The organism is Actinomyces sp. S4-C9 (assembly GCF_000758775.1).
Classification (GTDB): domain Bacteria; phylum Actinomycetota; class Actinomycetes; order Actinomycetales; family Actinomycetaceae; genus Gleimia; species Gleimia europaea.
The window spans coordinates 57,672-112,289 of the sequence record NZ_JRMU01000016.1 but is presented as its reverse complement, the minus strand read 5'-3'; the positions used below and the strand labels follow the sequence as shown (position 1 = coordinate 112,289).

The 54,618-nt window shown below is 54.9% G+C and carries 48 protein-coding genes and 1 tRNA gene (1 of these 49 cut by a window edge); 25 read left to right on the top strand and 24 right to left on the bottom strand.

What is annotated here, in order from left to right; translation table 11 throughout:
- Positions 1-72 precede the first annotated feature (72 nt).
- The 9 genes from HMPREF1628_RS09030 to dnaA form a co-directional block, all read right to left on the bottom strand.
- Positions 73-219, bottom strand: coding sequence for a hypothetical protein (locus HMPREF1628_RS09030; protein WP_156956937.1), 147 nt, complete (start codon positions 217-219; stop codon positions 73-75).
- A gap of 32 nt (positions 220-251) precedes the next feature.
- A tRNA-Ile gene (locus tag HMPREF1628_RS07100) sits at positions 252-325 on the bottom strand.
- Between the two features lie 119 nt (positions 326-444).
- On the bottom strand, positions 445-852 hold the full coding sequence (locus HMPREF1628_RS07095) for a DUF3566 domain-containing protein (protein ID WP_034500681.1): 408 nt from the start codon (positions 850-852) through the stop codon (positions 445-447).
- Positions 849-3,485 (bottom strand): DNA gyrase subunit A, encoded by a 2,637-nt coding sequence (gene gyrA, locus HMPREF1628_RS07090; protein ID WP_034509934.1) that lies wholly within the window; start codon positions 3,483-3,485, stop codon positions 849-851. Before gyrA ends, HMPREF1628_RS07095 begins: the two co-directional genes overlap by 4 nt.
- A 48-nt stretch (positions 3,486-3,533) precedes the next feature.
- Entirely contained in the window at positions 3,534-5,564 is a 2,031-nt protein-coding gene (gene gyrB / locus HMPREF1628_RS07085; RefSeq protein WP_034509931.1) for a DNA topoisomerase (ATP-hydrolyzing) subunit B, read from the bottom strand.
- A 306-nt stretch (positions 5,565-5,870) separates the two neighbouring features.
- Entirely contained in the window at positions 5,871-6,488 is a 618-nt protein-coding gene (locus tag HMPREF1628_RS08720) for a DUF721 domain-containing protein (protein ID WP_052038972.1), read from the bottom strand.
- Entirely contained in the window at positions 6,485-7,768 is a 1,284-nt protein-coding gene (recF, locus tag HMPREF1628_RS07075; RefSeq protein ID WP_084703310.1) for a DNA replication/repair protein RecF, read from the bottom strand. The genes HMPREF1628_RS08720 and recF overlap by 4 nt, the downstream gene beginning before the upstream one ends.
- A gap of 90 nt (positions 7,769-7,858) precedes the next feature.
- Positions 7,859-8,995 carry a DNA polymerase III subunit beta gene (gene dnaN / locus HMPREF1628_RS07070; protein WP_034509928.1) on the bottom strand — a complete coding sequence of 379 codons (1,137 nt, stop codon included), beginning with the start codon at positions 8,993-8,995 and terminating at the stop codon, positions 7,859-7,861.
- A gap of 389 nt (positions 8,996-9,384) precedes the next feature.
- Complete coding sequence (dnaA, locus tag HMPREF1628_RS07065; protein WP_034509925.1) at positions 9,385-10,860, bottom strand: chromosomal replication initiator protein DnaA; 1,476 nt, start codon at positions 10,858-10,860, stop codon at positions 9,385-9,387.
- A gap of 423 nt (positions 10,861-11,283) precedes the next feature.
- On the opposite strand from dnaA, the gene rpmH reads away from it, so the two are divergent.
- From rpmH to HMPREF1628_RS08890, 8 genes are all read left to right on the top strand, one after another.
- Positions 11,284-11,421, top strand: a complete 138-nt coding sequence (rpmH, locus tag HMPREF1628_RS07060) for a 50S ribosomal protein L34 (RefSeq protein WP_034509921.1) — start codon at positions 11,284-11,286, stop codon at positions 11,419-11,421.
- Entirely contained in the window at positions 11,422-11,775 is a 354-nt protein-coding gene (rnpA, locus tag HMPREF1628_RS08900) for a ribonuclease P protein component (protein ID WP_084703308.1), read from the top strand.
- A complete protein-coding gene (yidD, locus tag HMPREF1628_RS08895; RefSeq protein WP_083309351.1) occupies positions 11,772-12,053 on the top strand; it encodes a membrane protein insertion efficiency factor YidD in 282 nt (93 codons plus the stop codon). Before rnpA ends, yidD begins: the two co-directional genes overlap by 4 nt.
- Positions 12,054-12,073: 20 nt before the next feature.
- Entirely contained in the window at positions 12,074-13,417 is a 1,344-nt protein-coding gene (gene yidC / locus HMPREF1628_RS07050) for a membrane protein insertase YidC (RefSeq protein WP_034509912.1), read from the top strand.
- Positions 13,418-13,458: 41 nt separating this feature from the next.
- Positions 13,459-14,013, top strand: a complete 555-nt coding sequence (locus HMPREF1628_RS07045; RefSeq protein WP_034509909.1) for a Jag family protein — start codon at positions 13,459-13,461, stop codon at positions 14,011-14,013.
- A gap of 30 nt (positions 14,014-14,043) precedes the next feature.
- On the top strand, positions 14,044-14,694 hold the full coding sequence (rsmG, locus tag HMPREF1628_RS07040; protein ID WP_034509906.1) for a 16S rRNA (guanine(527)-N(7))-methyltransferase RsmG: 651 nt from the start codon (positions 14,044-14,046) through the stop codon (positions 14,692-14,694).
- A gap of 107 nt (positions 14,695-14,801) precedes the next feature.
- Positions 14,802-15,698, top strand: coding sequence for a ParA family protein (locus HMPREF1628_RS07035; protein WP_034509902.1), 897 nt, complete (start codon positions 14,802-14,804; stop codon positions 15,696-15,698).
- Positions 15,685-17,130, top strand: a complete 1,446-nt coding sequence (locus HMPREF1628_RS08890) for a ParB/RepB/Spo0J family partition protein (protein WP_034509898.1) — start codon at positions 15,685-15,687, stop codon at positions 17,128-17,130. Before HMPREF1628_RS07035 ends, HMPREF1628_RS08890 begins: the two co-directional genes overlap by 14 nt.
- On the opposite strand, the gene HMPREF1628_RS09200 is transcribed toward HMPREF1628_RS08890, so the two are convergent.
- From HMPREF1628_RS09200 to HMPREF1628_RS06990, 9 genes are all read right to left on the bottom strand, one after another.
- Positions 17,099-17,302, bottom strand: a complete 204-nt coding sequence (locus HMPREF1628_RS09200; RefSeq protein WP_158705799.1) for a hypothetical protein — start codon at positions 17,300-17,302, stop codon at positions 17,099-17,101. The genes HMPREF1628_RS08890 and HMPREF1628_RS09200 overlap by 32 nt on opposite strands.
- Positions 17,303-18,603: 1,301 nt before the next feature.
- Positions 18,604-19,560: a D-alanine--D-alanine ligase family protein gene (locus tag HMPREF1628_RS07025; protein WP_034509895.1), complete on the bottom strand. Its 957-nt coding sequence runs from the start codon at positions 19,558-19,560 to the stop codon at positions 18,604-18,606.
- Positions 19,561-19,574: 14 nt separating this feature from the next.
- Positions 19,575-20,903: an aminotransferase-like domain-containing protein gene (locus HMPREF1628_RS07020; protein ID WP_052038971.1), complete on the bottom strand. Its 1,329-nt coding sequence runs from the start codon at positions 20,901-20,903 to the stop codon at positions 19,575-19,577.
- A 103-nt stretch (positions 20,904-21,006) separates the two neighbouring features.
- The gene (gene trxA, locus HMPREF1628_RS07015) at positions 21,007-21,330 is read right to left on the bottom strand and encodes a thioredoxin (RefSeq protein ID WP_034509891.1); all 324 of its coding nucleotides are present in this window, start codon (positions 21,328-21,330) and stop codon (positions 21,007-21,009) included.
- A gap of 30 nt (positions 21,331-21,360) precedes the next feature.
- Positions 21,361-22,275: a thioredoxin-disulfide reductase gene (gene trxB, locus HMPREF1628_RS07010; RefSeq protein ID WP_034509887.1), complete on the bottom strand. Its 915-nt coding sequence runs from the start codon at positions 22,273-22,275 to the stop codon at positions 21,361-21,363.
- Positions 22,276-22,408: 133 nt separating this feature from the next.
- Complete coding sequence (locus HMPREF1628_RS07005; protein ID WP_034509883.1) at positions 22,409-24,268, bottom strand: hypothetical protein; 1,860 nt, start codon at positions 24,266-24,268, stop codon at positions 22,409-22,411.
- 138 nt (positions 24,269-24,406) lie between these two features.
- The gene (gene murJ / locus HMPREF1628_RS07000; RefSeq protein WP_052038970.1) at positions 24,407-26,152 is read right to left on the bottom strand and encodes a murein biosynthesis integral membrane protein MurJ; all 1,746 of its coding nucleotides are present in this window, start codon (positions 26,150-26,152) and stop codon (positions 24,407-24,409) included.
- A complete protein-coding gene (locus HMPREF1628_RS06995; protein WP_034509880.1) occupies positions 26,145-28,187 on the bottom strand; it encodes a DUF6049 family protein in 2,043 nt (680 codons plus the stop codon). The genes murJ and HMPREF1628_RS06995 overlap by 8 nt, the downstream gene beginning before the upstream one ends.
- Positions 28,184-28,726, bottom strand: coding sequence for an NUDIX hydrolase (locus HMPREF1628_RS06990; RefSeq protein ID WP_034509878.1), 543 nt, complete (start codon positions 28,724-28,726; stop codon positions 28,184-28,186). The genes HMPREF1628_RS06995 and HMPREF1628_RS06990 overlap by 4 nt, the downstream gene beginning before the upstream one ends.
- Positions 28,727-28,793: 67 nt before the next feature.
- Between HMPREF1628_RS06990 and HMPREF1628_RS06985 the strand changes: the two genes are divergently transcribed.
- A complete protein-coding gene (locus HMPREF1628_RS06985) occupies positions 28,794-30,302 on the top strand; it encodes a CCA tRNA nucleotidyltransferase (protein WP_442853081.1) in 1,509 nt (502 codons plus the stop codon).
- A gap of 157 nt (positions 30,303-30,459) precedes the next feature.
- Here the strand turns inward: HMPREF1628_RS06985 and HMPREF1628_RS09195 are convergent, their stop codons facing one another.
- Positions 30,460-30,702 carry a hypothetical protein gene (locus tag HMPREF1628_RS09195; RefSeq protein WP_232219410.1) on the bottom strand — a complete coding sequence of 81 codons (243 nt, stop codon included), beginning with the start codon at positions 30,700-30,702 and terminating at the stop codon, positions 30,460-30,462.
- Positions 30,703-30,790: 88 nt separating this feature from the next.
- On the opposite strand from HMPREF1628_RS09195, the gene HMPREF1628_RS06980 reads away from it, so the two are divergent.
- Complete coding sequence (locus HMPREF1628_RS06980; protein ID WP_232219409.1) at positions 30,791-32,695, top strand: transglycosylase domain-containing protein; 1,905 nt, start codon at positions 30,791-30,793, stop codon at positions 32,693-32,695.
- A gap of 102 nt (positions 32,696-32,797) precedes the next feature.
- On the opposite strand, the gene rplI is transcribed toward HMPREF1628_RS06980, so the two are convergent.
- From rplI to HMPREF1628_RS06955, 5 genes are all read right to left on the bottom strand, one after another.
- On the bottom strand, positions 32,798-33,250 hold the full coding sequence (gene rplI, locus HMPREF1628_RS06975; RefSeq protein ID WP_034509869.1) for a 50S ribosomal protein L9: 453 nt from the start codon (positions 33,248-33,250) through the stop codon (positions 32,798-32,800).
- A gap of 19 nt (positions 33,251-33,269) precedes the next feature.
- A complete protein-coding gene (gene rpsR, locus HMPREF1628_RS06970) occupies positions 33,270-33,512 on the bottom strand; it encodes a 30S ribosomal protein S18 (RefSeq protein ID WP_016444433.1) in 243 nt (80 codons plus the stop codon).
- Positions 33,513-33,579: 67 nt separating this feature from the next.
- Positions 33,580-34,116 (bottom strand): single-stranded DNA-binding protein, encoded by a 537-nt coding sequence (locus tag HMPREF1628_RS06965; RefSeq protein WP_034509866.1) that lies wholly within the window; start codon positions 34,114-34,116, stop codon positions 33,580-33,582.
- A gap of 28 nt (positions 34,117-34,144) precedes the next feature.
- Positions 34,145-34,432: a 30S ribosomal protein S6 gene (gene rpsF / locus HMPREF1628_RS06960; RefSeq protein WP_016444431.1), complete on the bottom strand. Its 288-nt coding sequence runs from the start codon at positions 34,430-34,432 to the stop codon at positions 34,145-34,147.
- 161 nt (positions 34,433-34,593) lie between these two features.
- The gene (locus tag HMPREF1628_RS06955) at positions 34,594-35,979 is read right to left on the bottom strand and encodes an MATE family efflux transporter (protein WP_034509995.1); all 1,386 of its coding nucleotides are present in this window, start codon (positions 35,977-35,979) and stop codon (positions 34,594-34,596) included.
- A gap of 351 nt (positions 35,980-36,330) precedes the next feature.
- On the opposite strand from HMPREF1628_RS06955, the gene dnaB reads away from it, so the two are divergent.
- The 15 genes from dnaB to HMPREF1628_RS06880 all read left to right on the top strand — a co-directional run.
- Complete coding sequence (dnaB, locus tag HMPREF1628_RS06950) at positions 36,331-37,665, top strand: replicative DNA helicase (protein ID WP_052038969.1); 1,335 nt, start codon at positions 36,331-36,333, stop codon at positions 37,663-37,665.
- Between the two features lie 80 nt (positions 37,666-37,745).
- Positions 37,746-38,546 (top strand): bifunctional hydroxymethylpyrimidine kinase/phosphomethylpyrimidine kinase, encoded by an 801-nt coding sequence (gene thiD, locus HMPREF1628_RS06945; protein ID WP_034509988.1) that lies wholly within the window; start codon positions 37,746-37,748, stop codon positions 38,544-38,546.
- Between the two features lie 222 nt (positions 38,547-38,768).
- Entirely contained in the window at positions 38,769-39,926 is a 1,158-nt protein-coding gene (locus tag HMPREF1628_RS06940) for an LLM class flavin-dependent oxidoreductase (RefSeq protein ID WP_034509862.1), read from the top strand.
- A gap of 16 nt (positions 39,927-39,942) precedes the next feature.
- On the top strand, positions 39,943-40,635 hold the full coding sequence (locus HMPREF1628_RS06935; protein WP_034509858.1) for a CE1759 family FMN reductase: 693 nt from the start codon (positions 39,943-39,945) through the stop codon (positions 40,633-40,635).
- A 1-nt stretch (position 40,636) separates the two neighbouring features.
- Positions 40,637-41,149 (top strand): MarR family winged helix-turn-helix transcriptional regulator, encoded by a 513-nt coding sequence (locus HMPREF1628_RS06930; protein WP_198030420.1) that lies wholly within the window; start codon positions 40,637-40,639, stop codon positions 41,147-41,149.
- 138 nt (positions 41,150-41,287) lie between these two features.
- Positions 41,288-41,863 (top strand): 2-oxoacid:acceptor oxidoreductase family protein, encoded by a 576-nt coding sequence (locus HMPREF1628_RS06925; protein WP_034509855.1) that lies wholly within the window; start codon positions 41,288-41,290, stop codon positions 41,861-41,863.
- Positions 41,856-43,139 carry a transketolase C-terminal domain-containing protein gene (locus tag HMPREF1628_RS06920; RefSeq protein ID WP_034509852.1) on the top strand — a complete coding sequence of 428 codons (1,284 nt, stop codon included), beginning with the start codon at positions 41,856-41,858 and terminating at the stop codon, positions 43,137-43,139. The genes HMPREF1628_RS06925 and HMPREF1628_RS06920 overlap by 8 nt, the downstream gene beginning before the upstream one ends.
- Positions 43,139-44,404 carry a thiamine pyrophosphate-dependent enzyme gene (locus HMPREF1628_RS06915; RefSeq protein ID WP_034509848.1) on the top strand — a complete coding sequence of 422 codons (1,266 nt, stop codon included), beginning with the start codon at positions 43,139-43,141 and terminating at the stop codon, positions 44,402-44,404. The genes HMPREF1628_RS06920 and HMPREF1628_RS06915 overlap by 1 nt, the downstream gene beginning before the upstream one ends.
- A 2-nt stretch (positions 44,405-44,406) precedes the next feature.
- Positions 44,407-46,104: an NAD(P)-binding protein gene (locus HMPREF1628_RS06910; RefSeq protein WP_232219408.1), complete on the top strand. Its 1,698-nt coding sequence runs from the start codon at positions 44,407-44,409 to the stop codon at positions 46,102-46,104.
- Positions 46,105-46,226: 122 nt separating this feature from the next.
- Complete coding sequence (locus HMPREF1628_RS06905) at positions 46,227-47,162, top strand: glycosyltransferase family 2 protein (protein ID WP_034509846.1); 936 nt, start codon at positions 46,227-46,229, stop codon at positions 47,160-47,162.
- A 30-nt stretch (positions 47,163-47,192) separates the two neighbouring features.
- The gene (locus HMPREF1628_RS06900; protein WP_034509844.1) at positions 47,193-47,948 is read left to right on the top strand and encodes an alpha/beta hydrolase family protein; all 756 of its coding nucleotides are present in this window, start codon (positions 47,193-47,195) and stop codon (positions 47,946-47,948) included.
- A gap of 118 nt (positions 47,949-48,066) precedes the next feature.
- Positions 48,067-49,743: a hypothetical protein gene (locus HMPREF1628_RS06895; RefSeq protein WP_034509841.1), complete on the top strand. Its 1,677-nt coding sequence runs from the start codon at positions 48,067-48,069 to the stop codon at positions 49,741-49,743.
- 128 nt (positions 49,744-49,871) lie between these two features.
- Positions 49,872-51,494 (top strand): hypothetical protein, encoded by a 1,623-nt coding sequence (locus HMPREF1628_RS08710; RefSeq protein ID WP_052038968.1) that lies wholly within the window; start codon positions 49,872-49,874, stop codon positions 51,492-51,494.
- 317 nt (positions 51,495-51,811) lie between these two features.
- Positions 51,812-53,194: an SLC13 family permease gene (locus HMPREF1628_RS06885; protein WP_034509838.1), complete on the top strand. Its 1,383-nt coding sequence runs from the start codon at positions 51,812-51,814 to the stop codon at positions 53,192-53,194.
- 30 nt (positions 53,195-53,224) lie between these two features.
- Positions 53,225-54,618, top strand: partial view of a sensor histidine kinase gene (locus HMPREF1628_RS06880; RefSeq protein WP_156956933.1) — the 5' portion only. Its footprint extends 496 nt past the window's final position; only the first 1,394 of its 1,890 coding nucleotides appear in the window; its start codon is at positions 53,225-53,227; the stop codon falls past the right edge of the window.

Genomic DNA, 54,618 nt, shown 5'->3' with positions numbered 1-54,618 from the left:
CTCGAACCCCTAACCCCCTGCTTGCAAAGCAGGTGCGCTACCAATTGCGCCATAGCCCCTATTGGGAATCTGTTAGTCCATCGCGTTAGATGGTTCAGCCTGGACGGGCTGCCACAGATTCTTATCGTCTGAAAGATCGCGGGTGATCTGGTAAGTCACAAGACCTACTGTACCAACGATCCCACCAATAACTAGATTTCGTAGTCCTTCGCGAATCACACGAGCCTCCGTTACTGTGCTTCAAACGCCTGTGGGCCTAGCTGGACTCGAACCAGCGACCTCTTCCTTATCAGGGAAGCGCTCTAACCGACTGAGCTATAGGCCCTTGCGCTCTCGCACCAAATAAGATTACCCAACGCAGTTGGACAATTCCAAACTGCCATCAGTGACAATCCTTACATTAGACGGATTTAGAGCGACCAGCACTTTCGTTTCGCAGGTTGGTTATTCGTCCATGAGGGTGACTCGCACGCCGCCCACAAGCGCAGCGACGAGATTATAAATGAGCGCACCTAGCGTGGATAGCGCCGTGAGGATCACGATGTTTACCACACCCACAAGAGTTGCCATGGACATCACCTGCGGCAGGCGAGCGTAGTCAAGTAGCTTGACGAACGATTCGGCACCAATACTGACCAGGAAGTGTTCGATGTCGGCAAATACGTGCATGCCATCGAGCATCAGCCAAATCACAAAAGACGCAATAACCGTTGCAATTGCAAATGCCACAGAAAGCATGAAGCTGACCTTCATGACGGTCCATGGATCAACTCGGGCAACTGCCAGCATTACCTGATGCGGGGTGTCCTGCTCCCAATCTTGCTGAACGTCAGATCGCGAGGCGTCGCTCATTCGTCACCTTCCTCATTTCGCGCCGCGGAATCGGGTTCGACTCCTTCGGCAACCTCAGTTGCGTTTTGCGCTTCCGCGGTTGCTGTGGCCTCATCACCTGAGTCTACTGCCTCGGAATCGTCATCCAACTGTGATTCCAAGTTTTTAGTGATTGCGATAATGCGGTCATCCTTGGAGGGGCGCGCGAAGGTCACGCCCTGCGTGTTACGACCGGTGCGCGGAACTTCGCTTACCGCGCTACGAACGATGTTGCCGCTCTCCATGATGACAAGCACTTCGTCCTCTTCGGTGACTTCAAGGCCAGCTACGAGGTCGCCGCGCTCATCCACGAGGTTCGCTACCTTGACGCCAAGGCCGCCGCGGCCGCGCGTCGGGTAAGTGTCGATAGCGGATCGCTTGGCGAATCCGCCTTCTGTGATGACAAGGAGGTCACGCCCCTCATGTACAACGTCGAGGGAGAGCAAGTAGTCCCCGTCGCGGAACTTCATGCCGCGCACACCTGACGTTGCGCGGCCCATCGGACGCACAGATTCGTCACTTGCTTCGAAGCGCAAAGCCTGCCCCATCTTGGAAATGAGAATGAGGTGCTGGTCGGCATTCACAAGCTTTGCCGATACCACCGCGTCTGGCTCGCCATTGACGTCCCGAAGGTTGATTGCGATCAGGCCACCGCTTCGCGGCGAGTTGTAATCCTGAAGGGCGGTCTTCTTGACCAGGCCCGACTTGGTTGCAAGAACCAGGTAATCGGCTTGGTCGTAGTCCTTGATAGCGAGGACGTCGCTGATCTCCTCATCCGGTTGGAATGCCAAGAGGTTCGCAACGTGCTGTCCGCGCGAATCGCGGCCACCCTCAGGGATCTCGTACGCCTTGACGCGGTAAACGCGGCCAAGGTTTGTAAAGAACAGCAACCAGTGGTGGGTCGTAGTGACAAAGAAGTGCTGCACAACGTCATCTTGACGTAGCTTCGCACCCCGAATTCCCTTACCTCCACGGTGTTGACTCTTGTAGGAATCCACGCGGGTGCGCTTTGTGAAACCGTCACGGGTGATTGTGACAACCACGTCTTCCTCGGGGATGAGGTCTTCCGTGGACATTTCGCCCGAGAACGGAACGATACGCGTGCGCCTATCATCACCGTACTTCTCGACGATTTCCGCAAGCTCCTCTGAAACGATCTGACGCTGACGCTCCGGCTTTACGAGAACGTCTTCAAGATCCGCTACGCGAGCAGAAAGCTCTGCGTGCTCGTCCAGGATCTTCTGGCGCTCGAGTGCCGCTAGGCGACGAAGCTGCATAGCTAGAATTGCGTCTGCTTGAATCTCGTCGATCTCGAGGAATTCCATAAGGCCTGTGCGCGCATCGTTCACGGTTGGTGAGCGCCGGATCAATGCGATCACTTCGTCAAGTGCGTCAAGTGCCTTCAGGTAGCCGTTCAGAATATGTAGGCGCTCGCGTGCCTTCTCTAGGCGGAACTTGGTGCGCCGAACAATAACGTCAATCTGGTGCTTGGTCCAGTAGTAGATGAAGCCATCAATGGAAAGCGTACGGGGAACACCGTCGACGAGGGCAAGCATGTTCGCAGGGAACGAATCTTGCAACTGCGTGCGCTTGTAAAGGTTGTTCAGCACAATCTTGGCAACCGCGTCACGCTTCAGGACGAGCACAAGACGCATGCCGGATCGACCCGAAGTCTCATCGCGGATATCCGCAATGCCCTGAATTACCCCATCCTTTGCGAGCTGCGCAATCTTGGATGCGAGGTTGTCTGGGTTGACCTGATACGGCAATGAGGTGACCACCAGGCAGGTGCGGCCCTTGATTTCTTCAACTGTAACGTCTGCGCGCTGCACAATCGGCCCGCGCCCGGTGCGGTAGACCTGCTCAATGCCGGATTTACCGAGGATCGTTGCGCCCGTCGGAAAATCAGGGCCCTTAATGATGCCGAGGAGTGCTTCTAGAAGCTCTTCGCGGCTTGCTTCCGGATGATCGAGGTGCCACTGCACGCCCTGAGCAACCTCACGCAGGTTGTGCGGCGGGATACGAGTGGCCATACCAACTGCAATACCCTCAGACCCGTTCACCAGGAGATTTGGGAACCGTGCCGGCAATACCGTTGGCTCCTGGTTACGACCGTCATAGTTGTCAATAAAGTCAACTGTCTTTTCGTCAATATCGCGAACCATCTCCATAGCCATGGGATGCATGCGACACTCCGTATAACGCGGAGCAGCGGGGCCTAGGTTTCCTGGCGAACCAAAGTTACCCTGGCCGGCCACCAGGGGGTAACGCATGGACCAGGGCTGTACGAGGCGAGCGAGCGCATCGTACACCGAGGCATCACCGTGCGGGTGGTAGTGAGATAGCACGTCTCCAACTACGCGCATCGACTTGTAAAAACCCGCGTCTGGCCTGTAGCCGCCGTCATACATTGCGTAGAGAATCCGTCGGTGTACCGGCTTCAGACCGTCACGAACCTCAGGCAGTGCGCGTCCCACAATTACCGACATTGCATAGTCGAGATAGGAGCGTTGCATCTCAACTTCAATGTCAACGTGGCTAATCTTCTGAGCCACCACGGCACCGGTCTGTTCGGTTGCGGCTACCTCATCAGGAGTCTGATTTTCGTCACTCACGTTATTTCCGTCCCTTATAAGCTTTCGATCCGAATTTGACCAGGTTGACTAGAAGTCTAGGAAGCGCACGTCCTGTGCGTTGCGCTGAATAAACGAACGCCTAGATTCCACGTCGTCCCCCATCAGAACGGAGAACACTTCGTCAGCTGATGCCGCCTCGGCAACATCTATCTTCTTTAGTAGTCGCCTTGAAGGATCCATCGTGGTGTCCCAAAGCTCGTCGTGGTTCATCTCGCCAAGACCCTTGTAGCGTTGCACGCCACCGGTCTTAGGAAGTCTGTATCCCGCATTCTTACCCGCTGCGAGTTGTTCGTCACGCTCCCTATCGGAGTAAACGTACTCGTGTGGCGCATTGGTCCACTTGAGCCGGTAGAGAGGCGGCTGCGCCAGATACACGTGGCCCTCTTCCACCAACGGACGCATGTAGCGGAACAGCAAAGTCAGTAACAAAGTGGTGATGTGCTGGCCATCAACGTCAGCATCCGCCATCAGCACGATCTTGCCGTAGCGAATCTTGGAGATATCAAATTCCTCTCCAATACCCGTGCCGAGTGCGGAAATGAGGTCGCGGATTTCGTTGCTGTCCAGCGCGCGATCAACGCGTGCCTTTTCAACGTTCAAGATCTTGCCGCGCAAAGGCAGGATGGCCTGGTGCTCAGGATCCCTGCCCATAACGGCGGAACCACCCGCCGAGTCGCCCTCCACAATGAAGATTTCACAGTCTTCCGGGTTACGCGACGAGCAGTCGCGGAGCTTACCCGGCATCGATGCGGATTCCAGAACGCTCTTTCGCCGGGTCGCTTCCCTTGCCTTGCGCGCAGCTAGGCGCGCCTCCTGAGCAGCCAGAGCCTTGAGGATGATTGCTTTCGCATCGGTCGGATGCGCATCAAACCAGTCACCGAGCTGAGTGTACACCTGCTGCTGCGTGAAAGTTCGAGCCTCGGCGTTACCGAGCTTGGTCTTGGTCTGACCTTCGAACTGCGGCTCTGTGAGCTTTACCGACACAACAGCGGTTAGGCCCTCGCGAATATCATCGCCCGTCAGGTTGTCCTGCTTATCCTTAAGGATCCCCTTCTCACGCCCGTACTTGTTGACGATGGAAGTTAGCGCGGAACGGAAGCCTTCCTCGTGCATACCACCCTCAGTGGTATTGATTGTGTTCGCGTATGTGTGGATCGTTTCGGAGTAGGAGCGGGTCCACTGCATCGCGATTTCAATAGACATGGAGCCTTCAGCGTTCTCATTTTCAAAGTCAATTATTTCGCTGTTGATGACTTCAGCCTTCTTCGTCTTGTTAATGAAGTTGACGTAGTCACGCAACCCGCCCTCGTACATGTAAGTAACCTGGCGGAAACCGGAAATTGGATCGTCATTTGATCCGAGGTCGTCCCCGGTGATCTCGTCACCCTCGTCAATAACACCTGGACGTTCATCCGTGAGGGTGATCCGCAGGCCCTTGTTCAAGAAGGCCATCTGCTGGAAGCGGCTGCGCAAAGTCTCGAACGAAAACTCAACGGAATCAAAAATTGAAGGATCCGGATAGAAAGTTTGAGACGTGCCGGTCTCGTCGGTCTCTTCTCCGCGAACAAGATCAGTGAGGGGGTGCCCGCCGTTACCGAACGTCTGCCTCCACACGTAACCCTGACGGCGCACCTCTGTTTCCACGCGAGACGAAAGCGCGTTGACCACGGAAATACCCACGCCGTGCAAACCACCGGACACAGCGTATCCACCGCCTCCGAACTTTCCGCCCGCGTGCAAGATGGTCATTACCACCTCGACGGTTGGGCGACCTTCCGTGGGATGCATGTCCACAGGAATACCGCGGCCATTATCTTGAACCGTGACTCCGCCGTCCTCGCGGATCGTAACTTCAATATGGTCACAGTATCCGGCCAGCGCCTCATCAACTGCGTTATCAACGACTTCGTACACCAGGTGGTGAAGACCGCGCTCGCCGGTTGAACCGATGTACATACCCGGTCGTTTGCGAACAGCTTCTAGGCCTTCCAAAACGGTAATGTTCGATGCGTCGTAACCACCATTTTGCTGTGCCTGGCGGGCTTCTAGGTCAGCCAAACTAGCCCCTTTCTAGCGGGAAGCAAACTGCGCCCGGGCTAAACCCGAAAGATCAATCAGATGCGGGATTTCAAGCCACGGGAAGATGACTGTCAAAAACCGCATAAACACGCAGATTTACACTTAAAAACCTTTATAATCTTACCACTTTTTGTCATATCCACAGATTCGAGCAACGCACTCTAGGTCAGTCAACCTTGTAATTCAAAAACCCCAAAAATGTCGGTTAAAAGTCATTCACAACGGTGGGAAAACCTGTGCATAACTTTTACAGGCGTGTTTAATGTGCCTTCCTTAGTGAATCTCTCAGCCGTATGTATCACGCGGACCGCGACCAGGAACGTGTAAGCGGCCCTTTCTCCACGACGGTGCCTGAGGTCCTCTTATAATGACCTGCTTTACCGCATTCTCTCCAAAAGTCTGTGCGATCTGCTTCTCTAGCGTAGGGAGCAAAAGCTTCATTTGATTCGCCCAGGCGGTTGATGAGGTCTTAACCACAAGGACGTTGTTTTCAAACGTCTCCACCTTGCAGTGCTGCGCAACTGAAGGACCGACAATACTCGGCCACCTAGCTGCGATCGTGGCAATGCTTAGCACTGAAGACCATCCGAGCCTGTTGACCAAATTGCCAATTACGTTGTCCACCGGTTGCGGATCATACTTTGATGGACCGGTACCCAGTTTGGAGGTGGCAAGCCCTTCCTTAGAACCCTCGTGATCGTAGCTGTAACCCCTGCGACCAGATCTGCCGCTATTGCCACGAAATGAGCTAGCGCGTGATTTACCACTGCACTCACTGAGCAGCCTAGCCTTGGCAGCCGTCTCCGGATAGTAACCAGATTCTTGTGCAAGTTGCTTTTGCCGGCGCACAGCCTCCTGGGCATAACTAGCCGCCCTGACTTCAAACTCATTATTTGATGTCATGGAGCACTCGCCTCATCAGAACCTGTGGAATGTACATCATCAATTGACGTAGTTGACTTCTCGTAAATATCTGCTGTTAGAGACTCTCTGACAATCGAGCCCTCCCGCCGGTCAAGGTGAACCGTCATTACCGTCGCGTCGAGTTCTGCAGGCAAATCCGTTCCAACCGCTGCGGTTATGAATACCTGCTGCGCCCGATCTATGGCTCCCAATACGGCGTCTCGTCGTTTACCGTCGAGCTCGGAAAACACATCATCCAAAATCAAGATAGGAGGATCCAGTTCCTCACCAGTTCCTGCTTCGCCAGCAAGAGCCTCAAATGCGCCTAGTCTCAGAGCTAGTGCAACCGACCAGGATTCGCCGTGGGAGGCAAAACCTTTGACCGGCATCTCATCGAGAGTCATCCCAAGATCATCCCGATGAGGTCCGATTAAATTCACGCCCCGTGCAATCTCTTGGTCAACCGCCTGACTCAGCGCGAGTCGAAGTCGTTCCTCGTATGCCCCGGGCTCTTCGAGAACTTGCGAAAATAGATCTCCAGTATCAACGTGGTCAACCTCATTTAACGAGTGCTCATACCTTAGAGCGAGCTTGCGAGCTTCCTCAGAAACGATGTCATGAGCAAGAGTAACGGGTTGATTTAAAGCTTGAACAGTCTTCAAACGGTATGCAAGTACCTGCCGGGCCAGCGGAATGTACTGCTCATTCCAGATCTCTATACCCGAATAGTCTACGTGCCTACCCGCTCTACGATCTTTTCCCAACTGTTTTAACAGAGCCGCACGCTGTTTTGCCACCCGATCAAAATCGTTTTTTACAGCTCTGGCAGCGGGCCACATTTGTGTTGCTATTTCATCAAGAAACTTGCGTCGGCCACTTGGATCACCCTTGACTAGGTCGAGGTCTTCGGGAGCAAATACGACAACTTTGACAACTCCCATTAACTCAGTTGGACGTACTGGCGCACGATTAAGCTTGGCTCGGTTTGCGCGTCCGCGAATAATTTCCAGCTCGACTACGCGGTCTCTGCCTCCGGTTCTTACCTTCGCGCGTACTACTGCGCCGGCTGGGGATTGCTCATCTGATTTAGCAAATCGCACGAGAGCAGTGTCCGCTGCCACGCGGTGTGAAGAAAGATTTGCAAGGTATGCAATAGCTTCTACGAGATTAGTTTTGCCCTGTCCATTGCGGCCTAGTAGAACTGTGGTGCCCGGTGCAAACTCAACAACTGCGTGTTTGTAGGACCGAAAGTCATCAAGAGCTAGATGCGAGATATACATGTCTTCTCCTCACTAGCTAATCGTTGACTTTTTCCTTAGCAATCAGTGCATTCATCCACGTGCGAATATACCGCGGTGCCGCTAGTGAAATCAGATTCCAAAACGGATAGGCATAATGAGGTACTTGAAGGAATCGTCTTGATTACCAGACTCATCTTTTTGTCCGGTAATTACTGCAGGTTTAGCGGCATCGATGAAAGAGAAACGGACGTGGCTTGTGTCAATTACGCCAAGTCCACCTTCAAGGAATCTCGGGTTAAACGCAGTAGTCAAGCTACCGCCTTCGACGGTCGCGGCTACTACTTCAGAGGCCTGTGCGTTGTCGTCGGTACCCGCTTCTAGATTCACTTGGCCGTCTTCAAAACCGAGACGAACAGAAGTACGTTGCTCTGCTACCAAAGATACGCGCTTGACTGCCTCTACAAGCTCGTGGCGATCGACCACTGCCTGAATCTGCGCATCATCGGGGAATAGACGACGTACCGGCGGGTAGTCTCCATCCATGAGTGTTGACGTGGTGCGCTTGGAGCCAGATACAAAACCGATTAGAGAGTTCGCTGCGCCCGCTGCTTCAGTGTCGAAGGCTAGTTCAACACTTCCCCCTGAAGTCATCGACTTTGCGACATCACCAAGCACCCGCGCCTTCACCAAGAGAGCTGTGGAAATACCGGGCTGAGCCGGCTCCCACTTAAACTCACGCATGGCTAGACGGTAGCGGTCTGTGCCCAAAAGCGTAATCGTGTCATCCTCAATTTCCATCCGCACGCCAGTTAAAAGTGGAATGGTGTCATCAGAGGATGCTGCAACTGAAACTTGAGCGATGGCTTGCGCAAAAACCTGGGCATCAATAGTTCCGCGTACCTCGGGCATCACTGGCAACGGAGGATATTCATCAACCGACATCGTGGCCAGGGTGAAATGAGAGGTGCCGCAATCCAGGCTCATTTTCGGGCCTTCAAGCGTGAACTGAACCGGTTGATTGGGCAAAGACTTAGCGATCGATGCAAGCAGGCGACCAGAAACTAGGGCTTCTCCTACAACATCAACGGTTGCTGGAATTTCTGAACGCATTGAAATTTCATAGTCAAATGATGAAAGCGTAAGAACTCCATCGGCTGCTTCCATGCGAACACCGGCGAGAATAGGCACGGAAGGACGCGTGGGAACTGTACGTGCAGTCCAATTAACGGCTTCAGATAGCACGTCGCGCTCAACGGTGAACTTCACAGTCCGCCTCACTTTCAATCATTAGTACTAGCTGTTTCACTTTACGTTATTTTATCCAATTAGGCACGTTGCTGGATCACACTCCAGCGCTGATGCAAGGTGCCACGCCGCGAACCTGCAATCCACAGATTTTTCTTTTCTGTGCGGACATAGAAATAATAATTTGTAATTCCAGTAGTAGTCATAGGCGTTGTGCAAACTGTGGATAAGTCGATTGTTCGCTGATCTGGTGCACTTTTATATTGTTAATGAAATCTGGATAACCCTGGTGATTGAGAATATTAGTTGTGAATTAGGGAATTACCTATAGAAATATATCCACAGAATTTCGTGGTACTAGGTAAAGAATCAGCCCGTTATCCACATGAATTCACAAAACCATGTGGATACTACTGGCTTTGCCGCGCCTGAGCGCGGATTCGACTGATGAGTTCGGTGACGTGATTGTAGATCTCACGTTTCATTGTCATTTGATGCGAGATTTTTTTATTGGCGTGCATAACAGTCGTGTGATCACGGCCCCCAAATGCCTGGCCAATCTTGGGTAGAGAGAGTTCGGTCAGTTCGCGGCACAGATACATGGCAATTTGCCGCGCCTCGACAATTTGGCGGGATCGGTCAGCTGAGTTCATTTGTTCAATGCTGACCTGGAAGTAGTCAGAAACCTGCCCCATGATCATTGCGATCGTGATCTCGGTGTCATCCGGGTCTGAAAGAACGTCTTTCAGAACCACTTCTGCAAGCGACCTGTTGATCTCTTGATTAGTGATCTGCGCGTACGCCGTGACGCGAAGTAATGAGCCTTCAAGTTCGCGAATATTTGAGGAAATTCGCGAGGCGATGAACTCTAGTACCTCATCATTGACATCGAGGTTCTCCGCGATAGCTTTCTTACGCAAAATAGCGATACGGGTTTCTAGATCCGGTGGCTGAATATCAGTGAGCAGCCCCATTTCGAAGCGCGACCGCATGCGGTCACCTAGGCCCTCGAGCTTCTTCGGCGGCACATCCGAGGTGATAACAACCTGCTTGTTCGCGTTGTGCAACGTGTTGAAAGTGTGGAAAAACTCTTCGACTGTCTGTTCTTTGCCCTGGATGAATTGGATGTCGTCAATGAGCAGGATGTCTACCTCACGGTAGCGACGTTGAAACTGCTCGGCGCGGTCGTCTCGAATTGAGTTAATGAAGTCATTTGTGAACTCTTCTGAACTCACGTACTTGACCTTCAAATTCGGGTAGAGCGAAAGCGCGTAGTTACCAATCGCGTGCAGCAGGTGGGTTTTACCCAGTCCCGAACCGCCGTAGATAAAAAGAGGATTGTAGGCTTTGGCTGGCATTTCACCCACGGCCGTAGCTGCGGCGTTAGCAAAACGGTTGGAAGAGCCGGTAACGAAAGTATCGAAGGTGAACTTGGGATTGAGTCTTGAGCCAGAAAGATCAATCGGCGAGGACGTAGCTTGGTTGCCCGCTTGGATTGGGCGCACCTCAGTTTCGACCTTCCCTGCAGTGGAGGGACGCGACTGTGACAGGCCAGCAATATCCACGGCAGGAGCTAACTCTTCAGCCTGCTCAGCTTTATCAATCTCGGCTTCGACTTCCTCGTTGAGAGATGGATCAACCGTGATCGCGATCCGAACGGATGATCCAACATAGTTTGAAAGAGCGCTACAAATAGCGTCATTGGCGTTCTTTTCAATAAAAGTCTTAGTGAACTCGTTTGGGACTGCCACTAAGATGGTGCCTTCCAAGTCGCCGAGTGGACGCGTTGTAGACAAGAACGCTTTAACGGATGGACCAATTTCGTCGTCTTTTAAAAGGTCCGCTATAACGGTGTTCCAAGCGGCGCCTAACTTTTTGCCGTCCACCTCAGCTCCTTCTCCAAACGTGACGTAACACACGGCTGATCATTCAACTTCCCTTAGTTTGTCATTTTTGCACCTAATTAGTGAAGTTATCCCCACAATGGGGAAAACTTTGTGGATAACACGAAAAGAACTACACGAATGTGGTTCCCACTGTTTACACGCAATTAAGTTTCGTATACAACGATTTCGTATTGAACTTATGCACAGCCACAACTGTGTAGTTATGCCCAGAGTTATTCACAGTTGGTGATCGTAAATGTGGTGAATCTCGTTTCCTACCACGTTGACTAGACGAAAAGCAATCAATAAGCTGGATCGTTGTATGTGCAGACACTGCACCATTTAGTGCGCGCTTTTTGCGTTAGCAGTAAATGCGGAGATAGGGAGGGCCCTTCAGGCGCCCTCAAGCCTGAGGAGATCAAAGTGACGAAGCGTACTTATCAGCCGAATAACCGCCGCCGCTCCAGGAAGCACGGCTTCCGCCTGCGTATGCGCACGCGTGCAGGACGCGCAATCTTGGCAAACCGCCGCCGCAAGGGCCGCAAGCAGCTATCTGCCTGAGTGCTATCAGCTCAAAGCCGCTTACGAGACCCGGAGCTATTTCGCAAAGTATTCCGCTTTGGTGAACGCGCGGGCAACCGGAAGTTAGTAGTTCACGTACTGACCGGCGAGGTTTCTCAAAATGAGCGCCTCGTCGGTTTCGTCGTACCTAAGAAGGTATTTGCCCGGGCAGTTGCTCGCAATAAAGTGAAGAGGCAGTTGCGGCATATTTGCCGTGACAAAGTGAAAACACTTCCACCTCGCACCGTCCTCGTGATTCGAGTTCTCGAAGGAGCTCGCGGTAGCGACTACCATGAACTTGAAGAGGCAGTAGATGATGCGCTTTCACGTGCACTAGCGCGGAGCGCGAAATGAACCCTATTTCGCGTATCCTGGTAGCGCCTGTACGCTTCTATCAGAAGTTCATATCGCCGGGAATGCCGCCAACCTGTAGGTACTATCCGAGTTGCTCCAGCTACGCTGTCAAGGCGTTGGAAGTGCACGGACCTGCTAAAGGGCTAATACTTGCGACGTGGCGGCTGCTCAGATGCAATCCGTGGTCATTGGGCGGTGTGGATCACGTGCCCGATAAGGGTAAGTGGAAACCAGAGCCCTACGTGAGGCCAAAAGACGACGAATGGGAAGAACCCTAAAATAAGTAAGGAGTCTAACCGTGTGGTTTGACAAGCTTCTGTACCCCTTCAAGGTTGCAGTTGCCTGGGTGATGGTGCGTCTGCACGACGTCTTCGTTTTCCTTGGCATGGATGACGGTTCCGGACCGGCATGGGTGCTGTCCATCATTGGCCTCACCATCATCGTTCGTATCCTCCTTATTCCGCTATTCTTCAAGCAAATCAAGGCTTCCCGAGGCATGCAGGCACTGCAACCGGAGTTGAAGAAACTTCAGGACAAGTACAAGAACAAGAAGGACCAAGCTTCTCGCCAGCGCATGAGCGAGGAAATGATGGCCCTGTACAAGGAACACGGAACCTCCCCGTACTCCTCTTGTATGCCAGTCCTACTTCAAATGCCGGTGTTCTTCGCCCTTTTCCGTGTGCTTGCATCCACCGGACCGATTGCAGAAGGCACCTACCAGTATTCCTCGCTGGGCCCGCTAACTGCGTCGAAGGCGGCAGAGATTGAAGGCTCTACCCTGTTTGGCGCGCCGCTATCTGCAACGTTCCCAACAGCTGTTGGTCTTACCCCGAAGATCGTCATCGTCGTCATGATCGTTCTCATGGTCATCACGCAGTTCATCACGATGCGTCAGCTGACCATGAAGAACATGCCGGAATCGGCTAAGGACCCCTCGAACCCGATGATGCGTAGCCAGCAGATGATGATGTACACGATGCCTCTCATCATGGGTGTTTCTGGCTTCTTCTTCCAAACGGGTGTGCTGGTTTACTGGTTCACCACCAACCTGTGGACTATGGGCCAGCAGTTCTGGACCATTGCGCAGATGCCGACTCCTGGCTCCGACGCGTACATCAAACTCATGGGCAAGCGCCGCAAAGGCTACGTTGAGTGGGCTCGCCCCGTTTTCGAAGAGTATGACAACGAAGTTCGCAAGCTTGATGCTGACGATGAGCAGGGCCGCGCCGACCTCGTTGAACGTACTTTGAAGAAGGTAAAGAAGTCTGCGCCGAAGCAGAAGATTCCCACGAAGTTTGGTGCAGATGTAACTGCTGAACAGCAGCTTGGCGCCTACCGCGAGCTGGCGTATTCCGAGTGGGATGCGATGCCGGATGAGCGTTGGACCCGTAAGTTTGAAATCGCGAAGCGTAACGCGAAAACTGCGAAGGAGCGTAACCAGCCGCAACGCCTCACCAAGCGTGAGAGGCAGCTACGAGACCAGGTGGAGCGTCGCAGACTTGAACGCGAACGCCAGATCAAGGAACGCCAGCAGGGAATGTCCCCTGAAGAACTTGAGCGCAAGCGGGAGGAGCGGCGCCAGCAGCGTCGCAACGCCGCGCGTAAGAAGAAGCAAGGTAAGGATCAAAACGACAAGGCATAGTAATACCCCGCGTACTGCTAGAAAGATCCAGAAGGTACAAAATGACTGACGAAACCCCCAAGAAGGACCGTATTGCTCACCTCGTTGAAGAGGGTGACATTGCGGCGGACTACCTCGAAGAACTCCTCGACATTGCTGACCTTGACGGCGACATTGAACTCGACGTTGAGAACGATCGTGCCCTCGTGGAAATTGTCTCTGAAGACCCGTCCTCGCGCCTGGAGCGTCTGGTGGGCGAGGATGGCCGAGTACTTGACGCTCTGCAGGAGCTCACGCGCCTAGCGGTACAGAACGAGACGGGTGAGCGCTCGCGCCTCATGCTGGACATTGCGGGATTCCGCGCCGATAGGCGTCGGGAACTTACCGCGATCGCCGAAGAGGCAATCACGCGTGTGCGCACCACCGGCGAGGCCGTGATGCTTGAGCCGATGAACCCGTTTGAGCGCAAAATTTGTCACGATGTGGCCGCGCGCGAGAACCTCATGTCTGAGTCCGAAGGCGTTGAGCCGAACCGCTGCGTAGTGATTCTGCCCGGCAAGCTTGCTGAGGAAGATAGCGAAGAAGAGCCCGGCGAGAGCTCGGATTCGGCGGAGTAGGTAGGGCCTTCGAACAAGGTGGAAACTACTATGCAGGCTGCCTCGGACGGCTCTTTTGTTGAACAGCCGAATGAGGCAGTTCGCGAATTCTTCGGCCCCCAGTTTGGGCCGATGGATCACTTTGCGCGCATGCTCGTTGAAGAAGGCGAGCTTCGTGGCCTCATTGGTCCACGTGAATTGCCGCGGCTGTGGTCCAGACACATCGTGAACTCGGCAGCCGTTATAGGTTTCATTCCCGAGGGCGTGCAGGTTCTGGACGTGGGTTCGGGTGCGGGATTCCCCGGGCTGGTGGTTGCCATCGCGAGGCCGGATCTGGATGTACACCTCGTTGAACCGATGGTGCGCAGGTGTGAGTGGCTTGCTGATGTGGCCGGTGAGATCGGCCTTGAAAACGTTACGATCCACAATGCGCGAGCGGAGGAGCTTCATAATGTTGGCGAAGCCGACATTGTAACTTCTCGCGCTGTTGCCAACCTTAAGCAGTTGACGCGGTGGACAATGCCGCTAGTATTACCCGGCGGGAAGATGCTTGCTTTGAAAGGTCGGCGAGCCGCTGAGGAAGTGAAGGCCGCGCGGTCCCTGTTCAAGAAGTTCAATGTGGGGCGCGTGCATGTTCACGAAGTGCCCTCTCTCATGGAAGAAGAATCAACGCGCGTAGTGGAGATACAGAAGAAGCGTTAGCACAGTTCTCCACAGGCTTCGCTGCGGGGTATTGTTCACACCCGGCAAGCCCACGAGTTCCAGACCGTGCAAAACAACTACACTAGGCGTAGTTGAAAGGAGCATTGGTGACCACTGGTTCTAGTCCCCTTGCAGATGAGATCGCGCGCTCAGCTAGTTTGCGTGCACAACTTGAGGGTGTTGTGTTTCCTCGTCCTCAGCGACCGCTGGTTGTTGCAGTCGCGAACCAGAAGGGCGGAGTAGGCAAGACGACATCGGTTGTGAACCTTTCGGTTGCATTAGCTCAAGCAGGCCTTTCCGTGCTGGTGATTGATTCTGATCCGCAAGGAAACGCTTCTACGGCGCTGAGCGTGGACCACAGGCCGGGTACCCCCTCTACGTATGATGTATTGAGCAGCTCGATGACCCTTGCGGAGTGTCTACACGCGTGCGAGGAGTCGGAGAACCTGCTTGTTTGTCCGGCCACGATTGACTTGTCTGGTGCGGAACTTGAACTCTCAACTGTCGACGGCCGAGAATTCGTGTTGCGCAAGGCCATTAAGGATTTCCTCGCGGTTAATCGAGGTGTGGACGTTGTGCTGATTGACTGTCCGCCAAGTCTGGGACTGCTTACCCTGAACTCTTTTGTGGCTGCGGATCAAGTAATCGTGCCGATCCAGACCGAGTATTACGCGCTGGAAGGCCTATCCATGTTGGTCAATACCGTTGAGCGGATCAAGAACTACTTGAATCCAGGTCTAACCATTGGCGCGATCCTGCTAACGATGTACGACAGGCGTACAAATCTTAGTTCAGAAGTAGCCGCCGAGATCAAACGTTATTTTCCAGGAGTGGTTTTGGAGAACTACATTCCGCGCCTAGTTAAGCTCTCTGAGGCTCCAAGTTTCGGAACCAGTATTTTTGGGCATGATCCACGCGGCCAGGGTGCTGTTGCCTACAAGGCGGCCGCGTACGAGTTGGCTTCGCGTTGGGCGAGTTTAGGAGTAGAAGATGGCGGCGAATGAGAGGCGCGCACTAGGGCGCGGACTGGGTTCCCTAATTCCGGAACGAGATGCAAATGTTTCACGTGAAACAATTGCATACGAGGATAAAGTTGGCCGGCCCTCTGACCTATTTTTTGCGGGTGGTTCGGGTAAGGACTCGGGAGAAAGACGTTCCCAGTCTCTCTCCGCTGATCTCTTGAAGCCAGCACCACGCAAGGGCCGTGGGACACGGGCTAAAAGCACCTTGGCAAAGGGAGCAGCTAAGGGCGGTTCGGAGACCGCTGGCACTTCTAAGCGAAGTCAAGCGCGTTCTTCTTCATCAACGAAATCCTCGAAGAGGGGCGCATCTGCTGATGATGCACGTGCTGTTCGTGGAGATGTAGGTTCTTCTTCGCTAGATGCTGTGGGCGGTGGTTCCGGTGGCACTACGGGCGCCGGAGGTCCCCTGAACACTGGCGCCAACGCTGTTAGTGGCGGCGGTTCTGGCCGTGAAAAGCGTCCTTTATTTGCAGACATTATTCCGGAGGACACTGAAGCTAGGGATGCCGAGGTAACGACCTCTGATGCGCCGGATCTAGTAGAGGTCCCCGGAGTCTACTTCACGTTGATAGACATTGATTTAGTGGTGCCTAACCCTAAGCAACCTCGTGAAATTTTTGACGAGTTCGAACTAGCAGAACTGTCTGAGTCGATTAAGGAAATCGGAGTTCTGCAGCCTATCGTTGTACGCGAAATTGATGGCGGCGCTGCGCGCTATCAGGAACTCGTTGAACAGCGAAAGGCAGAAGGGCTGGACAGGCTCCCGAAGTTCGAGCTGATAATGGGCGAACGCAGACTTCGTGCTTCAAAGCTTGCGGGCGCGCAGACTATCCCTGCGATCGTGCGCAATACCGAAGATGATGAGCTACTGCGTGAAGCCTTGGTGGAGAACCTGCACCGCTCGCAGTTGAATCCGATTGAAGAAGCAAATGCGTACGCGCAACTGATGTCTGACTTTGGGTACACGCAGCAGGAGCTATCAGAACGAATTAAGCGTTCGAGGCCGCAAATAGCGAACTCTTTACGACTGTTGAAGCTGCCCCCTTCGGTTCAACGCAAACTTGCTGCCGGAGTGCTCAGTGCAGGACACGCGCGTGCACTTCTCGGCCTGCCAAGCGTTGCACAGATGGATGCCGTTGCCGATCGCATCATTGCGGAAGGCCTGTCAGTTCGCACAACGGAAGAGATTGTCGCGTTAGGGGAAGTCTCTACCATTGCCGCGAAGAAGAGCGCGAAGCGTATTCCCCGCCCCCTGTCAGAAAACGCCTCGAACGTAGTAGAACGCCTCACTGACTTGCTGGACACACGTGTGACAGTAGTTGAAGGCAAACATAAAGGACGCATCTCGATTGAGTACGCTGGCCCAGAGGACCTGGAGAGAATTACTCAAGTAATCGCCAACCTCCGTAGGTAAAAGAATCGTCGCCTACTGCCTGACGGGCAGCTACGCCGCTGTAGGCGGAAACTAGATCTGTGCGGTAGTGTTCCGTGTGCCCGCTGAACAGGTCTGCTCGGTAAGCACCGTGAAGCTTCTGCCCTGTTTGTGCCCCGCACTGGCCCAAGTAGGTCAGGAACGAAGTGGTCATAGATCAAGACCGTAATGGTTCTGGCAATTGTGGAGATTCCGCTCGCATCTGCGCCGGGTAAAGTACGCCGTGAACATGAGCTGATGCACAGTTGCTAGCTAGTGTTTTGGTGCCAGGGTGTGCTGGAAGTAAGAACGGCGTCCTTTTACAGTGTTCCTTTTGTAGGTTGTTAGGATTCACGTTATCACTACGGAAAGTAAGGTGAACCGTGGCCGCCGACTTTTGCCAACGTTGTGCGCGCTACCAAATGTTTCACGTGAAACAATTGGTTTGATGACAGGTCGCGCATTCAGTACCAGCATTCCAGTCCGATGGCACGCACGCACGTACAACTTCATCAGCCCTTTCTGAATCGTGTGATGGCTGGGGTCTACGCAAGCCGATATATGTCGCTCTGATGCACAGACACTAACGCGTGGTGAAGCCACTGAGTTAGAGACAAGACCGAGTGTTAGTTTTCTAGAACGCGAAGATAGCTGCGGTTACTTCTTGTGCCAATGGATACTTGATGAAACCAATCTTCTCGATAGACGCTATTCCACAAATTGTTTCACGTGAAACAATTTTTCTTACCGCTCTTGGAATGCATGTGAACTCATCTGGTTGAATATAAAGCTATTTACGTGATTCCTCGGAAACGACATGCTTAGCGGATCACTCTATGCTGTCAATGGAACGGGTTTCGCATCAATGGCCTAGCGGATCGAACGGATGAAATGGCCGGTCCAATGTGCCACTCATTGCACGACTTGAGTAGGCACCATGTAGATCAAAGCCAAGAACATTGAAGTTATCTGTGTGGAATTATTTTGTGTGGAACTCTTTCTACCCAATCAATTGTTTCACGTGAAACAATTGATTATCGCAACCTAAGCTCACTGGGTGACAGCAAGTATTCCAAGGCCGTACTTGTTTAATGAGAGAGTGCGTGCGGGCGTTCGGACTTCTTCAGAGATCGTGTTGACCTGGCGCATATGCAGATTCGCGAACCTGATTAAAGTGTCAATGCGGCAAATAGGCGAGTGATCTGATTCGTCGAGTCAGAATACTGGAACTATGCAAGTAGATAACTATGCATGGATTCTGCCAGAACGGTAATTAGACGACTGAACTAAAACGGCAAGCCAAGCGAACCATAAGCTAGAGCAATTCATTTTTGAACAGATTATCTCTTTCAAAAGCATCGCGAACAGACCTTTGCCAGCAGGAACTGAGCATCACTATCCGTAAATTGTTTCACGTGAAACAATTTTGGCCAGCCCTTAAAGAGCTGGCCAAAAAGAGAAGTATTACATCAAGTCCTAGTCCTGATTACCCGCAGCGTACTGGGCTATATCTTCCAATACACCGCTAAGACTTCCGTATTCCTCAGCGGCAAGCGGGAACAGGGAAGTGTCCGTCATACCCGGGCTTACGTTGGCGTCAATGAACCAGACCGTGCCGTCTTCACCAAGGATGAGATCAATACGAGACAAGTGCCTCATTCCCACCGTCTTATGAACCCTCAGCGCTACATCGCTTACAGCTGCCAGCTCTTCCTCGGAAAGGCGCGCGGGTACAAAAAACTTAGATCGACCCGTGTTGTAACGGGCGTCGTAATCGTACCTGCCATCATCAGTTTCGATCTCTACCGGAGGTAGCGCCACCGGCTCGCCAAGATCAAGCACAGAAACCGCGATTTCCTTGCCCGGAACGAACTGTTCAACCATCACGGTGTCTCCGTAGGCGAAAGCGTCAACCATCGCCGAGCGGAGCTCTTCCTCGTTAAATACCTTTGATAGGCCCAGCGCAGAGCCACCATCTGAAGGCTTAACGATCAGAGGGAAAGTAAGCCCGGCCTCATTATTGACAATCGACTGAATTATTGCGGGCGCTCCCACCTGGCGGAACAAAGCCTGCTTTAGTGATAGCCACTTCGGTGTCCTCACCCCGCTCAGCTGCGCCAAAGACTTAGCTGTTGGCTTACTAGACGCCAACGCACACGAGGATGCTGTGGAACCAACGTAGGGGAACGAGATCAGCTCAAGAAGATCCTGAACCGAACCATCCTCGCCCACCGATCCGTGGATCAGTGGCCACACCACATCCGGCTCGAACTCAGCAACCGTAGGTAAAAACTGAGAATTCAGATCGCAAACCTCAACCGTGTGACCAGCATGGCGAAGTACTGTAGCCACCCGACGCCCAGACCGTAACGAAACGTCGCGCTCGTGCGTCAAACCACCAGAAACAACCAAAATCTTCAAAGCTTCAGACACAGCGATCTCCTCACTTAAACCTGATCCGGAGCCGGCGCTGACACCGCGTCATCGGGCAACTCTGCGCGATCATTCGTGCCAAACATTTCAACCAACTCGCGCTCCGCATTAATCACGCGAGACAGGCGGCTAACGCCCTCACGAATCTCCTCGGGCGGCGGATAACAGAACGAGAGCCTCATGTGGTCGCCCCCTCGGCCATCAGCGTAAAACGCCGTGCCGGAAACATACGCGACCAATCCGGTTACCGCACGCGGAAGCATTGCCTTTGCATCCAGGCCCTCCGGCAACGTCACCCACGTGTAAAAACCACCCTTCGGAGTGGTCCACTGCAAATCAGGTAAGAAATCCTGTAGCGCGGTCATCATCGCGTTGCAACGATCCCGGTACATTTGTCTGTAAACCTTAACCTGGCCGTACCAGTCATAATCAGACAAATACTGTTCAATAGCCATCTGCCCAACCATGGACGGCGAAAGAATCGCAGACTCCGAAGCTAAAACCAGCTTGTTGCGAATAGCGTGCGGAGCAAGCGCCCAGCCGATCCGGAACCCAGGAGCGAACATCTTCGAGAACGAGCCCAGATAAACCACGCCCTCGGGATTGTAAGACTGTAGCGCTGGAAGTGGATCCGAGTCGAAGCCAAGCAGCCCGTACGGATTGTCCTCAACAATCAAAATATGCTCGCGGCGACAAATCTCGACGATTACAGGACGGCGCTGCTCCGAAAGAGTTACGCCAGCCGGATTGTGGAAATTCGGGATCGTGTACAAGAACTTAATCCGACGCCCCTGTGCGCGAAGGTGGCGGATCATCTCTTCAAGAGCTTCGGGAATCAGGCCATCCTCGTCCATGTCCACGTGGACAACTTCGCCCTCGTACGCGCGGAACGTGCCGAGCGCGCCCACATACGAGGGAGCCTCCGCCAGCACGACGTCGCCCTTCTCCAAGAAAATCTCAGAAACCAGATCCAAAGCCTGCTGCGAACCGGTGGTGACAACTACATCATCAGGATCTGCATTAATACCGTCATACGTCATCACCTCAGTGATGCGCTGGCGAAGATCCTCCCACCCCTGGCCCGAGCCGTATTGCATAGCCTGCGCGCCGTGACGAGAAATGAGCGTGCGAGCAGACTCAGCCAACGAATCCAGAGGCAAATCCTTAATGTTTGGCATGCCTCCAGCCAAAGACACTACTTCTGGCCTCGAAACCACGGCAAACAGAGCGCGGATTTCTGACGAACGCAACCCATGAGCTCGCGCCGCATACGCTCCGTGCCAAGGATCTAGCCAAGTACCTGAATCGGAATGCGGATCTGGACGTTCAACCAATGTAGTCAATCTTTCAAAGCGAAGGGAAAGTTCTTATCTCTCGATTGTGCCACCCAAATCACAAGGAACCAAAGAAAAACCTCAAAAATAAGACGGCGCTTCAGGTCTGCAACTACAAACCACACTCGATATCGGCCTTCAGCTTGGCCTTCGCGCGACCACCAACGATTGTTTTGACCGCTTCGCCGCCCTTAAACAGGATCATTGTAGGAATCGAAACGATTCCGAACTTCGTGGCGAGCGTGGGATTATCATCGACGTTTACCTTGCCAACAACAATCTTGTCTGAAAGTTCGTTTGCAATCTCATCCAAAATCGGAGACATCTGCTGGCATGGGCCGCACCATGGCGCCCAAAAATCAACCAGCACCGGCAACGCAGAGCTCTTCACCGCGTCTTCGAAATTAGCATCCGAAATCTCGATTGTCTCAGCCATTCTTAACCCCTAACTAAGCGTTACAACTATCTACAGGTTCTCCAGGTAATGCTGTGCATCAAGGGCGGCCTTCGCGCCCGTACCAGCAGCCGTGATGGCCTGCCTATAACGGGGATCTGCAACATCGCCACACGCAAACACGCCCGGAACGGAAGTGTTCGTAGTGGGATCAGCCACCTTGATGTAGGCGCCTTCCAACTCAAGCTGGTCCTTCACCAGTTCCGTACGCGGATCATGACCGATAGCAATAAACAGACCGTCAGCGTCAAGCTCGCGGCGCTCACCCGTAACCGTGTCCTCAAGAATCAGACTCTGCAGGCTCGTCTCACCCTTCATGTCCACAACAACAGAGTTCCACGCGAACGAAATATTAGGATCCGCAAGCGCGCGCTCCTGCAAAATCTTCGAAGCGCGAAGCTCGTCGCGACGATGAATCACCGTAACCTTGCCAAACCGCGACAAGAACAGGGCCTCTTCCATAGCGGAATCACCACCGCCCACAACGGCAATCTGCTTATCGCGGAAGAAGAAACCATCACACGTAGCGCAGTAGGAAACCCCGCGACCAGCGTAAGTTTGCTCGCCTTCCAAACCCAGCGTGCGGTACGCAGCACCCGTTGCCACAATCACCGCGCGAGCCTGGAACTCCTCGCCGTCCGAAACAACAACCTTCACATCTGATGCAAGGTCAAGGCGTTCCACGTCCTCCATCCTCACGTCAGCACCAAACTTCTCCGCCTGTTCCTGCATCTTCACCATGAGCTCCGGACCCATCACTCCCTCAGGAAAACCGGGGAAGTTCTCTACCTCCGTAGTGTTCATGAGGGCTCCGCCAGCCGTAAACGAACCGGCAAAAACAATCGGCTTCAAACCCGCGCGCGACGCATAAATAGCTGCGGTATAACCAGCGGGACCGGAACCAACAATGATCAGATCATGGACCATGAGACAAACAACTTTCTGTGCAAAACAAAAGGCCTACACGCAATAACACTCTAACTAACCGCTTCGCGCGCGTAAATATTTCATGCGCGGCGCAAAAAGCTAAACGAACGTCTATTTGAGATCTGATTCGCGTCTAATTGAGAGTGAGCTCGTCAATCTTTGCGCGGAACTGCCCTTCGTCATCCGTGGGAAGAGCCACGAAATCTAACGTGACCGTGGTTCCCACAGCTGGTTCGGACGGCGTGAGAGTAGTGGTCTTAGCCATCTTCGAGGACGTCAAAACGGGCGTCGCAAACGGATCCGAACCATCATTCACCCGCAAATCTACCTGCCCACCATCAATCGGACCCTGGAAGCTAACGCTCTTAACAGAGCTTTCCTCTGCCAAATGAATTACCAGGCGAATGCGATTATCCTCAGGCAGTTCGGGCTGGGCAAAATAGCGCGTTTGCCACCTGGTGGACTGATCTCCATCAAACAGGTACTGCGCCCATTCTGGGTGGTCACCATCGTCGTTGTTATATGAAATAACGTCAATCGAAGCAATCTTGGGTGCGCCCGCAGGCGGTGGAGTGGGAGCCTCCGACGGTGCTTCCTCCGTAGCCTCAACAACTTCGGTTGGCTTTGGATCAATGTTGAAAATAGATGAAGAGAACGTGTGCGTGCCCGCCATCGTAGTTAGCGACACGATCGTAGCGGCAACCATCAGCGCCGCAAACAGCGCAATCGTAGGCCGAGTTGGATCGATACTCTGGCCCTCGTTCAAAGCATCCACAGTGGAACGAACCGAACGCATCGAGTTTTGAATAACCCGTGTGCCCGAAGGCAGTTTCATAATCGAGGAGCCGCGCCGCGTGAAACTAATCTTCTTCGGCAAATCCGAATCGACGGCCTTCAAGCTGTCCGTGTCCCCAGCCATCCGTACCGGCGCACCTGTGGGCGTTGCTTTCGGAATGCTCGTAGAAGAGCGCTCGCGGACAGATTCTTCCTTCTTCGCGGAAGGTGCTTGGCCCTCATCGTCGGAGGATTCGGACGGGATCGGCGCGCTATCGGCACGGCCTGAGCTGAAATCAGACTCATCGGAGAGGTCGCCCCAGCCGGTCTCTACGGGGGCGGGAAGCTCCCCTTCTTCCGCTTTTGCAAGTTCTTCGAGACGCTTGGCCTCCGTCTTGGCGCGACGGGCGTCTTCGCGGGCCGCAGCTGCCGTTGCAATCTTGGCCGCCTGAGCTTTAATAAAGCTTTTAGAAACATTTGTGATTCGTTTAGTTTCGTCGGCGAGGGAACGCGTAGCCGTGGCCTGCTCGTCTCCGTCTGCCGTAGCGATATCCGAGTTGCCTTCCGTCTGCTGGGAACTGCTCGTAGTCTGAGGCTCATCCACCGCGCGATCACGCTTTTGCTCATCATCGGCATGCGCGACGGTTTGCGTCTCGTTCGCAGGCGACGAGGGGTTGGCAGAAGAATCCGGGTCAGAAGAGACATCCTGGTGTTGTGCTGCGCCCTCATTGTCAACATCGGAAAAACGCTTCTTTTGTTTGCCAAGGTGATTTAGGAAATCGGCGGTCATCTGGCCCTGGCCAGCGGCCACTGCGGCCTCATCTTCAGGCTCGGGAGGAGGAGGCATCTTCGGGGAGCGCACACGGGGGAAACGTTCATCTAATGACGAAATGAACTCCCGCATCTTATCTGACTTATCGTCCGACTTCGCGCGCACTTGCTCATTATCTAAGGCAAGCACGTCAGCCGCGACGTCTTCAGAGGCGGGTTCGCTATCAGCCAGCGCGCCCTCGTCAGGCTGGGAAAACTCCGCGTCAGGCCGACCCGCCCGAGAAAACACGCCGCGCAAACGATTAGCCAGGCGACCGGCAACCATCTTCTCGTTCAAATCCTCAAGCAGGGCATCAAAAGATCCACTGGTCTGCTCCGGCGTGAACTGATCGCCGCGATCCTGCTCAGAATCGAAATCTTCATTCGACCCAAGATCGTCTTTAGACATAGAGCCCCCTCAATAACATCAACTGCAAGACTAATACACGCACGCAAAGCAAACCCGCGCCGACGCCCAGTGTCGCTCAAAACCCGCCATCGGTAGGGCTCTAGCAAGTCAGATCCTCAGTTAGGACGGCACGCGGGGCTACCCGTTGTCGGTGAAGCCTTCACCGTCGCCCGAAGCTGTCTCCTCGGATGCAAATCGGCGGAAATACGGGATTCTCGACCCCAACATTCCTAGAGCCGTCTGGAAATTTTGACGATCAATCGTTGCTATGAGCGCGAAGTATCCGACGCTAACAACCACGGCCACCAGAACTGCACGCCAGAAACCACCCCAAATCGCACCCGTTACCGTGTTTGACGTATCAAACGCGCCCACAAAATGCAGCGCCCCCATACCTAGCAGGCCAGCGCCAACCGCTATCGCGCCATACTTCACCATATCTCCAATAACCACCCACGGATTCGCCTGCGGCAACCTCGCGCGAACAAAATACGTCGACAAAACACCCTGCACAATGCGCGAGACGGTCTCGGCAAATAGCGCCCCAAACAGCCAGTACACCGGAGGAAGGAACATCATCAACGTCCATCCTAAAACCACCTGGCCCAGCGTTGGCCAAAGCACCGTATAGAAGACGGGCCGGCCATCCTCCATCGAATAAAACACGCGCTGACTGAAAATAATCACCACGGCGCCCGCAAGACCCGGCAAAATAATCACCAGAGCGTTCGCGTACGCAACCATCTCTGAAATCGCGTTAGACGGCCCCAAAATCTGGAAAACCGGGATCGCCGCCGCGCCCAAAATCGCTGCCATCCACATCGTCAACAACAGTGAGGAGCGCACGCCAATCTGATAATTACGCACCATGCTGGTCTGGTTACCATCAGCCGCTGCCGATGCGATCTTTGTGAACAGCGCCGTAGCAATAGATACCGAAACGATCGACTGAGGCAGCATGTACACCGTAAACGTAATGCCCAGCGCCGCAGTTGACGCCGCAAAAACACCGGTTTGCGCACTCCACGCGTTGGCCGCTGCCGCGATGTTCGACGTAGACAGGTAGCCCACCTGACCTACAACCAGCGTTGCGAACACCCAGCCCGCAATCTTTGACGCTCTGCGCAAGCCGGTGCCTCGGAAATGAAAATCCAAGCGCAACCGCACACCCGCGCGTCGGAGCGGAATGATCAGCAGCAGGGCTTGCGCAATCACACCCAACGTTGCCGGCCCCGCCAAAAGCGCCGTGCGCTGGAAATCCCAAACCGACGGGTCATTCACATCCGAGGCCGTACCGTACACGGCAATGAACACGATCAAACCGATAATCGCGATCACATTATTAACTGCCGGCGTCCACATGTACGGGCCAAAAATGCCGCGGGCGTTCAAAAATTCACCCAAGAGGGCATATATGCCGTAGAAGAAAATCTGGGGCAAACACCAAATGGCAAACACGATTGCCAGCGACTTCCACGCCGGAGCCATCAAACCGGCCGTCAAATTCACTAAAATGCCCGCGGCAGCAACCATCACTATCGTGATACCGAACATGATCAAGCCAGCCAGCGTCAACAGGCGATTCACGTAATCCGAGCCAGACCTCGTTTTAAATGCCCGCACAATCTGTGGCACCAAAATCGCATCCAGCAAACCCGCTGCCAACAGGTTAAACACCACGTTCGGCAACGTATTTGCTACGTTAAACGCATCATTTGCCCCAGCCGCACCCAACGCGGCGAGAAGCAACGCAGTACGCAAAAAGCCAAGCCCTCGTGAAAACGTGGTGCCCAGCGCCATGATCGCCGAAGACCTAAACAGGGAGGACTCCTTCGGATCACCCACCGGCTGATCGTGATCGCCAGCCAACTCGGCCTCACTCATCATGTCCTCCCAAACTAAAATCAGTAGGCGCACCCTCGTTCACGTGCGGTGTTTCCAAACCGCCGCTCGCGTCTTCCTCGGCGATATCCACGCGGCGGCCTCGCCTAATAGTGCGCCAAATGCCCGCCGCCAGCAAAAGCGCCAAAGCAATCGAGAAAACGAGCGTACCCGTAGACTCCCATTCCGCGCGAACCCGAATCTGTAACCGTGTCGCATCATCGATCACGAGGCCATTTGGGCCCTTTACTTTAACTTGAACGGCGACATTACCCGAACCAATCGCGCGAACCGGAATTTCCGCCAGCGATGAGCCACGCGCCGGCACACTAACATCAACACTCTTCTCGATCTGCAGGCGCGGATCAGGTGAAACCAACTCCACAACCACATTCACCGGCTCATCAAGCACCGAACTAACGCGTACAGGCAAATGCGCCTTGCGATCCAACAGATTGATGGGAGCAGACTGCTCAACCTTTACGGATGTCGCCAACGCCTCGGCTTCCTCATTCACTCCCTTAATCAACCGCGAGCGCAAGTCTGGCTGTTCTCGCAACGCCAAAGACGTCGCCAGCAACACGCGAGAGCGCTGCTCTGCAACCGTGCCCGTCGAATCCTCCAGCGCCGAAGTCATCGCAGCCGTAGACTCAATAGCTTCGTACAGAGAACGAACCTCCGCGTCCGTGATGCTACCCGCCGAAGGAACCAGATCCGGCAGGGTAGTGCGCGGCTCGGGCGCACCCGACATGTCTTTTACGTCCGCCACGGAGATTGGGTTCACCCAACGGTCTCCCAGCGCCGCCTTCACCCGGGCCACGGTGACCTCGCTATCCGGATTACGCTGCGTCAAAGCAAGTACGGTGCGTGACTGGTTGGGTAACTGGCGCGTAATAATCGCGGTGGTAGAACGAATCATCTGCTGAACATCTAGCTCATCGCTCTTAGAAGTAGCGGAAGAAGAAAGAAGATCCGACAATGCATTGTGTGCAAGTAAAACGTCCGTGCCGAGCTCCTCTGCGTTCACCGCACTGCCGGTCTGCGCGTCGTAGCGAGACCACGCAGACGGGTCATAAGTGAGGACATCTAAAGGCGCCAGTCCCTGGCCCGTGCTCACAACCGTCTGATCGGCCCACAAATCCACTAGCTGGCGGTCAAGCTCTTCCACCTCTGGCAAAACAAAATCATCTAAAACCTGCAAACCGGCCCCATGCGCCACCGGCAGATTTGCTGCCGACTTCGAATCTTGCACCAACTGCACAATCTGTGAACGCTGCGAAAGATGAGCAATACCAGCCACATCCGCATCCGCTGCCGGTAGTGAAATCACCGGACCCGCACCCGCCTTAACCAGACTCCGAGCGAAATCATCCTGCTCAAGCAAGCCCGCTCCAACCGCAAGCGTCACGCCCTCAACGCCAGCTAAACTCTGCGCCACACGGACCTGCCCGCCGCGAGCATTCGTCGCCCTAACCCCCTGGTCGGTTTCAGCGGCACCCATAGAAACCGAACTGACCACAGACAGGTTCAAAGGCTGGACCTCGTAACCCGAATCCCACAGCAACAAAGACCTGTCCGAGACCACGCGGCCTTCTACCTCAGCCCGCACCTCGATGCCTCGCGGCCCCCAAAAAAACGGGGAATAAAAAGGTAAATCGTCCGTGGGGATAGAAATCGAGAACGGAGTTGGCGTGCCCGCCTTCACATCCTTCAGCGTCGTTGCAGCAACAAAATCACCCGCATAATTGAAATCTTCCAAATATGCCTTCGCATCCGATACCGTCACCATCGAATCTGCGCGCACAAACACGCTCAAGGTCGCCTCGCTTTGCGCCTTCGCAAAACTAACCGTGCCAGAAACCTTCACACTCGTCTGATTCGTCACAACACGGGGCGCCAGATCATCAATCTCCACGGTGTATCCAGACTCGGGGGCCGCTGGGGTTGCTACCGCCTCGAAACCCCCAAAAGCGCCGCAAACAGCGGAAACCAAAGCTCCCGCCAGCAATATCGCAATGCCTCTAAAACGCCCGCTCACACGTTCGCCTCTGGGTACAGCAAATCCAACGCGATTGCCACCACGCGCCGCTCATTCGGATACGCCAACATTCGCGAAACCTTATCCAATGGGAACCACGCGGCGTCCTCAGCCTCTTGATCCGGATCATTCTCTACGGTTACCTCGCCCGACACGTACTCGAGCAAATAATGGTGCACCACCTTATGCACCCGGCGATCTCCCGTAGAAAACCAGTAATCAATCGACGTCAAAACCGTCACCAATCGGCCCGTGATACCGGTTTCCTCAGCAATCTCGCGAACCGCGGCTTCCTCCGCCGACTCCCCGCGCTCAAGATGGCCCTTCGGTAAACACCACTCGATATTGCCTGCCCGATTGCGGCGCGCAATCACAGCGACCCACGGCACGCCTTCGCGCACCTTAATTACCAGGCCTCCAGCCGACGTCTCATCCACAACCGGCAAATGCCGCGCGCTCACCCTAAAACCGCGCACCGAAAAATGGCGACGCGGGGGACGCGGAACACCCATCCGAGGAGTGCCGTCATGAATATCCATGCCCCTACTCTATGACGTGGCGCGTCCGATATACCGAATTGGGAGGATTCATGGCACGCTAATAGGGATGCTAAAGGAACAAGAAACCAACAAACGAGCAACTAAAGCAAGCCAAAATGCGAACGCACTTGACGCCGTGGGGTGCGGCGACCTCGAACTGCTTCGTAGCAACGCCCAAAAAGCCCTCACCGAACTTCCCTCACAAATCATCGAACTTGGCCACGTTTTTCACGAGGCCGGATTTGAACTCGCCCTCGTAGGCGGACCAGTACGCGACGCCTTCCTTGCCGTAACACCGCACGACTTCGACCTCACCACAAACGCCAGACCTGATGACACCGAACGCCTCCTTGGCATCTGGGGCGACAAAACCTGGGACGTCGGCAAAGCCTTCGGAACCATCGGGGCGCGCAAAGGCGACCTCCAAGTTGAGGTCACCACATACCGCACAGAAGCATACGACCCGAACTCACGCAAACCCCAAGTTGAATACGGCGACACACTAGAAGGTGACCTCACCAGGCGAGACTTCACCGTCAACGCCTGCGCCATCACCCTGCCCGACCTTGAACTCGTAGACCCGCACGGCGGCCTCCAAGACCTCGCAGATGCCGTTCTACGCACGCCCGTGACCGCCACGCAATCCTTTGACGACGACCCCTTACGCATCATGCGCGCCGCACGGTTCAGTGCCCAACTTGGCATCGACGTGTCCGAAGACGTCATGAAAGCCATGGAGCAGCAAGCACCCCGCCTCGAAATCGTCTCCGCAGAACGCATCCGCTCCGAGTTCGAACGGCTACTGACATCCCCTAAGCCACGGCGCGGCCTCGAACTCATGGTCCACACCACGGTTGCCGACATCGTCCTGCCTGAACTATCCAACCTCCAAGACCTCAAAGACGAGCACAACAGACACAAAGACGTCTACGAACACACCCTCACCGTCCTCGAACATGCAATCGCCCTCGAATCCGGTCCCGACGGGCCTGTTCCCGGCCCCGATTTCATCCTCCGGTTCGCAGCCATAATGCACGACATTGGCAAACCTGCCACGCGCAGATTCGAACCCGACGGAACCGTCACATTCCACCACCACGAAATCGTCGGGGCGAAAATGACCAAAAAACGCATGGTCGCCCTCCGCTTTGACAAAGCCACCACTAAAGCCGTTGTCGAACTAGTGCGCCTGCATCAACGATTCCATGGTTACGGTGAACAACAGTGGACCGACTCTGCCGTACGCAGGTACGTTACCGACGCCGGTCCCTACCTCGAATACCTCCACCGTCTCACCCGCGCCGACTGTACTACGCGCAACAAACGCAAATCCGCATACCTCCAAGCCGCCTACGACGACCTCGAAAATCGCATCCACGAACTCCAAAAACAAGAGGAACTAGACGCGGTACGGCCCGACCTGGACGGCGGTGAAATCATGCGACTGCTGAGCCTAAAGCCGGGTCCGCAAGTTGGAAAAGCATACAAATACTTACTCGAACTACGCATGGAGCGAGGCCCCCTTAGCAAGGCGGAAGCCGAACACGAACTACTAAAATGGTGGGAATCGCAATAAATCCGTGCACAATTACTACATAGACGAAACGAGGAACCCGGCATCCGATAGCCGCCGGGCAATGCTCTAGAAAGGTGGTTCACATGGCTGACAGTCGCGAACCTAATAAAAACAGCAACCGGAAACCTTCCGGGCTGCCTTCGCGCCGCTCCATCCACTACAAGGGCTCGACCGCCAATACCGGATCTAAGGCGTCCTCTTCTATTCCTAAGCGCCCCCAAAGTAAAGCCGCCGATACAGCGCCGCCTTCGCCTAGAAAAAATACAAACAGTGTGAGTAAACCGAGCGGCAAAACCGGCAAGAAAACCGCGAACAAACCCGCTAGCAAAAACGTCAAAAATACAAGTGGCGGGAAAAAGAAGAAATCTACCGGCGCGCGTATTGGAATCGGCATTCTCATTACCATCCTCATGATGGTCATTCTTGGCTCCGTCGGGTTTATGCTCGCTTACGCCTCCGTTACTGTGCCAAAACCTGGAGAGTTTGCGATGGCACAAAAAACGACCGTCTTCTACTCCGATGGTGAAACCGAACTGGGCACCTTTGCCGAAATTGACCGCACCATAATCGATACCTCAACCATTCCTGACTACGTTGGGAAAGCAGTCATAGCTTCTGAGGATCGAACTTTCTACACCAACTCTGGTATCGATCTGAAGGGCGTAGCCCGCGCCTTCATCAACAACGTACGCGGTGGTTCTCTGCAGGGTGCCTCCACACTCAGTCAGCAATACGTCGAGCGATACTACCTGGACACCACCACGAGTATCCCGGGCAAGATTAAAGAAGCCCTGCTAGCCCTCAAAATCAACAGGCAGCAATCCAAGGAGGAAATCCTGGAGAACTACCTGAACACCATCTACTTTGGGCGCGGCGCGTACGGAGTAGAAGAAGCTTCGCTCAAATACTTTGGGCATCCCGCAACAGACTTGACATTGAGCGAATCAGCCATGCTTGCCGGCATCATTCCCGCGCCCTCCGCGTGGGATCCTGCAGTAGACCCCGACATGGCACAAGCCCGCTTTGACCGCGTCCTTAAACACATGGTTGAAGATGGTTGGATCACTCAGGAAGAAGCAGATAACACCGCCTTCCCCGAAACTATTGACCCGCAATCTGAAACCAGCATGACTGGCTGGAAGGGTCACCTAATGCAACAGATCCGCAGCGAATTTGAAAGCCGTGCAGGCATCACGCCTGAACAGCTGGATTCGGGCGGTTACGTGATTGTTACAACTTTGGATAAGGACCTGCAGAACTTTGCCGTTGAGGCAGTTAATGAACTTCCGGACAATCACAATGCAGGACTTCAGGTGGCTCTTTCGTCCATTAACCCAGCCAACGGAGAAATACTGGCCGAATTTGCTGGGGCCGACTACCAGGAACGCCAATCCAACTCCGTTACACAGGACAGGGCAATGGCAGGATCAACGATGAAGCCATTTGGCCTCATCGCATACATGCAAGCGGGTGGAACAATCGAGGACATGTACAACGGCAACTCGCCGCTACAAATCACCGACAAGCGCACCGGAGAAGTCACGCCCCCGCTCAGTAACTATGGAGACTACTCATTCGGCTACGTCAATATGATTCGTGCGACCGCGCTATCCATAAACACCCCGTTTGTTGAAATGAATAACGAAATGGGGCCGGGCAAGACGCGCGAGGCTGCAGTTAAGCTTGGCCTTCCAGAAGACACGCTGGGCCTTGACGACACGATCCGTAATATCCTCGGATCAGCATCACCGCACAATCTGGACCTAACCCGCGCATACGCCACAATCGCGTCGGGGGGCCTTCGTAGCACGCCTCACATAATTAAGGAAGTTACCCGCTACGACGGCGAACAAATTTATCAAGGCCCTACAAGCACCGAGCGCGTATTCGACTCCGAAATCATTTCCGCTGCGCTTCCGGGCATGCAGGCCAGTGCCCAGTGGGGATCCGGTGAAAAAGCTGGAATAATCGGTCGACCCGTTTTGGCCAAGACCGGTTCATCTGAAGAAAATCGTTCTGCACAGTTCGCAGGCGCAATCCCGCAACTTGCAACCGTCGTGTCCATGTACCAGATCGGCGAAAACGGCAACGAAGTCTCCATCACCCCATTCGGTGGAGAATACGAAGTTACCGGATCCACATGGCCGGGTACCGTGTGGCAATCGTACATGTTGAAAGCGATCGACAAGTACGAGGTCGCAGACTTTGACTGGTACAAGCCTGACTTCCGTAAGTCCACGTTCAAAACCTACACGCCTCCAACGGAGACTACAGCTACAGAAACTAGGAGTACAGAGAGGAACCAGGAACCAGCGCAGACGCAAGCTCCGAACGAAACAGGCGCAACTAATCCTCCCACCGAGCCAGCAACTGAACCCGGTGAGGATCATTAACCCATAGGTTGGACGGCGCCTCGTCAGGGGCGCCCTTCAATTTCGTAGGACATAAAAGGTGCCGCCCTCAAAATCATGAGGGCGGCACCTTTTATGCGTAAACTACTTGGCGCTTACACGAACCTTGACTCGTGCGGAAACCTCCGGGTGGAGGTTGACGGTCACGTTGTGGTCGCCAACGTACTTGATAGCCTTCTCCACGACGATCTTGCGACGATCGATGTCGATGCCGGAAGCTTCCTTGATAGCGGAAGCAATATCACCGGTCTTGACAGCGCCGTAAAGGGCGTCGGTGGTGGAAGCAAGCTTGAAGATCTCAACAAACTTGATTTCCTGAAGCTGGTCACGAACCTCGCGAGCGTCATCCACGTTTGCGATTTCCTTCGCACGCGCGCGCTCAGCGATCTTGTCCAGTGCCTTCTGTGCGCCCGGCGTCCAGCGCTCGGCTAGACGACACGGAACGAGGTAGTTGCGAGCGTAGCCGTCCTTAACGGTAACGACGTCACCGGCAGCACCGAGGTTAGGGACATCGTGGGTCAAAATTAGCTTTGCCATTATTCAGTCTCCTCCCTCTTTAACGTCCGGAGCTCGAGTACGGCAGAAGAGCCATCTCGCGGGCGTTCTTCACGGCCTTCGCGATCTTGCGCTGCTCCTGAACTGACACGCCAGTTACACGACGGGCGCGGATCTTGCCGCGGTCCGAAATGAACTTGCGCAAAAGCGCGGTGTCCTTGTAGTCAATCTTTTCAATCTTGGCGGACTTTAACGGGTTCGCCTTCTTCTTAATCGGCTTATTGCGAAGTTGAGGCTTCGCCATGGTGTCTCCTAAAAATCTCTCGCACTAGCGTGCGCCCTTGTTGTTGAGCAAAGTTAGATAAGAACCGTTAGAACGGAGGCTCCGAATCGAAGTTCGTGGAACCACCCGTTGCCCACGGGTCATTAGAAGCCCCGCCCTGAGGCGCGTCGTAGCCAGCGTCACCGCCGTAAGACGGTCCGCTTGAACCAGAGGAATCTTGCATTCCGCCCTGGTTGTATCCGCCGCCGCCCCCATAGTTGGACGGGTTGCGGGTAATCTGCGTGCGCGCGTAACGAAGCGACGGGCCGATTTCGTCGACCGCGAGCTCCATGGTAGTGCGCTGCTGGCCATCACGGGTCTCGTAGGAACGCTGCTGGAGACGCCCTTGAACAATCACGCGTGTTCCCTTAGTTAGGGAGTCCGCTACGTTCTCTGCAACATCGCGCCACACAGAGCAGCGCATGAACAGGGTTTCCCCGTCCTTCCACTGCCCAGAGTTGCGGTCAAAACTACGCGGAGTAGACGCAACGGTGAAGTTAGCAACCGGTGCGCCCGACGTGGTGTAACGAAGCTCCGGGTCGGAAGTCAGGTTGCCGATGATCGTGATTACGGTATCTCCAGCCATCTTTGGCTCCTCAGATTCTCATCCAGTGTTACGCTTCCGGGCGCATCAGCTTGGTGCGCATCACGGATTCGTTTAGTGACAGCAGTCGGTTGATTTCCTTGGAAACTTCCGGCGTGGTGGTCATGTCTACAACCACGTAAATGCCTTCAGACTGCTTGTTGATTTCGTAAGCAAGACGACGCTTGCCCCAAATGTCGACGTTCTCAACGGAGCCGCCAGCCTCGGTTACCTTGGTCAGAAGCTTCTCCATCGAGGGGCCGACGGTGCGCTCATCAACGGTGGGATCGAAGATCACCATCAGTTCGTACTTACGCATGTTTCCCCACCTCCTCTGGTCTCAACGGTCACGGTAGTTCCGTGACAGGAGGGATATGCGAATCGGTACACAAATGTGGACCGGACTCTCATGCTACCGTGATGGCCCCTTATGTACCAGACCGCGCGAACAAATGTGAGCAACTCCCACGAAAACGCGTGTTACTGAGTCTCTTCGGCTTGAGCAATCCATTTCGATCCGCGAGCGCGTAGTCCGGTAGTGAGCGCACGCGCTCCCATGAATATGCCGGCAAATGCTACCCACACCCACATAAGTACTGTGGTTTGCGTAGCGGCAGTAAGGGTCTTCTCATCCGCGAAAACCTCCAGGATAATCCACAAGACGGGCAGGTATGGCACCAGCGTGAGTATGCCGGCCACAGCGAGGAAACGGTTGTCTCCCGCGCCTATCAACACGCCATCCATCATGAAAACAAAACCGGCCAGAACTTGGAAACCGCCCGCAATCCACAGGCCGCGCGTAGCTGCGCTGTGCATGGTTGGGTCGGTTCCGAAGATCCATGGAAGTAGGCCGGATGCAGCGATAATCACAAGTCCGAGCACAGCGCCAGTTGCAACACCCCAAATAGTGATGCGGCGAACGAGCGCGCGGGTTCGTGCACGGTTGCCGGTACCGATGGAGTAGCCGGTTAATGACTGGGCGGAAATTCCAAGAGCATCGAGAGCGAAGGCCGCGAAGTTCCACACTGTGTTTACAACCTGGTGGGCGGCGAGGGCAATCGCGCCCGCACGCGTAACTACAGCAACGGTTGCGAGGATCGCGATGCGCAGTGTCAGAGTGCGCACAAGTAGTGGCAGGCCAGCGTTTGTGGCGCCTAGCAATCCTCCGAATGATGGCTTCAGGCTGACGCCCTCACGCCGAGCGCCTTTAACCACTACGGCCACGAGGATGATCCCCATCAAGGTTTGTGCTATTGCGGTGCCCAAACCAGAACCGGCAATCCCCATGTCTAGCCCGTAAATGAAGATCGCGTTTAGAGCTGCGTTGCCGGCTGCACCTGCCGTGGCAACGTACAGCGGGGTTTTTGTGTCGAGGAGACCGCGTAATGTTCCCGTCGCTGCAAGAACTACGAGCATGCCTACGAGTCCGGGTGATGAGTACTGCAGGTAGGCGATGGCGTGTGGGATAACAGTAGTGTCGGCTCGGAACCAGCTGATGATGATGGGGGCTGCCAGAATGAGAGCGCTCGCGGTTATGACGCCAAGAAGTGCGGCTAACCAGATTGCCTCAATGCCTGCACGCAAGCCAGAAGCAATATTCCCTGCACCTAGTGCTCGCGCGGTGATCGATGTTGTGGAGTAAGCCAGGAAAATGAATAGGCCTACCGCCGTCATAAGGATCGTTGAAGAGAGGGCGAGGCCCGCTAGCTGCTCCGTTCCGAGGTGCCCCACCATAGCCGAGTCGATGGTAGTGAACAGTGGCTGAGCCAAAAGTGCCCCGAGTGCGGGGAGGGCGAGACGGAGAATCTCTCGATTGAGCTCTAAACCTTCAAGTTGCGGTTCAGTCTTACTTGAGTGTTGTGCCAAAGTTATCCACCTATTTACCTTCGACTTTTGTTCCACAGGGTGTGAACAAAACTGTGGATAATTTGGCGCTGTTCCAAGGGTTTGAGAATGGACATCGTTGACACGACTTCCACACAATCCACACGTTATCCACAGGTTTTAAACAATTTATGGGAGTTATCCACCGAAAATGCACAAGTTATTAACATTTAGGGTTTTTGGAGTTGACCTTTCGGGGATAACCTTACCGGTATTAACTGTTTCCCTCAGTAACTGTTGATAACCGCGCCTGTGTGCAAAATAGAGCGTGTCTCTAGCGCGGCCTCACTAAAATCGTGGGCGCAGGGTGCATGTAACTAAAAGGCGGTTTTTGTGGCAGACCAGTCGGGTTTTGATCGAATCCCCCCGCAAGATATTGAAGCGGAGCAATCCGTTCTCGGCTCCATGATGCTTTCCAAGGACGCCGTGAACGATGTCATCGAGGCGATGGATAGCTCGGACTACTACCGCCCGGATCACGAGATGATCCACAACACGATCATGGAGCTGTACTCCCGCGGCGAACCTGTGGATACCCTCACAGTTGCCGGTGAGCTCAAGCGCCAGGGAAATCTAAGCCGTCTGCCAGAGCCAACGTACTTGCACACTCTGATCGCTTCGGTCCCGACGGCTGCAAACGTGGGTTATTACGCGCGCATTGTGCGTGAGCGGGCGCAACTGCGGCGTCTTGTGGAGGCAGGCACTCGTGTTGTTCAGCTCGGTTACGCCGAGACGGGCGGGGATGTTGATGACATTGTGGATGCCGCGCAATCTGAGATTTATGCGGTCTCTGAGCGGCGGAGCACTACGGATTATGTGCAGCTGTCTGAGATCGCAGATCCATTACTTGCCCATCTTGATGAGCTTGCGCAGAACAAGGACGTTTCGAAGGGCGTGCCTACGGGTATTGCAGACCTGGATCACCTCACTACGGGCTTACAGCCGGGCCAGATGGTTATTGTTGCCGCTCGCCCGGCAATGGGTAAGTCAACTCTCGCGATGAATTTCATGAGGGCGGCGTCGGTGCACCACAACATCACCTCAGTGATCTTCTCGTTGGAAATGTCACGAGAAGAGATCGGTATGCGCTTGATTGCTGCCGAGGCCGGAGTGCATTTCGGCAAGATGCGCCGAGGGGAGATGGAAGATCGCGACTGGACGCGGCTGTCGAAGACGATTTCTAACATCTCAAAGGCGCCGTTTTTTATCGACGATTCGCCGAACATGGCGATGAATGAGATTCGCGCGAAGTGTCGCCGTTTGAAGCAGCAGCACAATCTTGGACTCGTCGTTATTGACTACCTCCAGCTGATGTCGTCAGGCAAACAGGTGGAGTCGCGTCAGCAGGAAGTCTCCGAGTTCTCCCGCTCTCTCAAGCTTTTGGCCAAAGAGTTGGAGATCCCGGTGGTTGCGGTTGCGCAGCTGAACCGCGGTCCGGAGCAACGTACGGATAAGAAGCCGATGATTGCCGACCTGCGAGAGTCGGGCTCGCTGGAGCAGGACGCGGATGTGATCATGCTTCTACATCGTCCGGATTATTACGATCAGGATGAGCGCCCGGGTGAAGCCGACATTATTGTTGCCAAGCACCGCAATGGTGAGACGGGAACGATTCCGGTTGCTTTCCAGGGTCATTACGCGCGTTTTGTGGATATGGCAAGGCAGTAGTTTGAGTGTAATCTTTGCGTTGTAGGTGCGCTCTCGAGGCGCTCGCTTATGCTTTTCGAACTATTTATATCGAGGTGGAAATGTCGTCGAGCAATCCAGTTAAGGTCATGACGATCGCAGGCAACGAGGCAACTGGCGGTGCCGGGCTACAGGTGGATTTGAAGACGTTCCACCAGCTTGGCGTGTTTGGTATGGGTGCGGTTACTTGCATCGTGTCATTCGACCCGAAGAATAACTGGGCTCACAGGTTTGTTCCGGTTGATCCGCAGGTGATTAAGGATCAGGTTGAGGCTGGGGTTTCCACGTGGGATGTGGATACGGCGAAGATCGGCATGCTTGGCACTGTGGCCACTATTGAGGCGGTGCGCGAGGCGCTGGCGACCAACGAGTGGAAGAACATTGTTCTTGACCCGGTTTTGATTTGTAAGGGCCAGGAGGCCGGTGACGCGCACGATACGGACGAGGCGCTCAAGACCAAGGTGTTGCCGCTGGCAACGGTTGTGACGCCGAACTTGTTTGAGACCGAGCAGCTTTCTGGTATTGAGGTGCGCACGGAGGCCGATTTGGCTCGCGCGGCGCAAAAGATCGCCGAACTTGGTCCGAAGTATGTGCTTGCTAAGGGTGGCATGCAGCTTGGAGGCGACGAGGCCGTTGATTTGCTGTGGGACGGCGAGAAGATCACGCGCTATGCCTCGCCGAAGATTGGCGATGAGCGTCCAACGGGCGCGGGTTGCACGCTTGCTGCCGCGATTACGGCCGAGCTTGCTAAGGGCTCGGATATTTACGAGGCTGTGCGCGTCGCTAAGGAGATTGTGACGCGCGGCATTGCGGGAAGTCTTCCCGCGCACACCCCGTTTGATGCTGTGTGGCAGCAGGCCTAGTTAATGGTTACTGGCGCATGAGGCGCTGTTGTTAGCTACGTGAAGGTGGCCGCGAGTTTAGTCTCGCGGCCACTTTTGTGTGCAACGTGCGTGGAAGGCTGCAGTTGGATGGGTCATAGATGGGCTTATCCGTTGCGTGTGGGAGTGTAGTTGTTAAACTTAACCTAGTCGTTCAAACTTGAACAATCTTGTTTTGTGTCTGATTTTGTACCTAGGAGAGCCATGCAGTTTGGGATTTTCACCATCGGTGACATTACTCGTGACCCGGTATACCACACCGCACCCTCAGAAAACGAGCGCATCAAGAACACCGTTGAGATAGCAAAACATGCCGAGGAAGTCGGCTTTGACGTGTTTGCAACTGGTCAGCACCATAATCCTCCGTTTGTGGCGCCCGGCAACCCGCCGACTCTTCTGGCATATTTGGCAGCGCAAACCGAGCGCATCATCCTTTCAACCGCGGTCACGTTGATTACCACGATGGATCCGGTGCGTCTGGCTGAGGATTACGCTTATTTGCAACATTTGGCTGATGGTCGAGTGGACCTCGCTATGGGGCGGGGAAATACCGGCCCGGTATATCCGTGGTTTGGAAGGGATATTCGCGAGGGCATCTCGCTGGCGGTTGAAAATTACAATCTGCTCCACCGTTTGTGGCGCGAGGACGTGATCAACTGGCAGGGTAAATACCGCACGCCGTTGCAGGGATTCACTGCCACGCCACGTCCGTTGGATGGGGTGGCCCCGTTTGTGTGGCACGGGTCGATCCGCAGTCCCGAGATCGCGGAGCAGGCCGCGTACTACGGTGACGGCTTCTTCCATAACAACATTTTCTGGACGAAGGACCACGTGATCCGCATGGTGAACCTGTACCGTGAACGCTACGAGTATTACGGTCACGGGAAGGCGGATGAGGCGTTTGTGGCGCTGGGTGGACAGGTGTTTATGCGGAAGAATTCGCAAGACGCTGTGAATGAGTTCCGCCCGTACTTCGATAATGCGCCGGTTTATGGTCATGGCCCATCGTTGGAGCAGTATCAGAGTATGACGCCGCTGACTGTGGGGTCGCCGCAGGAAGTTATTGATCGCACGCTCGAGTTCCGCGAATTGGTGGGCGACTATCAGCGCCAGATGTTCCTGATTGACCATGCTGGTTTGCCACAAAAGACGGTGTTGGAACAGCTTGATATGTGGGGTGAGGTTCTCCCGGTTTTGCGGGCGGAGTTCGATTCGATGAGGCCCGCGCATGTGCCGGATGGTCCCACTCACGAGTTCCTGGTGGAACGCGACCGTGCAGGTAGGGCGCCGATAGCGGGTGGTGGCCCTGGGTCACAGGCGTTTGCGGATCGGTCCGAGCGTGGCGAAAGCGGCTCGAAGTAGAGCATTTGGAGGAAAGATGAGCGAGATTTTTGAGGGCGGAGCGATTGACTCTACGCGTGATCCGTTCACGCCGGCTTCGCGTCGCGTGGTGGTGAGCGGCGGCCTGTCCGAGTCGGCGTCGTCGACGAGGCTGGCTAAGGCGCTTGCTGAGGCAACCTCGAATCACTTGTCCCAGGAGGGTGTGGGCGCGGATGTGCAGGTAGTTGAGTTGCGGCCTTTGGCTGGTGCGATCATGGACGCGATGCTGACGATGAACCCGGTCGGGGATTTGGCTGAGTCGTTGCATGCGGTGCGCGAGGCCGATGGTGTAATAGCTGTTTCGCCTACATTTCGAGCGTCCTATTCAGGTTTGTTCAAGGCGTTTTGGGATTTGTTTGAGGATCCGCTCCGCGCAAAACCGGTGCTACTGGGCGCTACGGGTGGCACGGCCCGACATTCGCTAATGATCGATTATGCGATGCGCCCACTGTTTTCGTACCTGCGGATGGACGTAATGCCTTCGGCCGTGTTCGCGGCGTCCGATGATTTTGGCGACGTGATTGATAAGAATGACGGCACGCGCGACGCGCCGCTACACGAGAGGATTCAGAGCGCGGGTGCTCAGTTCGCGAAGGCGCTAGTTGCTCGTCCCGCGATTGGTCGGGCGGAGGCCGACGATAAGTTCAAAAACGTGACGCCACTGGAAGAAATGCTGGGTTCCCTTGGGTGAGTTGAGTGAAAAGGACGCGAGGCCGCGCGCTAACATCGCAGCTTCCTCGCCAGAGGAAGCGAAACGCAAGGTAGCTACGTGGCGTGCTTGGCGTGTCTATTTTGAAACTACGGCACGCGCGCAGGACGCTATGGAAGCGGTGCTTCGCGAGGGCGCTGGCGTGACGCTCGCGGAATATAACGTGCTCGTGTTGTTGCAGGAGGCCGAGGGGCGCAGGTTGCGGTTTAAAGACCTCGCCGCCAAGATGTCGTTCTCGAAATCCCGCTTGTCGTACCAGGTGAAGGTGCTGGAAAAGCGCGGCTTGATATGTCGAGGTGATGTAGAAGGTGACGCTCGCGGATTGTACGTGCAGCTCACGGAAGCGGGTTGGCATACGTTCTTGCAGGCTGGGAAGTTGCATGCGCGTCAGGTCGAGCAACTGATGTTGAACGAGTTATCGACGGGGGAGGCCGAGGTGATTGAGCGCGTGTTCACCAGGCTTGCCAAGCGCTTGGAAGAGCCTGCTGAAGCCTAGCGGCAGGTACATATATGTAACACGCAAATTATGAAAACCGCGCCATTTTCATAATTGGTTAACAGGGTTAAGCCGCACTAATTCAACGATCTGCTGGCCTGCACCATTGCGCAACTGGCACGTGCCTAGCATGAACATATGGTCGAAATAAGAATTCATGGTCGAGGCGGACAGGGTGTTGTAACTGCCGCGGACCTGTTGGCAATGGCGGCATTCGAAGACGGCCACCACGCGCAGGCTTTTCCTTCTTTTGGGTCTGAACGTATGGGCGCCCCGGTTGTGTCTTACTGCAGGATCCGCGATGAAGTGATTCGCAGTCGCGAGCCTGTGCTCTCGCCAAATGTGGTTATTGTTCAAGATCCAACTCTTTTGCCGATTATGGACGTGTTTTCAGGTTTGCAGCCGGACGGCTACGGCCTTGTGAATTCAGCAAAATCGCTGGAAGAGCTCGGACTTGCCGAGTTGGAGGAACGTTCTTTACCGGGACATATTGTTACGATTCCAGCCACTGAGATTGCGTTGCAACACCTGGGGCGTCCGCTTCCTAACGCGGTGCTTTTGGGTGGTGTTTCTGCGCTAACCGGAATTGTGCGTTTGGAGTCGGTGCTCGGCGCGATCTCGGGCCGATTTGCAGGCAAGGTTGGCGAGGCGAACCAGGAGGCCGCGAAGGCCGCATTCCGTTTGGTTGAGGAAATGAAGGTAGATAATGCTTGAGCAGATTGAGGGTTCGCAAGCCATCGCGAAGGCTGTTGCTGCGTGCCATCCTGAGGTCGTTGCGGCCTACCCGATTAGTCCGCAAACCCATATTGTGGAGGCCATTTCCGCTCTGGTTAAATCCGGCAAGTTGGAGCATTGCGAGTATGTGAATGTGGAGTCGGAGTTCTCTGCAATGTCGGCATGCATTGGTGCGTCGGCGGTGGGAGCGAGGGCGTACACGGCTACGGCGTCGCAGGGCTTGTTGTACATGGTTGAGGCTGTTTATAACGCTTCGGGTCTAGGCTTGCCGATTGTGATGACGGTTGCGAACCGTGCGATTGGCGCTCCGATCAACATTTGGAATGACCACACGGATGCTATGAGCCAGCGCGATTCGGGTTGGTTGCAGCTTTACGCGGAGAACAACCAGGAGGCCGCGGACTTACACGTGCAGGCTTTCCGCATTGCGGAGGAGCTTTCGTTGCCCGTCATGGTGTGCATGGATGGCTTCATTTTGACTCACGCGGTGGAGCAGGTGGATGTGCCCGAGGCTGGGCAGGTTGAGAAGTTTTTGCCGTCCTACGAGCCGCGGCAGGTGCTGGATCCGTCCGATCCGGTTTCGATTGGCGCGATGGTGGGTCCGGAGGCGTTCACTGAGGTCCGCTACCTGGCTCACGCGAAGCAGTTGCAGGCGTTGGAGCTTATTCCGCAGGTGCAAGAAGAGTTTAAGCGGGTGTTTGGCCGCGATTCTGGCGGTTTGGTGCGCCCGTATAAGTGCGAGGACGCGGAGACGATCATCGTGGCACTTGGATCTGTACTCGGCACGATCAAGGACGTGGTTGATGCTCGCCGCGCTCGCGGTGAGAAGATTGGCGTTCTCGGTATTACCTCGTTCCGTCCTTTCCCCTCCGATGCAGTTCGTGAGGTCTTGCAGGGCGCGAAGCGTTTTGTGGTTTTGGAAAAGGCGTTCTCTGTTGGCATTGGTGGCATCGTGTCATCGCACTGCCGGGCGGCAATGCGCGGATTGAACTTCACGTGTCACGAGCTGATCGCAGGCCTGGGTGGCCGCAACATTACCGCGGGCTCGTTGCATGAATACCTCGATAGGGCGGTTGTTGACGACGTCGATCACCTCACTTTCTTGGATTTGGATAAGGAACTCGTTGAGCGTGAGTTGGAGCGTGAGGCGCGCACGCGCCGTTCGGGTGCTCCTGCCGAGAACATGATTCGCGACATGCAAGATCGGGTGAACGCGAAGTTGGATTTGGAAGTTTCTACGAAGGCGGATAACTGATGAGTACTGATAGTGGGGTACACGAGGGCTTTCCGCAGGTGCGCCAAACTGCTATTCCGGCGCGAGAGAAGGTTAAGTTTTACCAGGTTGGCTCTTATGCGGTGGGTAACCGTCTGGCTGACGAGCAGTTGCGTTCGGTCCAGTCTGATCCGGACCGCTATAACTCGCTGACCTCAGGTCACCGCGCTTGTCAGGGATGCGGTGAGGCGTTGGGCGCCCGCTACGCCCTCGATACGGCGATGCGTGCAACCGATAAGGACATGGTGGCTATTAATGCAACCGGATGCTTGGAGGTATTTTCAACGCCCTATCCGGAAACGTCTTGGACTATTCCCTGGCTGCATTCCCTGTTTGGTAACGCGGCGGCGGTGGCAACGGGTGCGGCCGCAGCGTTTAAGGCAAAGGGTCGGACAACGCGCGTGGTGGCTCAGGGCGGTGACGGCGGCACGGTAGATATTGGCTTTGGCCCGCTGTCTGGCATGTTTGAGCGCAACGATGACGTGCTTTACATCTGTTATGACAACCAGGCGTACATGAATACGGGCGTGCAGCGTTCGGGTGCTACACCGGCGACGGCGCGTACGGCTACCACCCAGCCGGTGGGTCCGAATCCGGGCAACGAGTGGGGTCAGGGCAAAGACATGCCGCGCATCGCGATGGCTCACGAAATCCCGTACGTGGCAACGGCAACCGTGGCGGACTTGCGCGACTTGGAGTACAAGGTGAACCGCGCGATGCAGTTCCACGGAGCGCGTTACATTCACGTGCTGGTGCCGTGTCCGCTGGGTTGGGGCTCGGCCTCCGCGCAGACGGTCCATTTGGCACGCCTTGCCGTACAGACGGGTATTTTCCCGGTTTACGAGGCCGAGTATGGTGAGGTCACTTCGGTGATGAAGCTACGTAGGCCCACCCCGGTTGAGGAGTATTTGAAGCCGCAACGCCGGTTCGCACACCTGTTTAAGAAGGGTGGCGACCAGGAGGCGATCAGGCGCATCCAGGCGGGTGCGGATAGGAATATTCGCCGCTACAACCTGGTGGATGATGAGGATTATGACCTCGCAACTGAGCGTTTTGTGGAGTTTGAAGAGGCTCGCTACGGATTCAGGAAGCCATTTGATGAGTTTGATGAGGGCGCCACGGAGCAGACGGACGCGACCTCAACGCAGGGTGAATACTCTGCGGGCGCGCAAACGCGCGCTGACGGGGCTGCAAATGTGAAGGCTGGCGAGGGCGCTGGCAAGGCGGACAAGCAAGGACAGAACTGACGATGAGTAAGAGTGATGTGACAAGTGAGGCCGTAGACGTTTCGGCGGCGGCACGTAGTGACGCAACTTCTGGCATTAGTGGTGATACGAAGCCGTTTGCTATCACTTTGGACGTGGGTTCGTCGCTGGCAAACGAGACGGGTTCGTGGCGCACGGAGCGTCCGATCTACGTGGATTTGCTACCTCCTTGTAATAAGGCGTGTCCGGCTGGTGAGAACGTTCAGCAGTGGCTTTACCACGCCGAAGAGGGTGACTATGAGTCCGCTTGGCGCGAAATCATGGTGAACAATCCGATGCCTGCCGTGATGGGGCGCGTTTGCTACCACCCGTGTCAGACGATGTGTAACCGCGGCAAGGTTGATGAGACCGTGGGGATCAACGCGGTTGAGCGTTTCTTGGGCGATAAGGCGCTTGAGGAAGGCTGGACGGTTGAGCCGGTGAATGCGGATACGGGTAAGAACGTGCTGATTGTTGGTGCGGGCCCGTCCGGCTTGTCCGCGGCGTATCATCTGCGCCGTTTGGGTCATAACGTGACGATTTACGAGGCTGGTCCGATGGCTGGCGGCATGATGAGGTTCGGTATTCCGTCGTATCGTCTGCCGCGCGGCATCCTTGAGGGCGAGATTCAGCGCATTATGGATATGGGCGTGAAGATTGAGCTTAACCGAAAGGTTGAGAACGTTGAGGACGTGACGGACGACTTTGACGCGGTGTTCCTCGCGGTTGGTGCTCATATCGGTAAGCGCGCTTACGTGCCTGCGGGTGAGTCGGCGAAGATCATGGACGCAGTTTCGATGCTGTCCGAGGTGGAGACGGGTGACAAGCCGCTGCTGGGCCGCCGCGTGGTGGTTTACGGTGGTGGCAACACTGCTGTTGATGCCGCTCGTACGGCTAAGAGGCTCGGTGCGGAAGAGGCTGTGATTTTGTATCGCCGCACGCGTGACCGTATGCCGGCACACGACTCTGAGGTCAAGGAGGCCGAGGAGGAAGGCATTATGATGCGCTGGCTGTCCACGGTTAAGCACGTGGATGGCGGTTCGATCACGATTGAGAAGATGGAGCTGGATGAGAAGGGATTCCCTCAGCCCACCGGCGAGTTTGAAGAGCTTGGCGCGGATTCGCTGATCATGGCGCTCGGCCAGGAGGCCGACCTGTCGCTGATTGAAAACGCTAAGGATATTCAGATTGAAGATGGCGTGGTGCAGGTTAACCGCCAGATGATGACGGGCCTGAAGGGCGTGTTCGCGGGTGGTGACATGGTGCCATCTGAGCGCACGGTTACGGTTGCGATTGGTCACGGCAAGAAGGCTGCTCGCTACATTGACGCATACCTGCGCGGAGGCGAGTACGAGCCGGCGGTCAAGCACGATGACGCCGCGTTTGAGCGTCTGACCACCTGGTATTACGCGGATGCGCCAAGGCGTATGCGCGCTCGTTTGGAGGGGCCGCGCCGCGCGTCTACGTTTGATGAGGTAGTGAAGGGTCTGGACGAGGATTCGGCGCTGTTTGAGGCTCGCCGTTGCATGTCGTGTGGCAACTGTTTTGGTTGTGACAACTGCTTTGGCGTGTGCCCAGATAATGCGATCACGAAGATCAAGCCGGGCGAGTACGAGTTCAAGTACGACTACTGCAAGGGTTGCGGAATTTGTGCCGAGGAGTGCCCGTGCGGTTCGATCTCGATGGTTCCCGAGCAGGTTTGATTTTGTGAGGCCCTGGCCGCTTTGCGGTTAGGGGGAGCGCGGCGGTTTTGCCGCGCTCCCCCTTGTTTTTGGGCTGGACGGTGGCACGACTGCGCACCTTTTGTCGCTGTTATACTTTAAGCGTGCAGTTACAGAAGATTTCCATTGTTGTGCCCTGTTTTAATGAGGAGCAGACACTACCTGAGTTGGTTCGCCAGGTGGAGGCCGTGTTTGTGGACGGCCCGCAAGATTGGGACCTCATTTTGGTTGATGATGGGTCTTCGGACAATACCGCCGCGGTGATTGAGGAGCTTGCGGGCAAACATGACCGGGTTCGCGGCGTGCTGTTTTCGCGCAACTTCGGGAAAGAACCGGCAATGCTCGCCGGGCTGACGTATGCCGATGGTGACGCCACTTTGATCATGGATGCGGATTTGCAACATCCGCCCCGACTGATTCCTAAGCTGATTCAGACGATGGAGGATGAGGGCGTTGACCAGGTGGTTGCGCTTCGCAATCGCGATGGTGACTCGAAGCTAAGAACCGCTTTCTCGCGCATGTATTACAGGTTGTCCAACAAGATGATGGAGGAAGTGGAGCTCGTGGACGGAGCCGGCGATTTTCGTCTGCTTTCGCGCCGAGCTGTGGAAACACTCCTCGCTCTCGATGAGCGCTCGAGGTTTTCAAAGGGTTTGTTCTCTTGGATCGGCTACCCCACTTCCTACGTGAAGTATGAGAATGAGCAGCGCATTGCGGGAGCTTCTTCTTGGTCGTTGAAATCACTGTTCAACTACGGGTGGGACGGGATTGTTTCATTCAATGCGAAGCCGCTACGCATGGTTGCGGGTCTCGGCGGTTTCATGTTCGCCCTGGCCTTCGTCTACCTGATTTGGCTAATCGTCAACTGGTCGATTTACGGCGTGCAGACTCCCGGTTACGTTACGACTATTGCGGCGATCATTGCGTTTTCAGGAATTCAGCTACTTGCGTTGGGTGTGATTGGCGAATACGTGGGTAGAATTTATCGTGAGGTTAAGCATCGTCCTCATTTTGTAATCGATAAAGAGGTCGGATTCTAAGAGACCGGTGCGCGCGCGAGGGAGCGAGGCATGGCGCAGCAGGTTACGTTTGAAGGCGCGACGGGACTGAAGCTCAGCGGGGTGTTGGATACCCCCGACGGCGAGCCGCAAACTTGGGCTATCGTTGCGCATTGTTTCACGTGTAACATTTCTGTTCCCGCGGTGTCACGGATTGCGAAGGCCTTGAAGAATCGCGGGATTGGCGTGTTGCGTTTCGATTTTGCAGGGTTGGGAGCGTCGGCTGGAAACTTTACAGAGTCCACGTTTTCTGCCGATGTTGAAGACTTGAAAGCCGCGTGCCGGTGGATGAACTCGCAGGGACGCACGGTGAAGTTGTTGGTGGGTCATTCACTTGGCGGCGCGGCTGTGCTTGCGGCAGCTGGGGATTTAGATTCGGTTGTTGCGGTTACAACGATTGCGGCGCCCTCGGATCCGGGGCATGTGGCCGAAATTTTGAAGGATCGTTTGACACCAGTGTTCCAAGAGGGCACGGCTGTCATTCAGATTGCAGGTCACGAGATGCTGGTGGGTGCGCCGATCTTCCACGACCTTAAGAATCAAGACGATTTTCATAAGAAGATCAGTTCTCTCTCGGCCGCCCTGCTGGTGATGCATTCGCCTCAAGATGGGGTTGTGGATGTGCATAACGCAATGGATATTTACCGGTCTGCGCAGATGCCGAAGAGTTTTGTGGCATTAGATGGAGCGGATCATTTGTTGACGAGGCCGGGTGTAGCTGCCTGGGCGGGGGAAATCATCGCCAGCTGGGTGTCCCGTTACATTTAGCGAGGCCCAGCAGTCGACTTTGTTTTGTAGACCTATGGCTGGCTTCAGTGGGCCTGTGTTCGGGCGGATGTTCGCATACTTGTTAGACTTTGGGAGCTAGCGATCTGAGGGGTTTGGTATGCGCGCGTTTTCGATTAGGGCACGGTTTCTGTCCGGTTTGGTTGCCGCGTTGATGCTGAGTGGTCTAGCGGCCTGCTCGAGCGCGCCTAATGGCTCCTCTGAATCAGCGTCTGAACTTACAGAGGCCACGCAGCCCGCCGCGCCTACTGAAACGGTTGCTTTTGATACCGATGTGGAGGTTTCAAAGGCGCTGTTTGATCAGGCTGAGGCCGCGGTGGTTGCATCTCCAGAACCGGTTGCGCAGGCACGGGCGGCCGCGGTGGCAGGGGCTCTCTCAATCCCGATGCTGACTGAAGTGTCCGCCAGCGACGTGGGCGCAGAGCTAACGCGTTTGGGCGTGAAGACGGTGTTGGCCGTGGGCGCGGTGGATGTTGTAGCTGATGTGGATGTGATGACGGATGCGGGCGACGTGCAGGCGCTGAGCACTGTTTTGGGGTCCGAGGTCAGCGTTTCCGATGAGTTTGGCGTGGATGATCTGCTAAGTCTTGATCCGTCCAATGTGGCGGTGCCAGAGTTTGAATCGCAGCTGGCGCCCGAGGATGTCACGGAACTCCCCGCTCAAACGGAGCAAACCGGCGGAGAGGAGGGAAATGTTGAGGCAACCCCCACCTCGCGAATGGTGGAGCTAGCGGCCCTTCCGCATGGTGAAAGAGGCAAGGCGAATCCGAATGCGGTTGGGTTTGCCACGCAGGATTCTCCCTTGGGAGTGGTAGCTAATGCACTGACTGCAGGTCTTGACGTGAGTGTGCTGGCGCAGGCCGATCCGCGTGCGACGAGTGAATCAATGAAGATGATGCGTGAGGGTAGGGTTGCGGTTGGTTTAGGCCCGGATTTTGGGGGAACGCAGATGCTGGTCCAGACCGCGCAGCTGGCGACTTCTGCGGATGAGTTGCCGGGCGGGGGTGGTCTGGTGTTCCCGGGCAGGCGAATGGTGGCTCTGTACGGCCACCCGAAGCTGGCGGCCTTGGGATTGCTAGGTGAGCAATCTCCAACTGAAGCGGCACAACTGGCTTTGCAGTATGCGCAGCAGTACCTGCCGTTCAGTGATGTGCAGGTTATTCCGGCGTTTGAGATCATTGCGACGGTTGCGTCGGCGGGCGCGGGAGATGACGGCCTTTATTCGGATGTGACGCCGGCAGCTGATTTGGATCCTTCTGTTGATGCTATTACCGAGGTGGGTGGTTACGCGATTATCGACCTGCAGCCGGGGCATGCGAAACTGCTTGATCAGGCGAAGCTTTACGCGGAACTGTTGAAGCGCCCGAACGTTGGATTAGCGCTCGATCCGGAGTGGAAGCTGTATGGAGACCAGGTGCATTTGCAGCAGGTTGGTCATGTTGAGATTGCGGAAGTGAACGAGGTTTCGCAGTGGCTGGCCGAGCTTGTGCGCGATAATAATCTGCCGCAGAAGGTGTTTATGTTGCACCAGTTTCAGTTGCAGATGATTCGCGACCGCGACCAGATGGTGCATCATCCCGAGCTGGCAACGGTTGTTCACGTGGATGGTCATGGAAGTCCGGAAGCGAAGATGCATACGTGGGATGTGATTCGTGAAGACATGCAGCCGTGGGTTTGGATGGCGTGGAAGAACTTCATCGATGAGGACAAGCCGATGCTGAACGCGGAGCAGACCATGGGTATTGAACCGCGCCCGTGGTTTGTGTCGTTCCAGTAGCGAGGCAGAACGCCGGGTTGCTGGTTTTTATGGAAGCATTTGCATACTATTTCAATCGAGCGATAACCGTTTGACTTAGTTATTGATGTCAGTTCTTCGGTACATGAGATGAAGGGACGGAAAACTTGATGGCGTTGCGAGATATTTCGGTTTCGGCGCGGATTTTCCTCGCCCTTGAGGTTGTATTGGCGACATCGGTTATTGCTCTTTGGTTTTTCCTTTGGAGATATCCAATCTGGTCGATAGACGACCTGTATTTTGTCACTCGCGACGGCTATGCCTGGGGCGGAACTTCATTCACCTCATTATGGCAAGATCTTCTTTATGATGTCGGAGACCGAAACGGACGTACAGCAGATATTGTTTTACAGATTGTTCTGGTTTTTGGTGAGGCAGCCGCATTTATATTTCCGCTAATATGTATCTTCTTTAGCGTTGCAGTATATCGGTTTATTCGGATTCATATTCCGCGAGAAGTGCCTTGGCAGATAGGTCAACCCACGCAGTTTGTTGTTTTCGTTATTTCTGCGATGTCCCTATTTATTATCGATGCGCTGGCGTTCCAGACTGCAGGAACCACCATCATGTTTATGGCTGCTACGGTTGGTTATCTTGGCGGGTTTATTCTCTTCTACCTTGTAGTTGGGACACTACTTCGTATTCGTGAGGGCTCCAAGTACGGCGTACACGTTGCGTTTCTCCTGTTAACACTTCTGGCATCTCTCCATCACGAGATGGTTGCAGTAATGCTTTTCGTGTATTTTGTTGCTTTTCTCCTGAGTCATCAGAAGCTACCTAGCCGAACTCTCATCACCGTATTGGTAGCGATGGGTATCGCGCTCATGCGGTTTGGGGTACCGGGAATGTGGGCGCGCAACGAACGGATTGAAAAGTTCGTACTCGAAAACGATTCATTTTTAGTCTCAAGAGCTTCTACATTTCTCTATTCCCTTCAGGGATACGTTTCTTCATACCGAACATTTTGGTTCGCAACCCTGGTTTTCATCGTACTTTTGACTATCAGTGCAGCCCTTATGTTAGGGGTGAAAGATCGTAGAGTATTAACACTCGTAGAGCTCAATTTATTTGGTTTGGCTATCTTTGTGTATTTTTCTGGGCGACTTGGAATTGCCAGAAACTTCGTGTCAGGTGATGCCTTACCAGGTTTGTATCAGTCGCCGTCGGCATTAGTTTCTTTCGTTGCTCTAGTGACACATCTTATCTGCATGGCGACGCTCGCCGTGTTGCTGAGAAAAACCTTGTACATGATTCCTCTTATTCCACTCGCCTGCGCTTATGGCGCGACAGCTATGACAGCTTTTGCTGGGAATATGAGTGTGCGATCGATGTTTCTAGTGCACGTCCTGCTCGTGGTCTTTATTTGTCTAGCGATCGTCGTTATTGTTCAAAACTTTGGAAATGGGTCCGTTTGGTCTCGAAGGTTCACTAACCAAGCAATTGCAGCGAGCATTTTAGTGGTGTTGGCGATAGCGCTTAAGACCGTAAATCCGATGCTTCAACTTATTCATCATGTGAACGCGAATGTTGAGGTTCAAGCAAAGATCTCGAAGAATATCGGGGATATTCGCAAGGGTGAATCCGATATCTTGTACTTACCCGAACAGTATCCGTACGAGGACTATTTCACGTGGTATCAACCGCGAGAGTCCGTTCAGGAACGGTATTTGTTCTACTATGACCTACCTGCGGACACGCCAGTACGAATCGTTCCTCCCGATGAAATGCCGTAGGTTATAACGCTAATTGCGAAATTAAAACCAAAATAGTTACACGCCTGCTTTGCGCTGGAAGACTGAGACTGTGCGTTTGGAGAAAACGCCCAGGTCTAAATGACTACGAGTTTTCTACGCGTGCCATTTGGCCCAATCGGCGCTGTAAGTGTGAGCTAGACTATAGGGGCGTTAAGCCGTGCTCAACGAGGAGCCGGTATTTGCAGATATGGATGAGGACGCAAAGTATGACTCCCGGATCTAAGCAGGTTCGGCGTCGTTCAGCTACGCCGACGGTTAGGAAGTCCGCGCCCCGTAAGTCGGGGCCAAAAGCAGTGATGGCTCAGCAGACCACCAAGCTTCAGCGATTTGGTCAGATCGCCGCAGTAATAGGCTTTATTGTTCCGTTTTTTGTGGACATTCCGGGTCTTGATCCGGTTGGCTCGCGCATGTTGGCGATCTTCTTGGCCGCGATCATGCTGTGGGTGACCGAAGCTATCCCACTGTCTGCTACCGCTGTGCTGGTGATAATGGCAGAGGTTTTGCTGGTTTCCGATCAAGCTCTGTTGCCGGTTCCTGACAGTGTGCCGACTTCTGCCACGTTCTTTGCATCGCTCGCTAACCCGGTGATCATCTTGTTCTTGGGCGGCTTTATGCTTGCGGATGGAGCAGCGAAGTTTGGTGTGGATAAGGCGATTGCAGCGGTTATGTTGAAGCCGTTCTTGTCTTCTCCAAAGATGATGTTGATGGGCGTCATGCTGATCACGGCCGTCCTGTCGATGTTCATGTCGAATACGGCCACCACGGCCACAATGTTTGCGGTGTTCATGCCGGTTTTGACGCAGCTGCCTGAGGGGAAGTCTCGAGTTGGCCTAGCCCTGGCAATCCCGGTGGCTGCAAACGTGGGCGGTATTGGCACGCCCGTGGGTACGCCGCCCAATGCTATTGCGCTGGGTGCACTTCAAAGCGCAGGCATTCACATTTCATTCATCGGCTGGATGGCGCTGGCGATCCCACTAATGCTGGTGGTTCTGGCAATCTCGTGGGCATGGCTAGCGTTTGCCTACATGCCGAAGGACCTCAAAATCGAGCTTGATCTAAGCGCTAGGTTTGATCGTGGCCGCAACGCCATGATCTTCTACGTAGTGGCGGGTATAACCGTGCTGCTGTGGATGACGGAACCACTACACGGCATTTCGTCGAACACGGTTGGTTTCGTACCCGTGGTGCTCCTGATGGTGACGCAGGCGATGTCGGGCGATGATCTACGCAACCTTGACTGGCCTGTGCTGTGGCTCGTTGCGGGCGGTATTGCCCTGGGTATCGGTGTGGGAAAGACGGGCCTCGACGCTTGGATAATTGGTCTCATTAACTGGGAGGCTGTGCCGGTTGCCCTGCTTATGCTGACGCTCGCGGGAGTGGGCTTCTTGATGTCAAACGTTATATCGCACTCGGCTGCGGCAAACCTTTTGATTCCGCTCGGTATGGGTCTGGGCGCATCGGTTGCGGCAACGCCGGCCGAGATCGCGGTGGTGTTGGCGCTGGGTTGTTCGCTGGGCATGTGTCTACCGATCTCGACGCCTCCGAACGCTATTGCCTACTCGACGGGCGAGATCAGCACGCCGCGCATGATCAAGACGGGTCTTGTGGTTGGCGTGTCCGGTACGTTGCTACTCGCCTTTGTGATGCCGCTGTACTGGGGCGGGGCAGGCCTGTTGTAACGCGAGGCGTTTAGCGGAAAGCAGGTAGATGTGAGCGTGACGCGCGTGGGCGACGATTCGGCAGAATATATGCTGCATATTTTGGCCGTTGCCGCAGATGAGAGCGATCCGGTTTGCCAGGCGGCCTCTGATATTGAAGGGCAGCTTAAAAACTGTGACGTGCGTGTTGCGTTCGGGTTTGAGCAGGTGGAGCGCACGCTCGCGTCACAGTGCGAGACCGGCCAGTGTTTAGTGCCGGGCGTCCTCATTTCTCCGCATCTTGGAAATGTGGACGAGGTGGTGGAGCGCCTAGGTAAGTTTGGTGTGCTGGCGCGATCTGGCTTTGTGTTGATCACGGATAAGAAGCGGCACGAGGACGTGGCCCGGTCTGTGAATGATGGCTCCCTGGTATCGGTGGTGGCGGTGCCGTGGACTCCGCCCGCACTGGTTGAGCAAGTTTCGGCGGTGATCAACAGGTGGTTGTTCAAGTATTTGCCGGACGCGGAAATAACGCGGGTGACTGCCGGGTTTGATGCGTGGGATGAACCGCGAGCGGGTGATTTGCTGTACGGATTGGACACTCCGGGTGAGCAGGTGCAGCGCGTGCTTCTGGAGGGCATTGAGCGGATTTTGGGGCCGCGCCCACGCATGGTGTTGCCCGAGGGTGTGGACCTGACACGTCAGGGCGAGTCTGTGGACGCGGTGTACCTGGTGCTCAGCGGTTCGGTGGCTTTGCATCGCTCCTCCCAGTTTGGGGACGTGCTTTTACATCATGCTACTTCTGGGCCGCTCATCGGATTGCTGTCGCTGGCCCGCCAACAGCGAGCCATGTTCACGTCCACCACCACAACGCAGGTGGAGTTGGTTCGCCTGTCTATTGAGCAGTTGGAGTTCGTGCTCCAACATTCTCCCGATACTTCAGCTAACTTGGCGGTGGTGGCAATCCAGGCTCTTACCGCCCGGTTGGTGCGCGCCGAGTACCTCCATATTGAAAACCACGAGCTGGCCGAACAGCTTGAGATGGAGCGGAAGAACCTGTCTGAAACGCTTCAGCAGCTTCGTTCAGCGCGTGAACAGCTGGTGGAGCAAACGAAGTTCGCGATGCTCGGTGAACTTTCGGCTGGCATCGCGCACGAGTTGAACAATCCCGTGGCGGCGCTGCAGCGGGCCACCGAGCACATTGCCAGCGATGTGGCTACAGTGTTGGGCGCTCGCGGTGGCATGGAGGATGCGGCGGAAGCGATGGTGCGCGCCCGCGATGCGCGTCCGCGTTCAACGGCGCAGGAGCGGGCTTTGGTGCGCGAGGTCATGGCTTTAACTGATGGCAACCGGGAGCTGGCGAAGAGGCTGGTGGGCGCTGGAATTACGGACCCAGATCAGGTTCGACAGGTGTTGCGCGGGCAGAAGAAGAGCAGGTTTGGACGCGGCTCGGATGGCCCGTCGTT

Bases quoted from the DNA above. Each gene is read 5' to 3' on its own strand.
- HMPREF1628_RS07095 (WP_034500681.1), bottom strand. From the start codon at position 852: ATGAGCGACGCCTCGCGATCTGACGTTCAGCAAGATTGGGAGCAGGAC.
- HMPREF1628_RS08720 (WP_052038972.1), bottom strand. From the start codon at position 6,488: ATGACATCAAATAATGAGTTTGAAGTCAGGGCGGCTAGTTATGCCCAG.
- recF (WP_084703310.1), bottom strand. From the start codon at position 7,768: ATGTATATCTCGCATCTAGCTCTTGATGACTTTCGGTCCTACAAACAC.
- yidD (WP_083309351.1), top strand. From the start codon at position 11,772: ATGAACCCTATTTCGCGTATCCTGGTAGCGCCTGTACGCTTCTATCAG.
- HMPREF1628_RS07045 (WP_034509909.1), top strand. From the start codon at position 13,459: ATGACTGACGAAACCCCCAAGAAGGACCGTATTGCTCACCTCGTTGAA.
- rsmG (WP_034509906.1), top strand. From the start codon at position 14,044: ATGCAGGCTGCCTCGGACGGCTCTTTTGTTGAACAGCCGAATGAGGCA.
- HMPREF1628_RS08890 (WP_034509898.1), top strand. From the start codon at position 15,685: ATGGCGGCGAATGAGAGGCGCGCACTAGGGCGCGGACTGGGTTCCCTA.
- HMPREF1628_RS09200 (WP_158705799.1), bottom strand. From the start codon at position 17,302: ATGACCACTTCGTTCCTGACCTACTTGGGCCAGTGCGGGGCACAAACA.
- trxA (WP_034509891.1), bottom strand. From the start codon at position 21,330: ATGGCTGAGACAATCGAGATTTCGGATGCTAATTTCGAAGACGCGGTG.
- trxB (WP_034509887.1), bottom strand. From the start codon at position 22,275: ATGGTCCATGATCTGATCATTGTTGGTTCCGGTCCCGCTGGTTATACC.
- HMPREF1628_RS07005 (WP_034509883.1), bottom strand. From the start codon at position 24,268: ATGTCTAAAGACGATCTTGGGTCGAATGAAGATTTCGATTCTGAGCAG.
- murJ (WP_052038970.1), bottom strand. From the start codon at position 26,152: ATGAGTGAGGCCGAGTTGGCTGGCGATCACGATCAGCCGGTGGGTGAT.
- HMPREF1628_RS06990 (WP_034509878.1), bottom strand. From the start codon at position 28,726: ATGGATATTCATGACGGCACTCCTCGGATGGGTGTTCCGCGTCCCCCG.
- HMPREF1628_RS06985 (WP_442853081.1), top strand. From the start codon at position 28,794: ATGCTAAAGGAACAAGAAACCAACAAACGAGCAACTAAAGCAAGCCAA.
- HMPREF1628_RS09195 (WP_232219410.1), bottom strand. From the start codon at position 30,702: ATGAGAATGCCGATTCCAATACGCGCGCCGGTAGATTTCTTCTTTTTC.
- HMPREF1628_RS06980 (WP_232219409.1), top strand. From the start codon at position 30,791: ATGGCACAAAAAACGACCGTCTTCTACTCCGATGGTGAAACCGAACTG.
- rplI (WP_034509869.1), bottom strand. From the start codon at position 33,250: ATGGCAAAGCTAATTTTGACCCACGATGTCCCTAACCTCGGTGCTGCC.
- rpsR (WP_016444433.1), bottom strand. From the start codon at position 33,512: ATGGCGAAGCCTCAACTTCGCAATAAGCCGATTAAGAAGAAGGCGAAC.
- HMPREF1628_RS06965 (WP_034509866.1), bottom strand. From the start codon at position 34,116: ATGGCTGGAGATACCGTAATCACGATCATCGGCAACCTGACTTCCGAC.
- rpsF (WP_016444431.1), bottom strand. From the start codon at position 34,432: ATGCGTAAGTACGAACTGATGGTGATCTTCGATCCCACCGTTGATGAG.
- thiD (WP_034509988.1), top strand. From the start codon at position 37,746: ATGTCGTCGAGCAATCCAGTTAAGGTCATGACGATCGCAGGCAACGAG.
- HMPREF1628_RS06940 (WP_034509862.1), top strand. From the start codon at position 38,769: ATGCAGTTTGGGATTTTCACCATCGGTGACATTACTCGTGACCCGGTA.
- HMPREF1628_RS06935 (WP_034509858.1), top strand. From the start codon at position 39,943: ATGAGCGAGATTTTTGAGGGCGGAGCGATTGACTCTACGCGTGATCCG.
- HMPREF1628_RS06925 (WP_034509855.1), top strand. From the start codon at position 41,288: ATGGTCGAAATAAGAATTCATGGTCGAGGCGGACAGGGTGTTGTAACT.
- HMPREF1628_RS06920 (WP_034509852.1), top strand. From the start codon at position 41,856: ATGCTTGAGCAGATTGAGGGTTCGCAAGCCATCGCGAAGGCTGTTGCT.
- HMPREF1628_RS06915 (WP_034509848.1), top strand. From the start codon at position 43,139: ATGAGTACTGATAGTGGGGTACACGAGGGCTTTCCGCAGGTGCGCCAA.
- HMPREF1628_RS06910 (WP_232219408.1), top strand. From the start codon at position 44,407: ATGAGTAAGAGTGATGTGACAAGTGAGGCCGTAGACGTTTCGGCGGCG.
- HMPREF1628_RS06900 (WP_034509844.1), top strand. From the start codon at position 47,193: ATGGCGCAGCAGGTTACGTTTGAAGGCGCGACGGGACTGAAGCTCAGC.
- HMPREF1628_RS06895 (WP_034509841.1), top strand. From the start codon at position 48,067: ATGCGCGCGTTTTCGATTAGGGCACGGTTTCTGTCCGGTTTGGTTGCC.
- HMPREF1628_RS08710 (WP_052038968.1), top strand. From the start codon at position 49,872: ATGGCGTTGCGAGATATTTCGGTTTCGGCGCGGATTTTCCTCGCCCTT.
- HMPREF1628_RS06885 (WP_034509838.1), top strand. From the start codon at position 51,812: ATGGCTCAGCAGACCACCAAGCTTCAGCGATTTGGTCAGATCGCCGCA.